At 60.0% G+C, this 56,301-nt stretch carries 53 protein-coding genes (1 of these 53 cut by a window edge); 23 read left to right on the plus strand and 30 right to left on the minus strand.

Translation table 11 applies throughout. From position 1 onward, the window contains the following. Window positions 1–2 precede the first annotated feature (2 nt). From NK667_RS27010 to NK667_RS27025, 4 genes are all read left to right on the plus strand, one after another. On the plus strand, window positions 3–167 hold the full coding sequence (locus NK667_RS27010; RefSeq protein ID WP_008002172.1) for a DUF1328 domain-containing protein: 165 nt from the start codon (window positions 3–5) through the stop codon (window positions 165–167). A gap of 2 nt (window positions 168–169) precedes the next feature. After that, window positions 170–634 (plus strand): inhibitor of vertebrate lysozyme family protein, encoded by a 465-nt coding sequence (locus NK667_RS27015; protein ID WP_054048032.1) that lies wholly within the window; start codon window positions 170–172, stop codon window positions 632–634. Between the two features lie 703 nt (window positions 635–1,337). Then, complete coding sequence (gene gltP, locus NK667_RS27020; protein WP_054048036.1) at window positions 1,338–2,669, plus strand: glutamate/aspartate:proton symporter GltP; 1,332 nt, start codon at window positions 1,338–1,340, stop codon at window positions 2,667–2,669. 212 nt (window positions 2,670–2,881) lie between these two features. Then, window positions 2,882–4,111, plus strand: a complete 1,230-nt coding sequence (locus tag NK667_RS27025; RefSeq protein WP_054048038.1) for a nucleoside recognition domain-containing protein — start codon at window positions 2,882–2,884, stop codon at window positions 4,109–4,111. A gap of 135 nt (window positions 4,112–4,246) precedes the next feature. Here the strand turns inward: NK667_RS27025 and NK667_RS27030 are convergent, their stop codons facing one another. From NK667_RS27030 to NK667_RS27070, 9 genes are all read right to left on the minus strand, one after another. After that, window positions 4,247–4,873, minus strand: coding sequence for an ABC-type transport auxiliary lipoprotein family protein (locus NK667_RS27030; protein WP_054617177.1), 627 nt, complete (start codon window positions 4,871–4,873; stop codon window positions 4,247–4,249). Further along, window positions 4,870–5,808, minus strand: a complete 939-nt coding sequence (locus NK667_RS27035; protein WP_054048042.1) for an MlaD family protein — start codon at window positions 5,806–5,808, stop codon at window positions 4,870–4,872. Before NK667_RS27035 ends, NK667_RS27030 begins: the two co-directional genes overlap by 4 nt. Window position 5,809: 1 nt before the next feature. Then, window positions 5,810–6,613, minus strand: coding sequence for an ABC transporter ATP-binding protein (locus NK667_RS27040; RefSeq protein ID WP_054048044.1), 804 nt, complete (start codon window positions 6,611–6,613; stop codon window positions 5,810–5,812). After that, window positions 6,610–7,758 carry an ABC transporter permease gene (locus NK667_RS27045; RefSeq protein ID WP_054048046.1) on the minus strand — a complete coding sequence of 383 codons (1,149 nt, stop codon included), beginning with the start codon at window positions 7,756–7,758 and terminating at the stop codon, window positions 6,610–6,612. The genes NK667_RS27040 and NK667_RS27045 overlap by 4 nt, the downstream gene beginning before the upstream one ends. 54 nt (window positions 7,759–7,812) lie before the next feature. Further along, complete coding sequence (locus tag NK667_RS27050) at window positions 7,813–8,841, minus strand: DUF5924 family protein (RefSeq protein WP_054617176.1); 1,029 nt, start codon at window positions 8,839–8,841, stop codon at window positions 7,813–7,815. A 287-nt stretch (window positions 8,842–9,128) separates the two neighbouring features. Then, a complete protein-coding gene (locus NK667_RS27055; protein WP_054617175.1) occupies window positions 9,129–10,517 on the minus strand; it encodes a M16 family metallopeptidase in 1,389 nt (462 codons plus the stop codon). Window positions 10,518–10,683: 166 nt separating this feature from the next. Then, on the minus strand, window positions 10,684–12,342 hold the full coding sequence (locus tag NK667_RS27060; RefSeq protein ID WP_054617174.1) for a Na/Pi cotransporter family protein: 1,659 nt from the start codon (window positions 12,340–12,342) through the stop codon (window positions 10,684–10,686). Between the two features lie 307 nt (window positions 12,343–12,649). Continuing rightward, window positions 12,650–13,417: a TerC family protein gene (locus tag NK667_RS27065; RefSeq protein ID WP_054048054.1), complete on the minus strand. Its 768-nt coding sequence runs from the start codon at window positions 13,415–13,417 to the stop codon at window positions 12,650–12,652. A gap of 85 nt (window positions 13,418–13,502) precedes the next feature. Continuing rightward, complete coding sequence (locus NK667_RS27070; RefSeq protein ID WP_054617173.1) at window positions 13,503–14,810, minus strand: CitMHS family transporter; 1,308 nt, start codon at window positions 14,808–14,810, stop codon at window positions 13,503–13,505. Window positions 14,811–15,206: 396 nt separating this feature from the next. On the opposite strand from NK667_RS27070, the gene NK667_RS27075 reads away from it, so the two are divergent. Next, complete coding sequence (locus NK667_RS27075; protein WP_054617172.1) at window positions 15,207–15,608, plus strand: GFA family protein; 402 nt, start codon at window positions 15,207–15,209, stop codon at window positions 15,606–15,608. Here NK667_RS27075 and NK667_RS27080 read toward each other — a convergent pair whose 3' ends face one another. Beyond that, on the minus strand, window positions 15,609–15,935 hold the full coding sequence (locus NK667_RS27080) for a DOPA 4,5-dioxygenase family protein (RefSeq protein ID WP_054048060.1): 327 nt from the start codon (window positions 15,933–15,935) through the stop codon (window positions 15,609–15,611). Window positions 15,936–16,018: 83 nt separating this feature from the next. Here NK667_RS27080 and NK667_RS27085 point away from each other — a divergent pair, with 83 nt between their 5' ends. Continuing rightward, the gene (locus tag NK667_RS27085; protein ID WP_054617171.1) at window positions 16,019–16,684 is read left to right on the plus strand and encodes an NAD(P)-dependent oxidoreductase; all 666 of its coding nucleotides are present in this window, start codon (window positions 16,019–16,021) and stop codon (window positions 16,682–16,684) included. Here NK667_RS27085 and NK667_RS27090 read toward each other — a convergent pair. Next, window positions 16,671–17,621 (minus strand): choline sulfate utilization transcriptional regulator, encoded by a 951-nt coding sequence (locus tag NK667_RS27090; RefSeq protein WP_054617170.1) that lies wholly within the window; start codon window positions 17,619–17,621, stop codon window positions 16,671–16,673. The two genes, NK667_RS27085 and NK667_RS27090, sit on opposite strands and share 14 nt — an antisense overlap. 114 nt (window positions 17,622–17,735) lie before the next feature. Here NK667_RS27090 and betC point away from each other — a divergent pair, with 114 nt between their 5' ends. The 3 genes from betC to NK667_RS27110 all read left to right on the plus strand — a co-directional run bounded on the left by betC (window position 17,736) and on the right by NK667_RS27110 (window position 21,903). Further along, the gene (betC, locus tag NK667_RS27095) at window positions 17,736–19,250 is read left to right on the plus strand and encodes a choline-sulfatase (protein ID WP_054617169.1); all 1,515 of its coding nucleotides are present in this window, start codon (window positions 17,736–17,738) and stop codon (window positions 19,248–19,250) included. A 16-nt stretch (window positions 19,251–19,266) separates the two neighbouring features. Further along, window positions 19,267–20,190 carry a choline ABC transporter substrate-binding protein gene (choX, locus tag NK667_RS27100; protein WP_054617168.1) on the plus strand — a complete coding sequence of 308 codons (924 nt, stop codon included), beginning with the start codon at window positions 19,267–19,269 and terminating at the stop codon, window positions 20,188–20,190. A 144-nt stretch (window positions 20,191–20,334) separates the two neighbouring features. Then, window positions 20,335–21,903: a SulP family inorganic anion transporter gene (locus tag NK667_RS27110; protein WP_054617167.1), complete on the plus strand. Its 1,569-nt coding sequence runs from the start codon at window positions 20,335–20,337 to the stop codon at window positions 21,901–21,903. A gap of 174 nt (window positions 21,904–22,077) precedes the next feature. Here the strand turns inward: NK667_RS27110 and aroE are convergent, their stop codons facing one another. Continuing rightward, window positions 22,078–22,899 carry a shikimate dehydrogenase gene (gene aroE / locus NK667_RS27115; RefSeq protein ID WP_054617166.1) on the minus strand — a complete coding sequence of 274 codons (822 nt, stop codon included), beginning with the start codon at window positions 22,897–22,899 and terminating at the stop codon, window positions 22,078–22,080. A gap of 11 nt (window positions 22,900–22,910) precedes the next feature. Next, window positions 22,911–23,825: an oxygen-dependent coproporphyrinogen oxidase gene (gene hemF / locus NK667_RS27120; RefSeq protein ID WP_054617165.1), complete on the minus strand. Its 915-nt coding sequence runs from the start codon at window positions 23,823–23,825 to the stop codon at window positions 22,911–22,913. 164 nt (window positions 23,826–23,989) lie between these two features. Here hemF and NK667_RS27125 point away from each other — a divergent pair, with 164 nt between their 5' ends. Then, window positions 23,990–24,967, plus strand: coding sequence for an NADPH:quinone reductase (locus NK667_RS27125; protein ID WP_054617164.1), 978 nt, complete (start codon window positions 23,990–23,992; stop codon window positions 24,965–24,967). 51 nt (window positions 24,968–25,018) lie between these two features. Here NK667_RS27125 and tsaC read toward each other — a convergent pair whose 3' ends face one another. From tsaC to NK667_RS27140, 3 genes are all read right to left on the minus strand, one after another. Then, a complete protein-coding gene (gene tsaC / locus NK667_RS27130; RefSeq protein WP_054048078.1) occupies window positions 25,019–25,576 on the minus strand; it encodes an L-threonylcarbamoyladenylate synthase type 1 TsaC in 558 nt (185 codons plus the stop codon). Between the two features lie 54 nt (window positions 25,577–25,630). Next, window positions 25,631–26,731: a DNA-processing protein DprA gene (gene dprA / locus NK667_RS27135; protein ID WP_054617163.1), complete on the minus strand. Its 1,101-nt coding sequence runs from the start codon at window positions 26,729–26,731 to the stop codon at window positions 25,631–25,633. Between the two features lie 79 nt (window positions 26,732–26,810). Next, window positions 26,811–27,836, minus strand: a complete 1,026-nt coding sequence (locus NK667_RS27140; protein ID WP_054048081.1) for a LysM peptidoglycan-binding domain-containing protein — start codon at window positions 27,834–27,836, stop codon at window positions 26,811–26,813. Window positions 27,837–28,003: 167 nt separating this feature from the next. On the opposite strand from NK667_RS27140, the gene def reads away from it, so the two are divergent. The 5 genes from def to NK667_RS27165 all read left to right on the plus strand — a co-directional run bounded on the left by def (window position 28,004) and on the right by NK667_RS27165 (window position 32,722). Beyond that, window positions 28,004–28,510, plus strand: coding sequence for a peptide deformylase (gene def, locus NK667_RS27145; protein ID WP_046056612.1), 507 nt, complete (start codon window positions 28,004–28,006; stop codon window positions 28,508–28,510). A 69-nt stretch (window positions 28,511–28,579) separates the two neighbouring features. Beyond that, complete coding sequence (gene fmt / locus NK667_RS27150) at window positions 28,580–29,539, plus strand: methionyl-tRNA formyltransferase (RefSeq protein ID WP_054617162.1); 960 nt, start codon at window positions 28,580–28,582, stop codon at window positions 29,537–29,539. Further along, complete coding sequence (gene rsmB, locus NK667_RS27155; RefSeq protein WP_054048085.1) at window positions 29,536–30,846, plus strand: 16S rRNA (cytosine(967)-C(5))-methyltransferase RsmB; 1,311 nt, start codon at window positions 29,536–29,538, stop codon at window positions 30,844–30,846. The genes fmt and rsmB overlap by 4 nt, the downstream gene beginning before the upstream one ends. 23 nt (window positions 30,847–30,869) lie before the next feature. Beyond that, window positions 30,870–32,243 (plus strand): Trk system potassium transporter TrkA, encoded by a 1,374-nt coding sequence (trkA, locus tag NK667_RS27160; protein ID WP_054617161.1) that lies wholly within the window; start codon window positions 30,870–30,872, stop codon window positions 32,241–32,243. A gap of 164 nt (window positions 32,244–32,407) precedes the next feature. Then, window positions 32,408–32,722 (plus strand): tetratricopeptide repeat protein, encoded by a 315-nt coding sequence (locus NK667_RS27165; RefSeq protein ID WP_054617160.1) that lies wholly within the window; start codon window positions 32,408–32,410, stop codon window positions 32,720–32,722. Here NK667_RS27165 and NK667_RS27170 read toward each other — a convergent pair whose 3' ends face one another. The 3 genes from NK667_RS27170 to tag form a co-directional block, all read right to left on the minus strand. After that, window positions 32,723–32,965, minus strand: a complete 243-nt coding sequence (locus tag NK667_RS27170) for a PilZ domain-containing protein (protein WP_054048091.1) — start codon at window positions 32,963–32,965, stop codon at window positions 32,723–32,725. It lies immediately after the preceding gene. Window positions 32,966–33,115: 150 nt separating this feature from the next. Continuing rightward, entirely contained in the window at window positions 33,116–34,003 is an 888-nt protein-coding gene (locus NK667_RS27175; RefSeq protein WP_054048093.1) for a lysophospholipid acyltransferase, read from the minus strand. Between the two features lie 40 nt (window positions 34,004–34,043). Beyond that, window positions 34,044–34,601 (minus strand): DNA-3-methyladenine glycosylase I, encoded by a 558-nt coding sequence (tag, locus tag NK667_RS27180; protein ID WP_054048095.1) that lies wholly within the window; start codon window positions 34,599–34,601, stop codon window positions 34,044–34,046. Between the two features lie 81 nt (window positions 34,602–34,682). Between tag and glyQ the strand changes: the two genes are divergently transcribed. The 4 genes from glyQ to NK667_RS27200 all read left to right on the plus strand — a co-directional run bounded on the left by glyQ (window position 34,683) and on the right by NK667_RS27200 (window position 39,088). Continuing rightward, window positions 34,683–35,636 carry a glycine--tRNA ligase subunit alpha gene (gene glyQ / locus NK667_RS27185; RefSeq protein ID WP_008155694.1) on the plus strand — a complete coding sequence of 318 codons (954 nt, stop codon included), beginning with the start codon at window positions 34,683–34,685 and terminating at the stop codon, window positions 35,634–35,636. Further along, a complete protein-coding gene (glyS, locus tag NK667_RS27190; RefSeq protein WP_054048097.1) occupies window positions 35,633–37,687 on the plus strand; it encodes a glycine--tRNA ligase subunit beta in 2,055 nt (684 codons plus the stop codon). Before glyQ ends, glyS begins: the two co-directional genes overlap by 4 nt. Window positions 37,688–37,693: 6 nt before the next feature. Further along, window positions 37,694–38,227, plus strand: coding sequence for a D-glycero-beta-D-manno-heptose 1,7-bisphosphate 7-phosphatase (gene gmhB / locus NK667_RS27195; protein ID WP_054617159.1), 534 nt, complete (start codon window positions 37,694–37,696; stop codon window positions 38,225–38,227). Between the two features lie 81 nt (window positions 38,228–38,308). Beyond that, on the plus strand, window positions 38,309–39,088 hold the full coding sequence (locus NK667_RS27200; RefSeq protein ID WP_054617158.1) for a lysophospholipid acyltransferase family protein: 780 nt from the start codon (window positions 38,309–38,311) through the stop codon (window positions 39,086–39,088). Window positions 39,089–39,259: 171 nt separating this feature from the next. On the opposite strand, the gene NK667_RS27205 is transcribed toward NK667_RS27200, so the two are convergent. After that, window positions 39,260–40,792: a sensor histidine kinase gene (locus tag NK667_RS27205; RefSeq protein ID WP_054617157.1), complete on the minus strand. Its 1,533-nt coding sequence runs from the start codon at window positions 40,790–40,792 to the stop codon at window positions 39,260–39,262. A gap of 175 nt (window positions 40,793–40,967) precedes the next feature. On the opposite strand from NK667_RS27205, the gene NK667_RS27210 reads away from it, so the two are divergent. Continuing rightward, complete coding sequence (locus NK667_RS27210; RefSeq protein ID WP_054048104.1) at window positions 40,968–41,687, plus strand: response regulator transcription factor; 720 nt, start codon at window positions 40,968–40,970, stop codon at window positions 41,685–41,687. A gap of 501 nt (window positions 41,688–42,188) precedes the next feature. On the opposite strand, the gene NK667_RS27215 is transcribed toward NK667_RS27210, so the two are convergent. From NK667_RS27215 to NK667_RS27225, 3 genes are read right to left on the minus strand one after another with little or no spacing between them, the layout of a single operon-like run. Beyond that, the gene (locus tag NK667_RS27215; RefSeq protein WP_054617156.1) at window positions 42,189–43,274 is read right to left on the minus strand and encodes an aromatic ring-hydroxylating oxygenase subunit alpha; all 1,086 of its coding nucleotides are present in this window, start codon (window positions 43,272–43,274) and stop codon (window positions 42,189–42,191) included. Next, window positions 43,259–44,860, minus strand: coding sequence for a GH3 family acyl-acid amido synthetase (locus NK667_RS27220; protein WP_054617155.1), 1,602 nt, complete (start codon window positions 44,858–44,860; stop codon window positions 43,259–43,261). Before NK667_RS27220 ends, NK667_RS27215 begins: the two co-directional genes overlap by 16 nt. Then, complete coding sequence (locus NK667_RS27225; RefSeq protein WP_054617154.1) at window positions 44,860–45,789, minus strand: fatty acid desaturase family protein; 930 nt, start codon at window positions 45,787–45,789, stop codon at window positions 44,860–44,862. Before NK667_RS27225 ends, NK667_RS27220 begins: the two co-directional genes overlap by 1 nt. Before the next feature lie 105 nt (window positions 45,790–45,894). Here NK667_RS27225 and NK667_RS27230 point away from each other — a divergent pair, with 105 nt between their 5' ends. Both NK667_RS27230 and NK667_RS27235 read left to right on the plus strand, forming a co-directional pair. Further along, window positions 45,895–46,773, plus strand: coding sequence for a metal-dependent hydrolase (locus NK667_RS27230; protein ID WP_054048112.1), 879 nt, complete (start codon window positions 45,895–45,897; stop codon window positions 46,771–46,773). 14 nt (window positions 46,774–46,787) lie between these two features. Beyond that, the gene (locus NK667_RS27235; protein WP_054617236.1) at window positions 46,788–47,681 is read left to right on the plus strand and encodes a lipase family protein; all 894 of its coding nucleotides are present in this window, start codon (window positions 46,788–46,790) and stop codon (window positions 47,679–47,681) included. On the opposite strand, the gene NK667_RS27240 is transcribed toward NK667_RS27235, so the two are convergent. Together NK667_RS27240 and NK667_RS27245 are read right to left on the minus strand one after the other, a co-directional pair. Further along, a complete protein-coding gene (locus NK667_RS27240; RefSeq protein WP_054617153.1) occupies window positions 47,669–48,784 on the minus strand; it encodes a hypothetical protein in 1,116 nt (371 codons plus the stop codon). The genes NK667_RS27235 and NK667_RS27240 overlap by 13 nt on opposite strands. Further along, a complete protein-coding gene (locus NK667_RS27245; RefSeq protein WP_054617152.1) occupies window positions 48,778–49,437 on the minus strand; it encodes a hypothetical protein in 660 nt (219 codons plus the stop codon). Before NK667_RS27245 ends, NK667_RS27240 begins: the two co-directional genes overlap by 7 nt. Before the next feature lie 243 nt (window positions 49,438–49,680). Here NK667_RS27245 and NK667_RS27250 point away from each other — a divergent pair, with 243 nt between their 5' ends. Beyond that, complete coding sequence (locus NK667_RS27250; protein WP_054617151.1) at window positions 49,681–51,141, plus strand: fatty acid desaturase; 1,461 nt, start codon at window positions 49,681–49,683, stop codon at window positions 51,139–51,141. Window positions 51,142–51,192: 51 nt separating this feature from the next. Here NK667_RS27250 and NK667_RS27255 read toward each other — a convergent pair whose 3' ends face one another. From NK667_RS27255 to NK667_RS27275, 5 genes are all read right to left on the minus strand, one after another. Further along, complete coding sequence (locus NK667_RS27255; RefSeq protein WP_054048120.1) at window positions 51,193–51,453, minus strand: PAAR domain-containing protein; 261 nt, start codon at window positions 51,451–51,453, stop codon at window positions 51,193–51,195. Window positions 51,454–51,466: 13 nt separating this feature from the next. After that, window positions 51,467–53,047, minus strand: coding sequence for a type VI lipase adapter Tla3 domain-containing protein (locus NK667_RS27260; protein ID WP_283777184.1), 1,581 nt, complete (start codon window positions 53,045–53,047; stop codon window positions 51,467–51,469). Next, window positions 53,047–55,191, minus strand: a complete 2,145-nt coding sequence (locus NK667_RS27265) for a T6SS effector phospholipase Tle3 domain-containing protein (RefSeq protein ID WP_054048121.1) — start codon at window positions 55,189–55,191, stop codon at window positions 53,047–53,049. Before NK667_RS27265 ends, NK667_RS27260 begins: the two co-directional genes overlap by 1 nt. Window positions 55,192–55,391: 200 nt before the next feature. Next, window positions 55,392–56,129: a hypothetical protein gene (locus NK667_RS27270; RefSeq protein WP_054617150.1), complete on the minus strand. Its 738-nt coding sequence runs from the start codon at window positions 56,127–56,129 to the stop codon at window positions 55,392–55,394. After that, window positions 56,126–56,301, minus strand: the end of a protein-coding gene (locus NK667_RS27275) for a hypothetical protein (protein ID WP_054048125.1). The gene runs 439 nt beyond the window's last position; only the last 176 of its 615 coding nucleotides appear in the window; the start codon falls outside the window, past its right edge; it ends in the stop codon at window positions 56,126–56,128. Before NK667_RS27275 ends, NK667_RS27270 begins: the two co-directional genes overlap by 4 nt.

The raw sequence follows: 56,301 nt of genomic DNA on the forward strand, positions 1-56,301 counted from the left end.
CCATGTTGAGCTGGGCAATTACATTCTTGATCATTGCCATCATCGCCGCCGTACTGGGCTTCGGTGGTATCGCGGGCACCGCCACGGGTATCGCCAAGATTCTCTTTGTCGTGTTCCTGGTGATGTTTGTTGCTTCGTTCTTCTTCGGCCGTCGCGGTCGAGGCTGAATATGAGCGTTCTGTTTAAGACACTGGCAGCCGCCCTGCTTCTGGGCGGTAGTGCCATGGCGATGGCGGCCAATGATGGCCAGACGCGGGCCAACGAGTTGTTGAACTCTGACCCGCAATACCGTGAAACCTGGACCAAAGTCGTGAAGAAGGAAGAACGACTGCCGGAATGGGTGATGAACCTCACGGGCGATGCCGAACAAATGAATGCTGTCCAGGAGGATGGCGACAAGTACTTGGTCGGGCCGCTGTGCGAAGCACAACAGACATGCCTGAACAAACGCTTGATCGTGGCATTCAGTTTCGACAAAAAGGACGCCTACGCGATGCTGGTCGAAGTGCCTGCGGGCTTGCCCGCCGACAAATCACCAACGCGACATGCCGACTACCGCTTCCTCGGGAAGCCGAATCAGGGCATGCAGGACTTGTTGATGGAACAACTCAAGAAAGATCCGAACTGGTACTGAGTTTGAAACACGAGAGGAGCAGCCTTGCTTCTCTCCAGTGCGCCACCCGAGGAAGGCAGGCGCATGACCAAGGGGTCGGGACGCTTTGACTGCTTCAGGGTCGGAGTGACCTACGGGCACATGGAGTGCTTGCGCAAGGGCCGGGTCAGGTCAGTAAAGCTGCGACGCAAGTTCGCCGGCCCTCAGTGGCTCGACGGACTTGCGAAGAGCTTCCAACGTGCAAAACGTTGATCTAGAGCACTTCGCTTGTTCCCTTCTGCTGCATATTCCCCGCAAAACCGTTTCGCGGTGTTTCTTCACGACCGTATATCGAGAAACCTCCGACTTTCGTCGCGGGAGTTTTCGCTATCAAACGTGGGCTTTTTCCCAAGTTTTGCCATGAATTCAACTGTTTAAAAAACAACCAACCTGCTCTGAAATGGCCGGTTCACGGCACTTATGCCTGCCGAAATGTCGTATTCGAACCGGTTGGGACGCCAGTTTCATTTGAAAAAGCTCATGCCGATTCGGCATAGGGTAGGCGTTTACGGCATTAGACGTCGCTTCCTTGCATCGGAATAGTTGCGCCTTTTTTCGCCTGCCGAAGAGCCGTAATTACGCGCTTGCGGGGCACCTTATACGGGGGCAGATGCACAGACTTTTCCGCCACTGAGCGTTCCAGTTCGCGCATCTGCCCGAGTCAAACTGAAGTAAGGGTAATGATATGAAGAAGGCAAAGCTTAGCCTCGCCTGGCAGATCCTGATCGGTCTGGTATTGGGGATTGCAATCGGTGCGCTGCTCAACCATTTCAGTGCCGAAAAAGCCTGGTGGATCAGCAACGTCCTGCAACCTGCGGGCGATATCTTTATCCGTCTGATCAAGATGATCGTGATCCCGATCGTCATCTCCTCGCTGGTGGTCGGTATTGCCGGCGTCGGTGATGCGAAGAAGCTCGGGCGCATCGGTCTGAAGACCATTCTCTACTTCGAAGTCGTCACCACCATCGCCATTCTGGTCGGTCTGGTGCTGGCCAACGTGGTTCATCCGGGCACCGGCATCGACATGAGCACCCTGGGTACCGTGGATATTTCCAAGTACCAGGCGACGGCGGCCGAGGTTCAACATGAACACGCCTTCATCGAAACCATCCTCAACCTGATCCCGTCGAACATCTTCGCGGCCATGGCGCGCGGCGAGATGCTGCCGATCATCTTCTTCTCCGTGTTGTTCGGCCTCGGTCTGTCGAGCCTGCAATCGGACCTGCGCGAGCCGCTGGTGAAGATGTTCCAGGGCGTCTCCGAGAGCATGTTCAAAGTCACCCACATGATCATGAACTACGCCCCGATCGGCGTGTTCGCCCTGATCGCGGTGACCGTGGCCAACTTCGGTTTTGCCTCGCTGCTGCCACTGGCCAAACTGGTGGTGCTGGTTTACTTCGCCATCGCCTTCTTCGCCTTCGTGGTGCTGGGCCTGATCGCCAAGCTGTTTGGCTTCTCGGTGATCAAGCTGATGCGCATCTTCAAGGATGAGCTGGTGCTGGCTTACTCCACCGCCAGTTCCGAAACCGTGCTGCCGCGTGTGATCGAGAAGATGGAAGCCTACGGCGCGCCGAAAGCCATTTGCAGCTTCGTGGTGCCGACCGGTTACTCGTTCAACCTCGACGGTTCGACCCTGTACCAGAGCATCGCAGCGATCTTCATTGCCCAGCTCTACGGCATCGATCTGTCGATCAGCCAGCAATTGCTGCTGGTGCTGACCCTGATGGTCACCTCCAAAGGCATCGCCGGCGTACCGGGCGTGTCCTTCGTGGTGCTGCTGGCCACCCTGGGCAGCGTGGGTATTCCGCTGGAAGGCCTGGCGTTCATCGCCGGTGTCGACCGCATCATGGACATGGCGCGTACCGCATTGAACGTGATCGGCAACGCCTTGGCCGTGCTGGTTATCTCTCGCTGGGAAGGCATGTACGACGACGCCAAGGGCGAGCGCTACTGGAACTCCCTGCCGCACTGGCGCAGCAAGGAAAAACTGCCGGCCGGTGAAATTTCCAAAGGCTGATGCATAACCCCTTGTGGGAGCGGGCTTGCTCGCGAAGAGGCCGGTACATTCAACATCTATGTTGATTGACACACCGCCTTCGCGGGCAAGCCTCGCTCCTACAGGGTTCAGGTGCTACCAGCGCGCGTCAAAACAAACCCCGGAGAAATCCGGGGTTTGTCGTTTCTGGCGACCCCGCTATCATTCGCCGCATTCTTCGGGGGATTTAACTGATGCTCAATGGCCTGTGGCTTGGCTTCTTCATCGTGGCAGCCGTGTCGGCAATGGCGCAGTGGCTGATCGGCGGCAATGCCGGGATCTTCGCAGCGATGGTGGAAAGCATCTTCGCCATGGCCAAGCTGTCGGTGGAGGTCATGGTCCTGCTGTTCGGCACACTGACCCTGTGGCTGGGCTTCCTGCGGATCGCCGAGAAGGCCGGGATCGTCGAGTGGCTGGCCAAGGCGCTGGGCCCGCTGTTCCTGCGCCTGATGCCGGAAGTCCCGGCGGGTCACCCGGCCATCGGCCTGATCACCCTGAACTTCGCCGCCAACGGCCTGGGCCTCGACAACGCCGCGACGCCGATCGGCCTCAAGGCCATGAAGGCGCTGCAAGAGCTCAACCCCAGCGCCACCATCGCCAGCAACGCGCAGATCCTGTTCCTGGTACTCAACGCCTCGTCCCTGACCCTGCTGCCGGTGACGATCTTCATGTACCGCGCCCAACAAGGTGCGCCGGACCCGACCCTGGTGTTCCTGCCGATCCTGCTCGCCACCAGTTGCTCGACCATCGTCGGCCTGTTGTCCGTGGCATTCATGCAACGCCTGCGCCTGTGGGACCCGGTGGTGCTTGCCTATCTGATTCCCGGTGCGTTGGCACTGGGTGCCTTCATGGCGCTGCTGGGGACGCTCTCAGCCACGGCGTTGGCGGGGCTGTCCTCGATCCTCGGCAACCTGACGCTGTTCGGGCTGATCATGGTGTTCCTGATCATTGGCGCGATGCGCAAAGTGAAGGTCTACGAAGCGTTCGTCGAGGGCGCCAAAGAAGGCTTCGACGTGGCGAAGAATCTGCTGCCATACCTGGTGGCGATGCTCTGTGCGGTGGGCGTACTGCGGGCGTCCGGCGCGCTGGACTTCGGCCTGGATGGAATTCGGCACCTGGTGGAGTGGGCCGGTTGGGACACGCGCTTTGTCGATGCGCTGCCGACCGCGATGGTCAAGCCGTTCTCCGGCAGCGCCGCCCGGGCGATGCTGATCGAAACCATGAAGACTTCCGGGGTGGACAGCTTCCCGGCGCTGGTGGCGGCGACGATTCAGGGCAGTACCGAAACCACGTTCTATGTATTGGCGGTGTACTTCGGCGCGGTCGGCATCCAACGGGCGCGGCATGCGGTGGGGTGTGCGTTGCTCGCGGAACTGGCCGGGGTGCTGGGTGCGATCGGGGTTTGCTACTGGTTCTTTGGTTAACCACAAAACCACTGTGAAATAAAAACCCTGTGGGAGCGGGCTTGCTCGCGAATGCGGTGTATCAGTCAACATCATTGCTGAATGACACACCGCATTCGCGAGCAAGCCCGCTCCCACATTGGTTTTGTATGGGGTTCAGGGTCTCAGTGGCGGGACGACTTTCTGTCCTTGTTCCACCGCCCAAGCGACCACCTGCGCGGTCAATTGATCGCTGGCCTGGCCAAACCCGGCCACCACCGACGGCACCTTCACGTCGCTCAGCGGCTGGCGCACTTCAAAGCGGTGGCTGGCGAGGATTCGCTGGTCATAACCGCGCACCAATAACGCATCCAGGCGAACCACCACACTCGCGTTCGAGCCCTGATATTCGGTCTGGAACGCTTGCAGGTTACCGCCCAGTTCCAGATCCGCCTGGAAATTGCTGTCATCGGTGCTCAACAACGACACCCGACCATCACGCTGAAAACCATCCAGCAGACGATTACGCAGCAACACCGGGGCCGGATCACTCCAGCGCGACGCTTTGTAGCTGCTGATCAAATCACCCTGCGGGATCACCGCGATTTTCGGACTGTTCAACGCTTCGCTGGCCTGAGGCTTGGCCAGGCGCAGCGACCAATGCTGCGGCGTGCCATGACTGGCCGCTGCGCCGCTCTGGGTCGAGGGCAAGCGATAGACATCGGATGGCTCAGCCTTGGGCAAAATCGAGCAGGCGCTGACCAGCGCAAAACTAGCGAGGAGGGTGAGGTGAGTCAGCTTCATGGCGTGAATTCCTTGTTCTTGTCGCTGCCCAGCAGGTAACCGCTGGGGTTGGCTTCCAGTCGCTGGGAAATCGCCCGCAGCGAACTCAGGGTGTCGCGCAATTCACGCACCGCCGGCGCCAGGCCATTGAGGCCCTGCATGCCGCTGTTCAGGGAGTCTTGGTTAGTGGTCAGCAGTTTGTCGATGGTCGCAGTGGTCTGTTCCAGCGACTTCATCGCTTGCCCGGCGCTGCCAAACATCTGCTTGCCCTGATCGTTGAGCAAGCCGTTGGCATTGCGCATCAGCGCGGTGGTTTGCTCAAGGGTGGCGCTGGCCTGTTTACCGATCGAGGCCAGTTGCTGCATGGCCTGGCGGATATCACCGCGCTGCTCGGCGATGGTGCCGGTGGTTTGCTCCAAGTGTTCGAGTGTTTTGCTGATGCGCTCGACGTTGTCCGCCGAAAACATCTGATTGGCGTTGTGCATCAGCGTGCTCACACCGGCCATCAGGTCGTTACTGTCATTCAGCAGCCGGGCGATAGGCGAGGGCGCGGCGATGATGGTCGGCAACTCGCCGTCCTTGCCCTTGAGCTTGGGACTTTGCGGCGTGCCGCCACTGAGCTGGATGATCGAAGTGCCGGTGATCCCGGTCAGCGCCAGTTTGGCCTCGGTATCTTCCTTGATCGGCGTGTCGCCACCGAGGCGAATCCGCGCCAGCACCCGGCGCGGATCTTTCGGGTCCAGGCGCAGGCTGACGACATCGCCGACCTTGATCCCGCTGTACTGCACGGCGCTGCCCTTGGACAAACCGCTGACCGCCTCATTGAAGACGATTTCGTAGTCCTTGAACTCGGTATCCACGCTGGACTTGGCCAGCCACAAGCCGAAGAGCAGGGCGCCCGCCACCACAATCACGGTGAACAGGCCGATCAATACATGATGGGCTCGGGTTTCCATGTCAGACCTCGTTTAACTGTTGGGCGGCCGTCAGCGCCGCGCGGCCGCGAGGGCCATGGAAGTATTCGTGAATCCACGGATCGTCGGTTTCAGACACCTTGTCGATGGCGTCCGCCACCAGCACTTTTTTCTGCGCCAACACCGCCACCCGATCGGTGATGGTGTAGAGCGTGTCGAGGTCGTGGGTCACCAGGAAAACGCTCAGGCCCAAGGCATCGCGCAGGGTCAGGATCAGTTGATCGAAAGCGGCGGCGCCAATCGGGTCGAGGCCAGCGGTGGGTTCGTCGAGGAACAGGATGTCCGGATCCAGCGCCAGCGCCCGGGCCAGCGCCGCACGCTTGATCATGCCGCCGGACAAGGACGCGGGGTATTTGTCCGCCGCCGACAACGGCAGCCCGGCCAGCGCCAGTTTCACCGCCGCCAGGTGCTCGGCGTCGGCGCGGCTGAGGCCGGCGTGTTCGATCAGGGGCAGGGCGACGTTCTCGGTCACTGTCAGCGACGAGAACAGCGCGCCTTTCTGGAACAGCACGCCGAAGCGCCGTTCGACCATCGAACGCTCATGTTCCGACAGCGTCGGCAGGTTCTTGCCGAAGACTTTCACCACGCCTTCACTGGGCTGGCGCAAGCCGACGATGCTGCGCAGCAACACCGATTTGCCGCTGCCGGAGCCGCCGACCACCGCAAGGATTTCGCCCTTGTACAAATCCAGGTCAAGGTTCTCGTGCACGCTCTGGCTACCAAAACGGTTGCACAGCCCACGGACTTCGATCACCGCCTCGGAGGGCGCTCGGGGTAGACGACTCACCAGCCTATCTCCATGAAAAACAACGCGGCCACGGCATCCAGCACGATCACCACGAAAATCGACTGGACCACGCTGGACGTGGTGTGGGCGCCGACGGATTCGGCGCTGCCGCTGACTTTGAAGCCTTCGAGACAGCCAATCGCGGCGATCAGAAACGCGAAGATCGGCGCTTTAACGATCCCCACCAGAAAGTGCTGAACGCCAATGTCGGTTTGCAGCAGCGAGAGGAACATCGCCGGCGAAATCCCCAGCGACACCGCGCACACCACGCCGCCACCGACAATCCCGGAGATCATCGCCAGAAAGGTCAGCATCGGCAGCGCCACCAGCAGCGCCAGGACTCGCGGCACCACCAGCAACTCCATCGGATCGAGGCCCAAAGTGCGGATCGCGTCGATTTCTTCGTTGGCCTTCATCGAACCGATCTGCGCGGTGAATGCACTGGCGGTGCGCCCGGCCATCAGGATCGCGGTGAGCAACACGCCGAATTCGCGCAGGAACGAGAACGCCACCAGGTCCACGGTAAAAATGCTCGCACCGAAACTCGCCAGCACCGTCGCCCCGAGAAACGCCACCACCGCGCCCACCAGAAAGGTCAGCAGGGCAACGATGGGCGCGGCGTCGAGGCCGGTCTGTTCGATGTGCGCGACCATCGGCGTAATGCGCCAGCGCTTGGGCCGGAACAGCCCACGGGCGATGGTTTCGAGGATCAGGCCGACGAAGCCCAACAGTTGCAGAGTGTCTTGCCAGACTGTGTCAACGGCACGACCGATGCGGGTCAGCAGTTGAATGCCGGTGCCGATTTCCGGTTCCTTTAACGGGACGCAGAAGTCGCTCAGCGAGCAGTAGACGGTTTGCAGCAACGCGCGATCGGCGTTGGAAAGGGTGCATTCGGGGTGTTCGGCGGAGCGACCGAGGCGTTCTGAACCCAGCAACTCCACCAGCAACGAAGCCCCGGCAGTGTCGAGGGCGCCGAGGCCGTTGAGGTCGATGTGGGTGCTGTCGTCGTACTGGCCGCGAAGCTTGTCGCCCAGGCGCTTGAGGTCAGCGTAATGGGCAAGCGTCCAGTCACCCGTGACCCGCAATTGAGCAGGGGTGTGCGAGGTGTCTAACTGGGCATTACCGGCCAATGTGCTGCTGGTCATAAGCTCCGTGCTTGTTCGGCTGTTAAGCAGGATTACGTAATAGCACGAACCGCATTACTTTTCTTTGGTCGGTGTGCTGTCCTTGACCACGAAGCGCAGCACGCCAATCACCTGGCCGTCCTCGGTCAACACGCGGACCTGCCATTTGCCCGCCGGGTTGCCGGGGAAGTTCTGCTTATGGGTCCAGGCCCGGTAGCCTTCCTTGCGCCCGCCATGAATATCCAGCGGGATGCGGTCGACTTCCTGGCCGTTGAACTGCCAGACGTGATAAATCCGCTCATCCAGACCGCGCGGGGCGTTGATCGCGGTGTAGGCATAGAGCCCGCCGCCGCGAATCTGCTCGGCGCTGACTTCATCCAGGCTATCGCCGGGGGTGCGGTCCTGCATTTCAGTGCTGATGGCCACGTCGGTCATCCACAGCGTGGCCGGCGGCACCCACGAACGCAGGACCCAACCGAGGGCGCCAATGCCCAGCGTGATACTGAGAATCGCCAAAGCGTTGCGCACGGTGCGAATCGGGAAGATCGACGCCAGACTCGGGAACGACAACAACACCGAGATGCCCAGGGCCAGTTTGAAGCTCTGGGAAGTCGTCAGGTGCAGGATGACCGGCAGGGCGGTGAGCAGGGCGGCGAACAACGTCAGGGTATGCAACGCCAGGAACGCCCAGCGCCGGGGCGCTAGCCATTTGTAGTAGAGCGGATCGGTGATGGAAATCAGCGCCGCGATGCTCAACAACCCGGTGAAAAACAGTTGGCCGCTGTTCCAGGTGGTGGTGATGAAGAAAAACGGCAGGACGAAAAACAGGCTTTCCTGGTGGATCATCTGCGTCGCGTAACGCAGCAACGGCTGGGGGATTTCGCGTTTGAAGACCCGGGTGAACAGCTGCGTCAGACTGTTTTCCAGCATCAGCCAGACCCAACTGATCAGCATGATGGTAGTGATCCACGTCGCCAGGCCCTGTTGGCGATCCACCAGCATGAAGCTGCCGACACCCGAGACAAAACCACCGAGCGCAATGACCCCGGGATAGCGCTTCATCAATTCAAGGATGCGCTGGACGATGAGGGGCAGGTTAGGCATTCGGCGGTTCACACTAGTCGTAGGAAAAATCCTCGACAGGGTAGCGCTGGCGAGTCCGTGTGGCGAGAGAACTGCGTTCGACTCATGTACTCATGTAGCAGCGGCGTTTGACTCATGTAGCAGCTGCCGAGGCACGAGGCTGCGTTTGACTCATGTAGCAGCTGCCGAGGCACGAGGCTGCGTTCGGCTGCGAAGCAGTCGTAAAACCTTAGCACGCAATCTTCCTGAATCACCGCATCGCCTGATCTCGCGACTGCTTCGCAGCCGAACGCAGGCTTCGCCAGCTGCTACACAGGTCGCGGTGTCCGGTGGTGAACACGCCAGGCGAGCAACCCAAGAAGCACCAACCCAAATACCCCGGCAATCGCCCACAACAACTGGTCATCACTGATCAACGGCTTCTCGATCCGCAAATACCCCGGCTGCAGCAGCAACTCGCGCATGGCCTTGTTCGCTTCTTCCAGGGTTACGCCTTGCAGTTCCTTGGCCGGGTCGGTGAAACGGCCGTCCTCATAATCGCCCAGGGCACCCCAATAATAATCGGCCAAGGCGCTGTTACCTTGAACGGCCCACGACTGACGGGCGATGGCGGCTTGTTTGAGGCGGTCAAAGGTCTCGACATCTAGGCCGTTCTTGAGCAACTCGGCCTTCATGTCCTCCAGCACCTGCTCGGCTTCGGCGACGTTTTCGCGCTCTAGGTCGGCATTCAGGCTCATGAAACCAACGCTGCCGAACAACTCGCGCTCAGCCCAAGGGCCGTAGGACAAGCCATGGGCCAGGCGCATCTGCCGATACAGCGCCCAATCCAGATAGTCCTTGAGCAAGTCGAAAGTCTGGTCCGGTATGTCTTCCAGCACCGGCTCCGGGACCAGCCAGTGCAACTTCGCGCCACCACCGACAAAACCGTGAATCAGGCTGCGTTCATGAGCGGCGCTGGCGTTGATTTCTGGCAGCGGCAAATGGTCGGTGGGGTCGACCGCTTCCAATGCGCCATAGGCCCGTTCCAGATAGGCCGGCAGCAATTTGTCGAGGTCACCGACCACGATCAGCGTCATGTTATTCGGCGCGTACCAGGCCTTGCGCACCGTCTCCAGTTGCTCGCTCGTCAGGTGACCGACTTCCGCACGCTCGGGGCATTTGAGGCCCAGTTCCACGGCAAGTTGATTACTGGCGGTGTGGCCCAGGTCCTGACGATCCATCCAGCGCTGCAAGTGTGAGTAGTGACCGCCATCTTCGCGCTCGACCACTTGCTTGGCGGCGTTGATCGCGTTGTCGTCGATGCGGGTCTGGGTCAGCAGCGCCAGCAGCAGGTCGAGGACCTTGCGCTGGTTTTTCGCCGGGGCTTCGATGACGAACGTGGTGTCGGCGTTGCTGGTGTAGGCGTTCCATTCACCGCCCAACGCCTGCATGCGCTCCTCCAAGCCACCTTCGCCGCTGGCGTCGATGCCGCTGAACAGCAAATGTTCAAGCAGGTGCGGCAGCTCTTTGTCAGCGCATTTGAAGTCATCGAAACCGACGCCGACCACCAGGCGAATTGCCACGTGTCCGCGATCAGTGCCGGGCTTGAGCATCAATTGCAGACCGTTGGGCAGCGCATAGCCTTCGACCTGGAAACGATCCAGGGCAAACGAAGGAAATGAACCGAGCAACAGACAGGCGAATAACAGACAATGCATAACGAGCTTCCATACGGCTGATTGGAGATCCGTGTCGTCAGTCAGGGCCTCTTCGCGAGCAAGCCCGCTCCCACAGGAGTACGCATTCCAATGTGGGAGCGGGCTTGCTCGCGAAGAGGCCTGAATGGCTGAACCATTGTTACTGACTGACCACACTGCCAGACGTTCAAGGCGAATGTGTGATGTCCGCCAAATCGTCAGCCGCCAGTGCCCCTGTGTCGGCGGTTTCCAGGACCGCGTAGGCGCTGCTGCAAAACAGCGAATTCAGGCGTTTCATGTCGGCAATCAGCTCCAGGTGCAGCGAACTGGTTTCGATACTTTGCACGATCTTACGTTGCAATCGGCTGACATGAGCATGGGCCAAGCGGCGTTCCTGTGCGCGAAAGCGACGTTTCTCACGCAGCAACTGGCGCGCACTTTCCGGGTCGCTGCTGAGGAACACCGACAACCCCAGGCGCAGGTTGGAAATCAACTGACTGTGCAGCCCCGCCAGCTCTTCCAGGCCCACCTCGGAAAACGACCGGCGCTGCGAGGTTTTCTGCTGCTGGACCTTGCGCAGCATGCGTTCGATCAGGTCGCTGGCGAGTTTGAGGTTGATCGCCAGTTCGATAATTTCCGCCCAACGGCGGCTGTCCTGATCACTGAGATCTTCGCGAGGCATCTGCGCCAGGTAGAGCTTGATCGCGCTGTACAGCGCCTCGACATCATCGGTCAGGCGGCGCATTTCCTGGGTCACGGCAGTCTGTTTGCCATGCAGCACGTCGAGCATGGCTTCGAGCATGTTGTCGATCAGGTCGCCGATGCGCAGGGTTTCCCGGGCGGCGTTGGCCAGTGCCAGACTCGGGGTGACCAGCGCAGTGGCGTCGAGGTGCCGGGGCTTGGCCATGCCGTTGAGTTCCGGACGTTCCGGCAACAGCCACGCGCAAAGCTTGGCCATCGGCCCGACGCTCGGCAGCAGGATCAGGCAGCGCGCGGTGTTGTAGAGCAGGTGGAAGCCGATGACCATTTCCTGCGAGCTGAAGTCCAGGCTGTCGATCCAGTGCACCAGCGGATCGAGCACCGGGATGATCAGCAGCAAGCCGATCAACTTGTACAACAGGCTGCCCAGCGCCACTTGGCGGCCGGCCGCGTTTTGCATGCTGGTGCTCATGAACGCCAACACGCCGCTGCCGATATTGGCGCCGATCACCAGGCCGATGGCGACTGGCAGGCTGATCACGCCGGCACCGGCCAAGGTCGCGGTCAGCAGCACGGCCGCCAGGCTGGAGTAGGAAATCATCGCGAACAGCGCGCCAATCAGCGCATCGAGCAGGATGTCGCCGGTCAGGGAGGCGAAGATCACCTTCACTCCCTGAGCGTGGGTGATCGGCGCAGCGGCTTCGACAATCAGTTGCAGCGCCAGGATGATCAGCCCCAGGCCGATCGCCACCCGGCCCATCTGCCCGACGCGGGTCTGTTTGCGCGACAGAAAGAAAATCACCCCGAGGAAGATCAGCAGCGGCGACAGCCACGACAGGTCAAACGTCAGCACCCGCGCCATCAGCGCCGTACCGACGTCGGCGCCGAGCATGGTTGCCAGGGCCGGGGTCAGCGCCATCAGGCCCTGACCGACGAAGGAAGTGACGAGCATGGCTGTGGCGTTGCTGCTCTGGACCATGGCGGTCACGACGATGCCGGCGATGAACGCCAAGCCACGCTTGGACATGTTCTGGCCAATCACATGGCGCAGGTTGGAACCGTAGACCCGCAGGATGCCGGTTCGGACGATGTGCGTGCCCCAGATCAGCAAGGTCACGGCAGATAGCAAATTGAGCAGGGTCAGCATGCTGGGCCCCCTGTGGTGGTAGCGTCCCAAAGGGACAAGTTGACGGTACCGCGCGACGTTCTACGTTCTGTACTTAAGCTGTAGTTGGCTAACGGTCTGGGCGCCAGCATCGCATAGCTAAAGAAGTGATTGAAACAAAACTGTCATAAAAACAGCTTGATTCGATTGAGAAAAAGCACCGCAAAACCAAATGTGGGAGCGGGCTTGCTCGCGAAAGCGTCGTATCAGGCAACATTGATGTCGACTGATATTCCGCCTTCGCGAGCAAGCCCGCTCCCACAGGGTACGCAGGGCTACAGCATTCGGGTTACTGCCCAGGAATGTCCTTGCGCAGTTTCACCGGGTCCTGCTGTTTTTTCTTTTTCGCGATCGCGGTGCGCATTTTGATGTTGATCGCTTCCACCGCCAGCGAGAACGCCATGGCGAAGTAGACGTAGCCTTTTGGCACGTGCACATCGAAGGATTCGGCAATCAGCACCGTACCGACGATCAACAGGAACGACAGCGCCAGCATCTTCAGCGACGGGTGTTTGTCGATGAATTCGCTGATGGTGCCGGACGCCCACATCATCACCAGCACGGCGACGATGATCGCCGCGACCATGACCGGTACGTGGGAAACCATGCCGACAGCAGTGATCACCGAGTCCAGCGAGAACACGATGTCGATGATCGCAATCTGGATGATCGTGTAGAGGAATTTGCCGCCCTTGCCGCCCGGCTCCTCATTGGTTTCGTCTTCACCTTCCAGTGCGTGGTACATCTCTTGCGAGCTCTTCCACAGCAGGAACAGGCCACCGAAGAACAGAATCAGGTCACGCCCGGAAATCCCCTGGCCGAACACTTCGAACAGGTCGGCAGTCAGGCGCATGACCCAAGTGATCGACAGCAGCAACAGGATCCGCGTGACCATGGCCAGCGCCAGGCCGAAAATCCGGGTGCGCGCCTGCATATGCTTGGGCATACGGCTGACCAGGATCGAGATCATGATGATGTTATCGATGCCCAGGACGATCTCCAGGGCAGTCAGGGTGAAGAAGGCAACCCAGATTTCAGGGTTGGTCAGCCATTCCATGTTTTTTCCTTTGAGCGAGTGTTAAACCACAAAGGGCCCGGGCTTCAAACTGCAAAGCCTGGACCCGCCATGGTGAGTCTTGGGCTTACAGCGTGCTGAATACCGGGAAGATCCCCATCAGCAACGCTGCAACCAATATGCACATGCACACCAGCACTGCCCACTTGAGGGTAAAGCGCTGGTGATCACCAAATTCGATACCGGCCAGGGCCACCAACAGGTAGGTCGATGGAACCAGCGGGCTCAGCAAGTGGACGGGCTGACCGACGATCGAGGCACGTGCCATCTCTACGGCGGTTATACCGTAGTGACTGGCGGCTTCGGCAAGCACCGGTAACACGCCGTAATAAAATGCATCGTTCGACATGAAGAAGGTGAACGGCATGCTCACCAACGCCGTAATCACGGCCAGGTACGGGCCGAGGAAATCCGGGATCACCGCCAGCAGGCTTTTCGACATCGCATCGACCATGCCGGTGCCCGACAGGATACCGGTGAAGATACCCGCCGCGAAGATCAAACCGACCACTGCCAGCACGCTACCGGCGTGGGCCGCCACACGATCCTTCTGCTGTTGCAGGCAAGGATAGTTGACGATCATCGCAATACTGAACGCCACCATGAACAACACAGGCAGCGGCAACAGGCCGGCGATCAGGGTGCACATCAGGGCAATGGTCAACGCGCCGTTGAACCAGATCAGCTTCGGACGACGGGCATCCGGGAACTGCGAAACGCTGATTTCACTGTGGTCCACTTCGTCGCCGGCCAGGTGCAATTCACCCAGGCGAGCACGCTCACGTTTACCGTAGAAGTAGGCAATCGCCAGGATCGCCACCACGCCGGCCAGCATCGCCGGAATCATCGGCACGAAAATGTCGGACGGGTCGACGTGCAGCGCACTCGCGGCACGGGCCGTCGGGCCACCCCACGGGGTCATGTTCATCACGCCGCCGGCGAGGATGATCAGGCCAGCCATGATTCGCGGGCTCATGCCGATGCGGCTGTAGAGCGGCAGCATGGCGGCCACGCAGATCATATAAGTGGTCGCGCCGTCACCATCGAGGGAGACAACGAGCGCCAGAACGGCGGTGCCGACCGAAACTTTCAACGGGTCGCCCTTGACCAGTTTTAGGATCTTGCGCACGGCCGGGTCGAACAGGCCGGAGTCGATCATCAGGGCGAAGTACAGAATGGCGAACATCAGCATCACGCCGGTCGGCGCAAGCTTGGTGATGCCTTCGAGCATCATTGGGCCGATCTTCGTTGCAAAACCGCCGAACAGGGCAAAGATGATTGGAATAATGATCAAAGCGATCAGCGCGGACAGGCGCTTGGTCATGATCAGGAACATGAACGTGATGACCATGGCGAAGCCAAGGAAAGTCAGCATGGGAATACTCCAGGCGTAGCGCGGCTAGGGAATGGGCGAACCGGGTGGGGTCAGCGCAGAACGGGAAGCACTAGGCGTACGGGGGGAGTTGCGGCAAAGCGGCGGGTAGCAGAGGACATCAGAATCACCATTGTTGTTGTTAATTGGACCGTACCAGCGATAAAACACAGGCATTGGCCAACCGGTCTGTTGCCGGTAGTGGGGGCGATCCTAATGGGCAAAGCTTTCATCAAGCTTTCGTTGCTGAAAGCATTGACCGGGTGTGCGACCGGTCGTCGGACGGATGGTAAGCCGAGTTGAAGCATTCGCGAGCAGGCTCGCTCCCACAGGGATACGCATTCCAATGTGGGAGCGAGCCTGCTCGCGAAGCGGTCAACACTGATGAGGAGTGAACACATGGGCGATATTCATACAGGCGGCTGTCATTGCGGCCATCTGCGCTATCAATTCAGCGGGCCGTTGCACGACATCGCCCACTGCCATTGCTCGATTTGCCGACGGGTCAGTGGCGGGATCGTGACCACCTGGATCACCGTGCCCGCCTCACACTTCGAATGGCTGGGCGGGATACCCGCGCGGTACGACTCTTCTGAACATTGCGCGCGATATTTCTGCCCGACCTGTGGGGCCCAGGTTGCGCTCATAACCCAGCTCAGCCCCGAGAGCATCGACCTGACCATCGCCACGCTCGATCACCCTGAAGACGCCCCGGCCGACCGGCACATCTGGACCGACAGCCGCTTGCCCTGGCTGCACCTGGACGAACATTTGCCCGGTGAAGCCGAGGAAAGCATCTGATCAGAAAATAGAAAGGTTCAGCGGCCGGATCGCGCCCATCCATACCGCGTGCTCGGTGTGGTCGAGCAGATCATCGCCGGTGTCCGGGTGCAGGAACACCACCAGGCCGTTGCGATTGAGCACCAGCCACGGCAGCACCTCACCGATGAGCTCCGGCCCGAATGCCAGTTGGCAACTCCAGTCCGGGTGCGGACCGACCGGGCGCTCGTGCACGCGGCCCATCTTCAGCGGGAATACCTTGGCCGCCTGCTCACACAAGGCCCGTGCCTGGTCGATGGTGCTGGCGTCGAAATAGACGTGGGCGTGGTAGCCAGTGATCTGTTGCATTTGAACCTCTCGAAATCCCGGTCGAACCCTCACCGTTCCCTACAGGTCACACGCCATATACGTAGGAAATAAGGAACTCAGCCATGAAAAATGCCGAAACCCCGGTGGTGAAAGTGGTGCTCTATGGTGCCATGAGTAGCCTGGGCAGTGCGCTGATGGCTGAAATGCTGCGGCGTCAGCATGAAGTGATCGCGATTCTCGATGACCTGACGGCGCTGGCGCCACGACCGGGCTTGCGCACCAAGAACGGCGACCTGTTCGACGCCGAACGGGTCAAGCAAAGCGTGGCCGGTGCTTCGGCAGTCATCTGTTTACTAGACGCACCAGGGCTGCCGCTCAACAGTGAACACGTGGAAAAAACCATCGTGCCCGGCCCGGTCGAGCAAGTGCTGGCGGTGGATGCGCTGATCGACGGCATGCAAGCCGCGCAAATTAGCCGCTTGTTTGTGGTGGGGCATTTTGAGGAGCTGGACGAGCCGGAGGTGGAGGATGACCTTCAGCACCACGCCGCCGAAGAAATTCTCGACGCCTTGCAAAGCAGCGGGCTGCAATGGACGTTGGTGGACGCCCCGCGTGGGGTTGCCGGGTTGACCATCGAGCATTTCAGCCAAGTCAGCAGCAGCCTGGAGACGGGATTGGCCGAGCCGCTTGAGCGGTTGAACCGGGTCGCCGTGGGGATTGCCGATGAGCTGCGTTTGAACCTGCATGTGGCTGAGCACGTAAATTTTGTCGCGGCTACACCGCAATAGAAGGGAAGGGCAAACCGGTCAACGATTGCGCACTGCTGGCCTGCTCCTCCATCAGCCAGTCCACAAACTGTTGAATCAACACGCCACGGCGTTTGCGCTGGGGCAGTACCACGTAATAACCCAACCGGGAAATCACCGTGTCGGCAATCGGCCGACACAACAAACCCTGGGCCAGCAAATCATCTACAAGGTGCCGCCAACCGATAGCCACGCCCTGACCGCCAATCGCGGCCTGGATCAACAACGTGTAATTGTCGAACCGCAGTTGCCCCGGCGCGGGTGCCGAAGTGATCCCCAATTCCCGGAACACACCACTCCAGTCGAACCAGTTGCTGCTGTTTTCACCGCGCAAATGCAGCAGCGGCAAATCGAGCAGGGCCTGAACCGGCAAGGGCAGGGCGCGATCCTTTAATAACAGCGGACTGCACACCGGGAACACTTCTTCGCTGAACAGCCAGTGGCTTTCGCCTTGTTTAAAGCGCCCATCGCCAAACAGGATCGCTACATCGATATCCGTGCGCAGCATGTTGTGATTGCGTTCACTGGTGACCAGGCTGACGTCGACCTGCGGATTGGCTTCGTGAAAGCGGTGCAGGCGCGGCATCAACCAATAAGCGGCGAAGGCAAAATCGGTAGCGACTTGCAGCACTTCATGGGATTGCTGTGCGCTGATAGCGGTCAATCCGGCGTCGATATTCTGCAAACCGAGCTGAACCTGCTCGAAAAGGATCATTCCGGTCTCGGTCAGTTCGATGCCGCGATAGATCCGATCAAACAACCGCGTGCCCAGTTGTTCCTCCAACCGTTTGATCTGCTGGCTGATCGCCGGCTGCGTGGTCCCCAGCTCTACTGCAGCGGCAGTGAAGCTGTGCTGACGCGCCGCCGATTCGAAGGCGCGCAGCAAATCCAGAGACAAATCACCGAGGGCGTCATACATAAGCTGTGCTTATCCTAGTCATTGCCTTGCGTGGGCTTTACCACAAAGAGCATGGCCTACATGCTCGGTCGCAGCACTCTCGCATAAATATTCACTATGGAATGCCGCGATCACATGAAGCGCAAGAATATTCTTTTCATCATGGCCGATCAGATGGCCGCGCCAATGTTGCCGTTCTACGGTCCTTCGCCCATCAAACTCCCGAATCTCAGTCGCCTCGCCGCCGAAGGCGTGGTGTTCGACGCCGCGTATTGCAATAGCCCGTTGTGCGCGCCGTCGCGGTTTACTCTGGTCAGCGGTCAGTTGCCGAGCAAGATCGGCGCCTACGACAACGCGGCCGATTTCCCCGCCGATGTACCGACCTATGCCCACTACCTGCGTCGCCTTGGCTACCGCACCGCGCTGTCGGGCAAGATGCATTTCTGCGGCCCGGACCAACTCCACGGCTATGAAGAACGCCTGACCAGTGACATCTACCCGGCCGATTACGGCTGGTCGGTGAACTGGGATGAGCCGGACGTGCGCCCGACCTGGTACCACAACATGTCATCGGTCCTGCAAGCCGGCCCATGCGTGCGCACCAATCAGCTGGATTTCGATGAAGAGGTGGTGTTCAAGGCGCAGCAGTACTTGTTCGATCACATCCGTGAGGATGGCGATCAGCCGTTTTGCCTGACCGTGTCGATGACTCACCCACACGACCCGTACACCATTCCCAAGGCTTTCTGGGATATGTACGACGACGCCGACATCCCTTTGCCTACAACGCCGGCCCAGACTGAACTCGACCCGCATTCCCAGCGTTTGCTCAAGGTCTACGACCTGTGGGACAAGCCGTTGCCTGTGGATAAGATTCGCGATGCCCGCCGTGCCTATTTCGGTGCGTGCAGCTATATCGACAGCAACGTCGGCAAACTCCTGCAAACACTCGAGGAAACCGGGCTGATCGATGACACGATTATTGTGTTCTCCGGCGACCATGGCGACATGCTTGGCGAGCGTGGCCTTTGGTACAAAATGCACTGGTTCGAAATGGCCGCCCGCGTGCCCCTGTTGATCAGTGCACCGGGGCAGTTCGGTGCGGGACGGGTCAGCGCCGCCGTTTCCACGGCGGACCTGCTGCCAACCTTCGTCGAACTGGCCGGCGGTTCGCTCGAGCCTAGCTTGCCGCTGGACGGCCGCTCACTGGTTTCGCACCTGCAAGGGCAGGGCGGTCACGACGAGGTGTTCGGCGAATACATGGCCGAAGGCACCATCAGCCCGTTAATGATGATTCGTCGCGGCGCCTACAAATTCATCTACAGCGAAGACGACCCATGTCTACTCTTCGACGTACACAACGATCCGCGTGAACAGGAAGAACTCAGCCAGTCGCCGCAACATCGGCAGCTGTTCGACGATTTTCTGGCCGAAGCCCGGATCAAATGGAATATTCCGGCGATCCACCAACAGGTCCTCGAAAGTCAACGACGCCGGCGTTTTGTTGCCGACGCCCTGACGATCGGCAAGCTGAAGAGCTGGGATCACCAGCCGCTGGTAGACGCCAGTCAGCAGTACATGCGCAACCACATCGACCTTGATGATCTGGAGCGCAAAGCACGTTATCCACAACCCTGCCAAAACCAATAATGTGAAGGGGAAGTCCATGCAAAGGTTATCCACAGTACTGACGGTCGGGCTTCTGGCCCTTGGCAGTGCATCGGTTTACGCCGCCGATCAAAGCTGCGAGACGGTGAAAATGGCCGATCCGGGATGGAGCGACATCGCCGCGACCAACGCCATCACCGGGTTTCTGCTGGACGGCATGGGCTACAAAGCCAAAGTCGATACCCTCGCGGTGCCGATTACCTTTGGCGGTTTGAAGGACGGCCAGGTTGATGTCTTTTTGGGTAACTGGATGCCGGCGCAGCAGGGCTTCTACGATAAATTCGTCGCCACTGGCGATGTCACGCAACTGGCCAAAAACCTCGACGGCACAGAGTTCACCCTGGCGGTCCCGGATTATGTGTGGGACGCGGGTGTGCATAACTTTGCCGACCTGAATAAGTACGCCGATAAGTTCGACAAGAAGATCTACGGCATCGGCTCTGGCGCCCCGGCGAACATCTCGCTGCAGGACATCATCAAGAAGAACGACTTCGAACTGGGTCAGTGGAAACTGGTTGAGTCCAGCGAGCAGGCGATGCTGGCCGAAGTGTCTCGCGCAGTGAAGAAACAGAAGTTCGTGACCTTCCTCGGCTGGACTCCGCACCCGATGAACGTGCAGCTGAAAATGCATTACCTGAAGGGCGGCGAGAAGTACTTCGGCGACACCGGCGCGGTTTATACACTGACCCGTAAAGGTTATGCACAGGCCTGCCCGAACGTCGGCAAACTGCTCACCAACCTGAGTTTCACCCAGGAAATGGAGAACAGCATCATGGCCGAGGTGGTGAACAAAAAAGTCAGCAATGCCGAGGCGGTGAAGGCGTGGATCAAGGCCAATCCGGCAGTGCTGGATAAATGGCTGGATGGCGTGAAGACCGTGGATGGCAAGGATGCGTTGGGGGCGGTGAAGGCCAAGCTGTAGAACCCATGTGGGAGCGGGCTTGCTCGCGAATGCGCCGGGACAGTCGACATCTTTGTTGAATGACCCACCGTATTCGCGAGCAAGCCCGCTCCCACAATGTTTCGTCCTGTTACCCTTTGCGCAAATTCCCACCCGAGAGGACCCATGGCCTTCCCCAGCCGCCATTCACTCTTCCCTTTTCTGACCTGGCTGCCGCGCCAGACCCGCGCCAGTGTCGGCCGCGATTTGATCGTCGGCCTCAGCGGCGCAATTCTCGCGCTGCCGCAATCCATTGCCTACGCATTGATTGCCGGTCTCCCACCGGAATACGGTTTGTACGCCGCGATCATCCCGGTGCTGATCGCCTGCCTCTGGGGTTCGTCGTGGCATTTGATCTGCGGTCCTACGGCGGCGATTTCCATTGTCCTGTACGCCAGCGTCAGTCCTCTGGCCGTGCCGGCGACCCAGGACTACATCACGTTGATCCTGCTGCTTACGCTGCTGGCCGGGATTTTCCAGTGGTTGTTGGGAATGCTGCGGTTCGGCGCACTGGTGAATTTCGTCTCGCACTCGGTGGTGCTGGGCTTCACCCTCGGTGCCGCCGTGGTGATCGCCATCGGGCAGATGCCGAACCTGCTGGGGCTGGACCTGCCCAACCAGGCCACGGCACTCAACAGCCTGATGACCTTGCTCACTCACCTCGGGGCTGTGGATAAACCGTCGTTGGTGCTGGGCCTGGCCACAGTAGTGGTCGGTATTGTTCTGAAACTGCTACTGCCACGCTGGCCGACGCTGTTGATCACGTTGGTCCTGAGCGGGTTGTTGGTGTGGCTTTGGCCCGCGATGTTTGGCCATGTGAAATTGGTCAGTGCGTTTTTTGGACGGTTGCCACCCTTCAGCGCAGTGCCGCTGGATCTGGAGTTGATCCTGCGTTTGCTGCCTAGTGCGGTCGCGGTCGGCATGCTTGGGCTCGTTACCAGTCTATCGATTGCCCGCTCGTTGTCGGCCCGTTCGCAGCAGTTGCTCGATGCGAACCAGGAAGTCCGCGCCCAAGGCTTATCAAACATGGTCGGTGCGTTTTTTTCCGGGTCGCTGTCGGCCGGTTCCTTTACCCGCTCGGGCCTGAGCTACGAAGCGGGCGCCTGCTCGCCGCTGGCCGGAGTGTTTTCGGCGTTGTGGGTAGCGCTGTTCGCAATCTTCGGCGCCGGATTGATCGCGCACATTCCGATCCCGGCCATGGCCGGCAGCATTCTGTTGATCGCCTGGGGGTTGGTGGACCATCGCGGCATTCGCGCCTTGTTGCGGGTCAGCCGCGCCGAATTTCTGGTCATGGCTCTGACTTGCGTCGCCACGTTGCTGCTGGAATTGCAGACGGCGATCTACGCCGGGGTGCTGGCCTCGCTGTTCTTCTATCTCAAGCGCACCTCACAACCGCGAGTGCAGCACTGGCGCGATGGCGATGAAGACGTTCTGCGGGTCGGCGGTTCGATCTTCTTTGGCGCCAGCCATTACCTGCAAGTGCGCCTGCAACGCATGCATGGCGTGCGCGTGGTGATCGAGGCGCAGCAGATCAACTTCATCGACTATTCGGGGGTGGAGATGCTGCACCAGGAAGCGCGGCGGCTACTGCGTCAGGATCGCAGCCTGACCTTGCGCGGCGCGCGGCCGCCGGTGGTGGAGGAGTTGCGCAAGCTGGAAGGGGCGGAGAAATGCCCAATCCGTTTCGAAGATTGAAACCCCATAGTGATGACAACCGCATAACCTGTGGCGAGGGAGCTTGCCCCCGTTCGGCCGCGAAGCGGTCGTAAACCCGGCAACCGAGGTGTGTCAGACAAATCTTGGGGGGCTGCTGCGCAGCCCAACGGGGGCAAGCCCCCTCGCCACAGCAAGCTCCCTCGCCACAAAAGTCTACAGTCCCAATTGGCGGCGAAGTTCAGCCAACACCGGCGCTGTATCCGGTCGCACTCCGCGCCACAGGTAGAAGGCTTCCGCCGCCTGTTCGGCCAGCATCCCCAAACCATCCATCACCGCCACCGCGCCGTGTTCGCTGGCCCAGCGGCAGAACGAGGTCGGTTCCTTGCCGTACATCATGTCGTAGCACAGCGTCCTGCCCGGTTCGATCAAGCTTCCGGCAATCGGCGGTACATCGCCTGACAGGCTGGCAGACGTCGCGTTGATGATCAGGTCTACCGGCTCCTGCAACCAATCGAAACCACTGGCGGACACCGGTCCCAGATCGGCGAACAGTTGCGCGAGCAACTCGGCTTTTTCCACCGTGCGGTTGGCGATGATCAGCGACGCCGGTTGTTCCGCCAGCAAGGGTTCCAGCGCACCGCGCACCGCACCGCCGGCTCCCAGCAGCAGGATGCGTTTGTCCTTGAGGCTGAAACCGGCGTTGACCGTCAGGTCGCGCACCAGCCCGGCGCCGTCAGTGTTGTCGCCCAACAACGTGCCATCGGCCAGTTTGCTCAAGGTGTTGACCGCACCGGCACGCTGCGCGCGCGGCGTCAGGCTGTCGGCCAGGCGATAGGCCTCTTCCTTGAACGGTACCGTGACATTTGCCCCACGCCCTTCAACGAAAAATGTCCGGGCAAATTCGGAAAAGTCATCGAGCGGCGCCAGCGAAGTGCTGTAGTCCAATTGTTCACCGGTCTGCTCGGCAAACAGGCGATGAATCAGCGGCGACTTGCTGTGGCCAATCGGGTTACCGAATACGACATAACGATCCATCAGGATTCCTCTCAGCCCTTGGCCAACCAGTCACGATCTTGCAGGAAGTACTCGGTCAGGCGCGCTTCTTCGCTGCCCGGCTCGGCTTTCCAGTCATAACCCCAGCGCACTTGCGGCGGCAGGGACATCAGGATCGATTCGGTACGACCGCCCGATTGCAGGCCGAACAAGGTGCCACGGTCGTAGACCAGGTTGAACTCGACGTAACGGCCACGGCGGAATTCCTGGAATTCACGCTGTTTGGCGGTGAACGCATCGTTCTTGCGCCGCTGCACAATCGGCAGGTAGGCGTTGATGAACGCATCGCCAATGGCACGCATGAAAGCGAAGCTGGTGTCGAAGTCCCACTCGTTCAAGTCATCGAAAAACAGACCGCCGATGCCCCGGGGCTCGTGACGATGCTTGATGTGGAAATAGCTGTCGCACCAAGCCTTGTAACGCGGGTAGACGTCCTCGCCGAACGGCGCGCAAGCCTGTTCAGCGACGCGGTGCCAGTGCACGCAATCTTCTTCATTGCCGTAATAGGGAGTCAGGTCGAAGCCGCCGCCGAACCACCAGACCGGTTCTTCACCTTCTTTTTCGGCGATGAAAAAGCGCACGTTGGCGTGGGATGTCGGCACATGCGGATTGTGCGGGTGAATAACCAGGGACACGCCCAACGCTTCGAAACCGCGCCCGGCCAGTTCCGGCCGATGAGCGCTGGCGGACGGTGGGAGACCGCTGCCAAACACGTGGGAAAAGTTGACGCCGCCCTTTTCGATCACTGTGCCGTTTTCGATTACCCGGGTGCGACCGCCACCGCCAGCAGGGCGAGTCCAGGCGTCTTCGACGAAGCGCGTGCCGCCGTCCTCGGTTTCCAGGGCGGCGCAAATGCGGTCTTGCAGGTCGAGCAGGTAGGCTTTTACGGCCTCGGTGCGGGTCGTCATGTCATCACCTTGAATCGGGCAAAACTACGCGGCGCTCCATCGGAGCGGGGGCCGGCGCAAATGGGCGCGTAGCATAACATTGCAGCAACGCCCGCCGCAGTTGACGAAGATCAAGCTTAGGAGTTCGATAGGGAGCTTCGTAAAACGATGTTAGGAGAAGGCAGATGGCAAAGCGTATTCAGATCCGCGCCCATGGCGGCCCCGAAGTGCTCGAGTATGTCGATTACCAACCCGCCGAACCCGGCCCGCATCAAGTGCGCGTCACCAACAAGGCCATCGGCCTGAACTTCATCGACACCTATTTCCGCAGCGGCCTCTATCCGCCGCCTGCCTTGCCGTCGGGCCTGGGCTCTGAAGGCGCGGGCGTGGTGGACGCGGTGGGCAGCGACGTTACCCGCTTCAAGGTCGGCGATCGCGTGGCCTACGGCAGTGGCCCGTTGGGTGCCTACAGCCAGGTTCACGTGTTGCCGGAAGCCAATCTGGTGCTGCTGCCGGACGCCATCAGTTTCGAACAGGCCGCCGGCGTGATGCTCAAGGGCCTCACCGTGCAGTACTTGTTGCGTCAGACGTATGAACTCAAGGGTGGCGAAACCATCCTGTTCCACGCGGCGGCCGGCGGTGTCGGTTCCCTGGCGTGCCAGTGGGCCAAGGCATTGGGCGTGAAGCTGATCGGCACCGTCAGTTCAGCGGAGAAGGCCGCACTGGCCAAGGCCAACGGCGCCTGGGCGACCATTGATTACAGCCACGAAAACGTCGCGCAACGGGTGCTGGAATTGACTGACGGGAAAAAAGTCCCGGTGGTGTACGACGGCGTAGGCAAGGACACTTGGTTGACATCGCTCGATAGCGTGTCGCCTCGAGGCCTGGTGGTGAGCTTCGGCAATGCGTCGGGCGCGGTGGATGGCGTGAATCTGGGGATTCTGGCGGCGAAAGGTTCGCTGTACGTGACCCGTCCGACCCTGGGTACCTACGCCAACAACGCCGAGAACTTGCAGCGCATGGCGAATGAGCTGTTCGAGATGATCATCAGTGGCAAGTTGACGGTGGACATCAGCCAGACGTTTGCACTGGCTGATGCGGCCAAGGCGCAGACTGAATTGTCGGCGCGGCGGACTACCGGTTCGATTGTTTTGTTGCCGTAACGCCGCACTGTGGCGAGGGAGCTTGCTCCCTCGCCACAAGTCACTCAGGTGTCAGCCCTGGCGCACTACATGCCCGGTCGCCACATCCCGAATCACACTCGGGTTCTTGCGCCCACCCAGATTGCCGCCGAGCACCAGATCAAGCTGCCCACGGAAATACTGCTCGATGCGCAGCCGCGTTCGCGCCGCCGGCCGGCCCTGTGGGTTGGCGGAGGTGGACACCAATGGCCCGACCAACGCACACAAGTCCCGCACCAACGGATGATCGCTGACCCGCAGCGCCACGGTTTCATGCACGCCGGTAATCCATTGCGGCAACAGATTCTGGTGTGGCACCAACCATGTGTTCGGACCCGGCCAGGTGCTGGCCATGCGGTCCATCCACAGTTCAGGGAAGTCTTCGAAGAGGAAGTCGAACTGGCGAATGTTGTCCGCCACAAGGATCAGCCCCTTACTCACTGACCGGCCCTTGAGCATCAGCAGACGATCCACTGCCTCTTCGTCCCACGGGTCACAACCCAGGCCCCAGACGGCTTCGGTTGGGTAGGCAATTACCGCTCCTGCGCGAATTGCTTGTGCGGCTTGTTGCACCCGCCAGCTGTTGACCATGAAAAACTCTCCGGAATAAGGCTCTGCGCAGTTTACCGATCTTCCTTATAAAACCTAGCTCACCCGCGCAAACCAGCGTCCGCTTTCGCACACCGCCCGGCCATCCATTTCCAGTTCAGTCAATGCCGCCAACACTTTGGGCAAGGCCCAGCCACTGCTGTTTGCCAGCGCTTCACTGGTGTGAGGCGCCGCGTGCAGCAACATCAGCAAGGGATGAGTCGCTGGCGGCGCGTTCATGGACAACGGCAACTGCTGCCAGCCGCGCAAGGCTTCGAGGATGTGCTCGATGGTTTCCACCAGCATCGCACCGTCGCGGATCAGCTGATGACAGCCCTTGGCGCCGGGATGATGAATCGATCCTGGAATCGCATAAACCTCGCGACCTTGCTCCGCTGCGAGCCTGGCGGTAATCAACGAACCACTGGCGACACTGGCCTCGACCACCAGCACGCCGAGGGACAAACCGCTGATGATCCGGTTGCGCCGGGGGAAGTTGCTGGCGGTCGGGCCGGCGTCCAGCGGAAACTCCGAAAGCACTGCGCTGCCCGATGCAATCATGGCGTCCGCCAGCCGCCGGTTGCGCTGTGGATAAAACTTTTCAAGTCCCGTGCCAAGTACCCCGACCGTTTGGCCGCCCACGTCCAAAGCCGCTTGGTGCGCGGCAGCATCAATGCCCAGGGCCAGACCACTCGTAATGACGAATCCGGCGCCCGCCAAACTGCGGGAAAAGGCAGCCGCGGTGTCCATGCCCGGCCTCGATGCGCGGCGACTGCCGACCATCGCCAATTGCGGTTTTTCCAGGATGCCCGGATCGCCGGCAACAAATAACAGTGGCGGTGCATCGCTGATTTCTGCCAGCAACGCCGGGTACTCCGGCTGGTCCCACATCAGCAAATGCTGACCCGGACGCTCTAGCCAGGCCAATGCGTGGCTCGCGCCGTCGCGGATTTCACTGGAGCGTCGAGCCTCGGCACTGGCCGCCGGCAAACCCAACGAACGCCAGGCACTGGCCGGCGCGCTGATAGCTTTTGATGCCGAGCCAAACGCTTCGAGCAGTTTCTTGAATCGCATCGGTCCCAGTTCGGGCAAGCGGTGCAGACGTAAACGCGCCTCCAGTTCCGCAGGGGAAACCGGGGTAAAAGCGGAAAGCGACATGGATCATCCTTGATCGTTATGAGCCCCGTTCAAACGGGAATAAGCTGTGGATAACTCTGTTGGTAACTTGTGGAGCAGGCTAAGGATTCCGCACCTTATCCAGGACCGCCAGTGAGCGCGATGCGTTGAGAACCAGCCCGTAACTGAGTTTGTCGTAAGTGCGGAAAACCATCAGCAGACCCGCGCGCTCATCGGGGATTTTCAGCGGCTGGCCGGTGACCCGGTCACGCACGGTTTCACCGGTTTTCATCACCACCAGCACGTTGCCTTCGGCTAATCCGTCGCGTTGTCCCTTGTTCAGCGTGACCACGTCCATCGCGCCAATCTGCGTGACCCCGCGTGGCACATCGATGATCAAGCCATTGATGTCGGTTTTCGGCGCGCTGGGCATGAAAGTCGAATTGATCGCTCGCTCTTCGCCGCTGAACAAACGGTCGCCGAGGCGGACTTCCTGGGTGGTGCGTTGCAGCGCCAGGGTGGCGACATCGCCTTCGGTCGCGACAATCTCGCCGCCGCCAATGTCGTCGGCGTTGATCCCCAGGAACTCCTTGCTCTGCGGATCGGTGTAGACCTTGCCCTGGCGGAAGATGCCGTACACCGGCTGGTTGGGGTCGAAATGCCCGCGCGCGAAAATCCGGTCGCCGGTGCCGCTGAGCACTCGCTCGGCATCGCCGGCGACGATGTAGGGCGCCTTGTCGAAGTCCTCGACCTTGTCGACGATGCGGTTGCTCAACAGAAAGCTGTTGATCGATTGCAGCGGGATGCTCGGGATCGCATCGGCCACCGGGCTGCTGCGGATACGGGGCGAGAGCTTGATGGTGCCCCGGGATTCGCCGCGATTGAGGGTCAAGCGCGGCTGGCCGTCGACATAGACCAGCGTCAACGTGTCGCCGGGATAGATGAGATTGGGGTTCTGGATTTGCGGATTGACCTGCCACAGCTCGGGCCATTTCCACGGCTCACGCAGGAATTTGCCGGAGATGTCCCAAAGTGTGTCGCCCCTTACCACTGTGTATTGCTGCGGAAAACCTTCCTTGAGTTGCACTTGCCCGTGCGCCAAACCGGCCGAGGCCAGAAGGAGCAAGGCGAGTAGTGATTTCCTCATGCGGTGAATCCCTTTATTATGTGCGTTCGCGTAAAACGCCAGAGCCCCCGTGGCTCGCTCCTCGCTCTTCTTGAAGAAAGGAGCTACGTTTTACAACGGTAGCCTGCATCTTCGGACCCGCCAGGCCATCGACCCGACTTTACCTCACATGTGCAGCAATTAAGCTTATGGCCATTTTAGACATCCTCGAATTCCCCGACTCGCGCCTGCGCACTATCGCCAAACCTGTGGCCGTAGTGGACGACGAAGTGCGTCAGTTGGTCGATGATATGTTTGAAACAATGTATGAAGCGCCAGGCATCGGCCTCGCCGCGACCCAGGTCAACGTGCACAAACGTATCGTCGTGATGGACCTCTCCGAAGACCGCAGCGAACCGCGGGTGTTCATCAACCCCGAGTTCGAAACCCTGACCGACGAGATGGAGCAATACCAGGAAGGCTGCCTCTCGGTGCCGGGCTTCTACGAAAACGTCGATCGCCCGCAGAAGGTCAAGATCAAGGCCCTGGACCGCGACGGCCAACCTTACGAACTGATCGCCGAAGGTCTGCTCGCCGTGTGCATCCAGCATGAATGCGACCACCTCAACGGCAAGTTGTTCGTCGATTACCTGTCCAATCTCAAACGCGACCGAATCAAGAAGAAACTGGAAAAGCTCCATCGCCAGAACGCTTGATGCCCTCCTTTCAAAGGCTTGCTGCGGCAAGCCTTTTTCTTTGCGACTGCTTTGTAATAGAGAGTTTCCATGACTGAGCCACTGCGCATCGTTTTTGCCGGCACCCCGGAATTCGCCGCCGAACACCTCAAGGCCCTGCTCGCCAGCCCTTACGAGATCGTCGCGGTCTACACCCAACCGGACCGTCCGGCGGGCCGTGGGCAAAAACTGATGCCGAGCCCGGTCAAGCAGTTGGCTCTGGAAAACAACATCCCGGTCATGCAACCGCCGACCCTGCGCAACGAAGACGCCCAGGCTGAACTGGCCGCATTGAAACCCGACTTGCTGGTGGTGGTCGCCTACGGTCTGATCCTGCCGCAAGTGGTGCTGGATATTCCGCGCCTGGGTTGCATCAACAGCCACGCCTCGTTGCTGCCACGCTGGCGCGGTGCGGCGCCGATCCAGCGCGCCGTTGAAGCGGGCGACAGCGAAAGCGGCGTGACCGTAATGCGCATGGAACTGGGCCTCGACACTGGGCCGATGCTGCTGAAAGTCACCACGCCGATTACCGGCGAAGACACCGGCGGCAGCCTCCACGACCGTTTGGCGGAAATGGGTCCACCGGCTGTGGTTGAAGCGATTGCCGGCCTCGCTGCCGGCACGCTGGTAGGCGAAGTGCAGGACGACAGCCTCGCCACTTACGCACACAAATTGAACAAAGACGAAGCACGCATCGACTGGAGTCGTCCGGCGGTAGAGCTGGAACGTCTGGTCCGCGCCTTCAACCCATGGCCGATCACCCACAGCACGCTGAACGGCGAAGCGCTGAAAGTATTGGCCGCGAACCTCGCCGAAGGGCTGGGCGCACCAGGAGAAATCCTCAGCGCCAGTAAGGACGGCTTGATCGTCGCTTGCGGTGAGCAGGCCCTGTGCCTGACCCGTCTGCAATTGCCCGGCGGCAAGGCGCTGAACTTCAGCGACTTGTTCAACAGCCGTCGTGAGAAATTCGCCGTCGGCACCGTGCTCGGTCAAGCGGCGGACGCTCAATGAACCCGCGTCTGGCCGCCGCCAAGGCACTCGCCGCTGTCCTGAACGGAAAAGCCTCACTCAACAGTTCATTGCCGACGCAAATGGACAAGGTTGAAGACCGCGATCGCGGCTTCACCCAGGACCTGGCGTTCGGCACCGCGCGCTGGCAGCCACGTTTGTCGGCGCTGGCAGCGAAGTTGTTGCAGAAGCCGTTCAAAGCCGCCGACGCCGATGTCGAGGCGTTGTTGCTGGTCGGCCTCTATCAACTGCTCTACACCCGCGTCCCGGCCCACGCCGCCATTGGCGAAACCGTCGGTTGCGCCGACAAGCTGAAGAAGCCTTGGGCCAAAGCCTTGCTCAACGCCGTGCTGCGCCGCGCCCAACGGGAAAGCGAAGCGCTGCTGGCGGAGCTGGAACACGACCCGGTGGTGCGCACTGCCCACCCGCGCTGGCTGCAAAAATCCCTGAAGGCGTTCTGGCCTGAGCAGTGGGAAGCCATTTGCGCTGCGAACAACGCGCATCCGCCGATGATTCTGCGGGTCAACCGTCGCCATCAGACCCGCGACGCGTATCTCGGTTTGCTGAGTGAAGCCGGCATCGCCGCCAGCCCCTGCGTTTACAGCCGCGACGGCATCATCCTCGACGCTGCCGCCGATGTGCGCAGCCTGCCGGGTTTTGCCGAAGGCTGGATCAGCGTGCAGGACGAAGCCGCGCAACTGGCCGCCGACTTGCTGGATTTGGCACCGGGCCAGCGGGTGCTGGACGCCTGCTGCGCACCGGGTGGCAAGACCTGCCACATCCTCGAAGCCGAGCCTGCACTGGCCGGCGTGGTGGCGGTGGACCTCGAAGCCAAACGTCTGGTGCGGGTGCGGGAAAACCTCGCACGCCTGGGCCTGAGCGCCGAACTGATCGCCGCCGACGGCCGCGACACTGCGACCTGGTGGGACGGCAAACCTTTCCAGCGCATTCTGCTGGACGCGCCATGCTCGGCGACTGGCGTGATCCGTCGTCACCCGGACATCAAGTTGACGCGCCAACCTGACGACATCGCCGCGCTCGCGGTGCTGCAGGGCGAGTTGCTCGACGCCATGTGGATAACTCTGGAGGTCGGCGGGATCCTGCTTTACGCCACCTGCTCGACATTGCCGACCGAGAACACTGAAGTCATCGAAGCCTTCCTCGCCCGCACGCCGGGCGCGCGTGAGCTGGACCTCGCCATCACGGCCGGGATCAAACAGCCGCATGGTCGCCAATTGCTGGCCCAGCAGGGCGGTCACGACGGGTTCTACTACGCCAAACTGATCAAGATTGCCGCCGCGCGCGGTTAACCGGATTTCAAGGGAGTGACTGGATGAAAATCATCATCCTCGGCGCGGGGCAGGTGGGCGGTTCGCTGGCGGAACACTTGGCCAGCGAAGCCAACGACATCACCGTGGTCGACACCGATGGCGAACGCCTGCGCGATCTCGGCGATCGGCTGGACATCCGCACCGTGCAGGGCCGCGCGTCGTTCCCGACCGTGCTGCGCCAGGCCGGTGCCGATGACGCCGACATGCTGGTCGCGGTGACCAACAGCGATGAAACCAACATGGTCGCCTGCCAGGTCGCCCACACCCTGTTCCACACCCCGACCAAGATCGCCCGGGTCCGCGAAGCCGCGTACCTGACCCGTGGCGGGCTATTCAACAACGACGCGATCCCGGTGGACGTGCTGATCAGCCCGGAACAAGTGGTCACCAACTACATCAAGCGCCTGATCGAACACCCCGGCGCCTTGCAGGTGATCGACTTCGCCGAAGGCAAAGCCCAACTGGTGGCGGTGAAGGCTTACTACGGCGGGCCGTTGGTGGGGCAGCAACTGCGGCAGTTGCGCGAACACATGCCGAATGTCGAAACCCGCGTAGCGGCGATTTTTCGTCGCGACCGACCGATCCTGCCCCAGGGCGATACGGTGATCGAGGCCGACGACGAAGTATTTTTCATCGCCGCCAAGGCGAATATTCGCGCGGTGATGAGCGAAATGCGCCGCCTCGATGAAACCTACAAACGCATCGTCATCGCCGGTGGCGGACAGATCGGCGAACGCCTGGCCGAGGCCATCGAAAGCCGTTATCAGGTGAAGATCATCGAGATGAACCCGGCGCGCTGCCGCTATCTCTCGGACACCCTCGACAGCACCGTGGTGTTGCAGGGCAGCGCGTCGGACCGCGACTTGTTGCTGGAAGAGAACATCGCCGACGCGGATATCTTCTTGGCCCTGACCAACGACGACGAAGCCAACATCATGTCGTCGTTGCTGGCCAAACGGCTGGGCGCGAAGAAGGTGATGACGATCATCAACAACCCGGCTTACGTTGATTTGATCCAGGGCGGCGACATCGACATCGCCATCAGCCCGCAACTGGCGACCATCGGCACCTTGCTGGCCCACGTGCGCCGTGGCGATATCGTCAGCGTGCACTCACTGCGCCGAGGCGCGGCGGAAGCCATCGAGGCGATTGCGCATGGCGATGCGAAGTCGAGCAAGGTGATTGGCAAGGCCATCGAGAACATCGGTTTGCCGCCGGGCACCACGATTGGCGCGATCATTCGTGATGAACAAGTGATCATCGCCCACGACGACACCGTGATTGCGGCGGGCGACCATGTGATTCTTTTCCTTGTGGATAAGAAGCATATTCGGGATGTGGAGAAGCTGTTTCATGTGGGGTTGAGCTTCTTCTGATCCAGCATTTGCGTTGACTGGACTGACCTCTTCGCGAGCAAGCCCGCTCCCACAGGGGATCTCGGCCGTACACAAAAACTGTGGCCACTGAATATCCACTGTGGGAGCGAGGCTTGCCCGCGAAGGCGATCTCGAAACCACTCATCACTCAAAGGAATCCACCCATGATCGAATCCCTGGAAAAAATGCTCGCCAAGGGTGTGGATAACTCACTGCTGCGCTTTGGCTTGGGCAAGGGTTATCTGGATCTTGGGGAAAACGCCAAGGCCGCCGAGCATTTCCAGCGCTGCGTTGAGTTCGATCCAAAGTATTCGGCAGCCTGGAAGCTGCTGGGCAAGGCGCATCTGGCGCAGGCGGACGTTGCTGCCGCGCGTCAGGCCTGGGAGCAAGGCCTGGAAGCTGCTCGCGCCCATGGCGACAAGCAGGCGGAGAAGGAAATGACGGTGTTTCTGAAGAAGCTTGAGCGTCAGGCCCACTGATCAGAGATAGCGCAGACCAATCCCTTCGGCATCCACCAGCACCACTTCCATGCGCACTCGCGGCGCGCCGCCTGTGGGTAAGTCTTGCACCTGACCGTAGACCACCGCGCCCTTGGGCAATACCGACAGAGTCGGGTGCTTGACGTAGACACCCGTCGTCGACAGGTTACGGGTTTGCCCCAGACACTCACCGAAGCTTTCGTGGCTGATCTTGATGCGAAATGATTTGCGGAGTTCGGACATCTACTGCGCCCTTGAATGAACGTGTTGTGGATAACTTGACCTGTGTAGGAGCGAGGCTTGCCCGCGAAGGCGTCCTCAATAACGCTAAAAGCTTCGCGGGCAAGCCTCGCTCCTACACAGGCAGGTTATCCACAGAGCGTGCCAATTACTTCAGTACCAGCGTTCTTCGCCCGGTGGACGCTTCTTGAAGCGCTTCATGCTCCACATGTACTGACTCGGGTAAGCCCCGACATAGCGTTCCACGACTTTGCTCATCGCGGCGCAGGATGTCTCGGTATCCGTGCTGTACATGGCTTCCGGCGCGGCTTCGAGGATAACTTTGTACCCCGAGCCGTCCGGCAGCCGCAGGGCATGCAGGAACACGCCGACCGCTTTGCCGCCCGCCAACATGTTCGGCACAAATTTGCTGGTCAGCGCCTGGGTGGCGAAGAACGGCACGAAGATCCCGGCGGATTCGGCCGGTTCCGGGTCAGCGGGAATGCCCACTGCACCACCTTTGCGCACTTCCTTGATCACACTGAGGATGCCTTCCTTGGTGGAGGCCGCCACGCGGTTGCCCAATTGCACGCGCTGTTTGCGCAGCAAATCATCCACAGCCTTCAATTTCGGCGGACGGTAGAAAATGATCGGTTTGCACTGGCTGCAATAGAAGTGGTTCAACACTTCCCAGTTGCCGAGGTGGCTGGTGATGCCGACCACACCTTTGCCGGACGCCAACGCATCCTTCAACACGTCGAGGCCTTCGACTTCGCGCACTAGGTCGATGGAGCGCTGGGCCGGCCAGATCCAGGCGCAGGCGCTTTCGGTCAGGGACTTGCCAATGTCTTTCAGGCTCTGACCGACCAGACGCTCGCGTTCGGCAGCGTCCATCTCCGGGAAGCACTTGGCGAGGTTGATCCGCACCACGTCGCGGGAACGGTTGGGGGTTTTCCACATGACCCAGCCAATCGCCGAGCCCACCGCTTGCACTGCTCGCCACGGAAGCAAGGCAAACAGCCGCAGAGCGCCTACCAGCAAGGCGCCTTTAAACTTATCCACAGGTCACTCCTGATCTTGTGCTGTGTGCGAGGCGGCCATTCTAACCGCCGTTCGCCAGCGTCGCGTAGCGATCGCAGTCCCGGGTGTGGTCCATGACCATGCCCGAGGCCTGCATCAGCGCATAGCAAATGGTCGGACCGACGAAGGTGAACCCGGCCTTTTTCAGGCCTTTGCTCATCTCCACGGCGACCGGCGTGACCGCCGGCACTTCGCTGCGATCCTTGAAATGATTGATCAGCGGTTTATCGCCGACGAAGGACCAGAGAAATTTCACCGGGTCCTCCAGCGCCAGCCAGGCCTGGGCGTTGCGCCGGGCCGCGTTGAGTTTGAGACGATTACGGATGATCCCGGGGTCGAGCATCAATTCATCGATTTCGGCGTCGCTCATTTGCGCCACGCGCTGTACGTCGAAGCCGAACAACACCTCGCGATAACGCTCACGTTTACGCAACACGGTGATCCATGAGAGGCCGGCCTGGAACCCTTCGAGCAAAAGCAACTCGAACAATCCCTGCGCATCGCGTAGCGGCGTGCCCCACTCCTGATCGTGATAAGCCATGTACAGCGGATCTTCGGAACACCAAAAGCAGCGTGGCATAAGGCTCCAGGGGGCGTGCGCAGCAACGAATCGGGTATACTCCCGCTCTTTAAATCGCAGCCCAAGAAACAGGTGAATTTCGTGAGCCAGCCTACGCCAGCCGTGCGTACCTTCCAAGACTTGATCCTCGCGCTCCAGCAATACTGGGCCGAGCAAGGTTGCGTGGTACTTCAGCCCTACGATATGGAAGTAGGCGCCGGCACTTTCCACACAGCCACGTTTCTGCGTGCCATCGGCCCGGAAACCTGGAACGCCGCTTATGTGCAGCCCAGTCGTCGCCCGACTGACGGCCGCTACGGCGAAAACCCGAACCGTCTGCAGCACTACTATCAGTTCCAGGTAGTCCTGAAGCCGAACCCGGACAACTTCCAGGAACTGTACCTGGGCTCCCTCAAGCACGTCGGCCTGGACCCATTGGTCCACGACATTCGCTTCGTCGAAGACAACTGGGAATCGCCGACACTGGGCGCCTGGGGTCTGGGCTGGGAAGTCTGGCTCAACGGCATGGAAGTGACGCAGTTCACTTACTTCCAACAAGCGGGCGGCATCGAGTGCTACCCGGTGACCGGCGAGATCACTTACGGCCTCGAGCGTCTGGCCATGTACCTGCAAGGCGTGGACTCGGTCTACGACCTGGTCTGGGCGGACGGTCCGATGGGCAAAGTGACCTACGGCGACGTGTTCCATCAGAACGAAGTCGAGCAATCGACCTACAACTTCGAACACGCCAACGTCGAGAAGCTGTTCGAGCTGTTCGATTTCTACGAAAGCGAAGCCAAGCGCCTGATCGAACTCGACCAGCCGCTGCCGTTGCCGAGCTACGAAATGGTGTTGAAGGCGTCCCATACCTTCAACCTGCTGGATGCGCGCCGGGCAATCTCGGTGACTGCGCGTCAGCAATACATTCTGCGTGTTCGCACCCTGGCGCGTTCCGTTGCGCAAGCCTACCTGCTGGCTCGCGCCAAGCTGGGCTTCCCGATGGCGACCCCGGACCTGCGTGACGAAGTGTTGGCTAAGCTGGAGGCTGCACAATGAGTGCTCTGGATTTCCTGGTTGAATTGGGCACCGAAGAACTGCCACCCAAAGCCCTGAACACCCTGGCCGACGCGTTTCTGGCCGGTATCGACAAGGGCCTGCAAGCTGCCGGCCTGAACTACGAGACCAAAACCGTCTACGCCGCGCCACGTCGCCTGGCCGTGCTGATCACCGCGCTGGCCACCCAGCAACCGGATCGCAGCATCAACCTCGACGGCCCGCCACGTCAGGCCGCGTTCGATGCCGACGGCAACCCGACTCAAGCAGCCTTGGGTTTTGCCAAGAAGTGCGGCGTCGACCTGAGCGAAATCGATCAGAGCGGTCCGAAACTGCGTTACAGCCAGAGCATCGCCGGCAAGCCGACCGCGAGCCTGCTGCCGACCATCGTCGAAGATTCCCTGAACGACCTGCCGATCCCGAAGCGCATGCGCTGGGGTGCTCGCAAAGAAGAATTCGTGCGTCCGACCCAATGGCTGGTGATGCTGCTCGGTGACCAGGTCATCGATTGCACGATCCTCGCCCAGAAGGCTGGCCGTGACTCCCGTGGTCACCGCTTCCACCACCCGGAAAGCGTGCGCATCACCGCGCCGGCCAACTACTTGGCCGATCTGCGTGGCGCCTACGTGCTGGCCGATGCCAACGAGCGTCGCGCGCTGATCAGCAAGCGCACTGAAGAACTGGCGACAATGCAGGAAGGTACTGCGATCGTTCCTCCAGCCTTGCTCGACGAAGTGACCGCGCTGGTTGAATGGCCGGTGCCGCTGGTGTGCTCGTTCGAGGAACGTTTCCTCGATGTGCCGCAAGAAGCCCTGATCACCACCATGCAGGACAACCAGAAGTACTTCTGCCTGCTGGATGCCGACGGCAAGTTGCTGCCACGTTTCATTACCGTGGCCAACATCGAAAGCAAAGACCCGCAGCAGATCATCGCCGGTAACGAGAAAGTGGTTCGCCCACGCCTGACCGACGCCGAGTTCTTCTTCAAGCAAGACAAGAAGCAGAAACTCGAAGACTTCAACCTGCGCCTGCAGAACGTGGTGTTCCAGGAAAAACTCGGCAGCGTCTACGACAAGGCCGAGCGCGTTTCCAAACTGGCGGCGTACATCGCGCAACGCATTGGCGGCAACGCAGCCTGGGCTTCCCGTGCCGGCCTGCTGTCCAAGTGCGACCTGTCGACCGAGATGGTCGGTGAGTTCCCGGAGATGCAAGGTGTCGCCGGTTACTACTACGCCCTCAACGATGGCGAGCCGGAAGAAGTCGCTCTGGCGCTGAACGAGCAGTACATGCCGCGCGGTGCCGGCGCTGAACTGCCGACCACCCTGACCGGTGCGGCCGTGGCCATTGCCGACAAGCTCGACACCCTGGTCGGCATCTTCGGTATCGGCATGTTGCCAACCGGTAGCAAAGACCCGTATGCCCTGCGCCGTGCAGCATTGGGCGTGTTGCGCATCCTGATCGACAAGAAACTCGACCTCGACCTCAACGAAGCCGTGGCGTTTGCCGTGAATGCGTTCGGTACCAAGGTGAAGGCTGCCGGCCTGAATGACTCGGTGCTGGAATTCATCTTCGACCGTCTGCGTGCGCGTTATGAAGACGAAGGCGTGGATGTCGGTACTTACCTGTCGGTGCGTGCCCTGAAGCCGGGTTCGGCGCTGGACTTCGACCAACGCGTACAAGCGGTAGAAGCGTTCCGCAAGTTGCCGGAAGCTGCGGCACTGGCGGCCGTGAACAAGCGCGTGTCGAACTTGCTGAGCAAGGTTGAAGGCTCCGTGCCGACGGTCGTTGAAGCCAAGTACTTCGACAATGCCAACGAGTTCTCCCTGTACTCGGCGATCCAGCAGGCTGACCAGGCTGTTCAGCCGATGGCTGCTGCCCGTCAGTACAGCGAATCCCTGGCGCGTCTGGCGGCCCTGCGCGAGCCGGTCGATGCCTTCTTCGAAGCCGTGATGGTCAATGCGGATGACGCCAATGTGCGCGCCAACCGGTATGCACTGCTGTCGCGTCTGCGTGGGCTGTTCCTCGGCGTCGCCGATATTTCGCTGTTGGGGTAAGACTGTTTGAAACTGCTGATTCTCGATCGGGACGGGGTGATCAACTACGACTCCGACGCTTACATCAAGTCGGTGGAGGAGTGGATTCCGCTCCCCGGTTCGATCGAAGCCATCGCGCAGTTGAGCAAGGCTGGCTGGACGGTGGCAGTCGCTACCAACCAGTCGGGCATCGCTCGCGGCTATTACGACATCGCCACCCTGGATGCCATGCACGAGCGCTTGCGCACGTTGGTGGCGGAGCAGGGCGGTGAAGTCGGGCTGATCGTCCATTGCCCTCACGGCCCGGACGATGGCTGCGATTGCCGCAAGCCGAAACCCGGGATGTTGAAAACCATCGCCGCGCATTACAACGTCTCGCTGACTAATCTATGGTTTGTCGGCGATTCCCTTGGTGACCTGGAAGCCGCAAAAGCCGTCGATTCTCAGCCAGTTTTGGTAAAGACCGGGAAAGGCGAAAAGACTCTGGGTAAAACCCTACCGGTAGGCACCTTGATTTTTGACGATCTGGCGGCGATTGCCGCAGAACTTATCCACAATTAGAGCGTTTCGAGATTCCTGACCAAGGATTGATCGGGATTGCGCTTTATATAGACGGGCAGAGCCCGCACGGTAAACGTCACCATGTCGATACTGCAGGCCATCAGAACATTCCTCTTTTATCTGTTGCTGGGCACCAGCTCTTTGCTTTGGTGCAGCCTGAGCTTTTTCATCGCGCCTTTTCTACCGTTCAAGGCCCGATATCGCTTCATTAATGTGTACTGGTGCCGCTGCGCCTTATGGCTGAGCAAAGTGTTTTTGGGCATCAGCTACGAAGTCAAAGGCGCTGAAAACGTGCCTGACCAGCCGTGCGTGATTCAGTCGAACCATCAGAGCACCTGGGAGACGTTCTTTCTCTCGGCTTACTTCGAGCCGCTGAGCCAGGTCCTCAAGCGTTCATTGCTATTCGTGCCCTTCTTCGGTTGGGCGATGGCCATGCTGCGGCCGATCGCCATCGACCGTGATAATCCCAAAGCCGCGCTCAAGCATGTGGCGAAGAAGGGCGATGAGTTGTTGAAGGATGGTGTCTGGGTCCTGATCTTCCCGGAAGGCACTCGTGTTCCTTACGGCACCGTTGGCAAGTTCTCGCGCGGTGGTAGCGCTTTGGCGGTCAACGCCGCACTTCCGGTGCTGCCGATTGCACACAATGCGGGCAAGTTCTGGCCGAAAACCGGTTGGGCGAAGAAGCAGGGTGTGATCACTGTAATCATCGGCGAACCGATGTATGCCGAGGGCAGCGGGCCGCGAGCCGTCGCTGCATTGAACGATCGGGTCCAGGCCTGGAATGAGCAGATGCAGCGAGATATGGGTTCGTTGCCACCGGCGCCTCAAGCACCTGCCGAGACGGATCAGGTGGCTGTCTGAGATTCTGTGGATAACCTGTGTACCGTTTTGTTGAAAAACGTCGTATTTAGTTTCTAGGCTTATGATTTATATACATATTTCTTAAGCTCATAAAATCCGGAAAAAGGTGCATAAGTTTTTTTCGGACGTAAAAAAACCGGCTGATATAGCCGGTTTTTTTATGCCCGCATTTTATTCATGCAGCAGGGGGAAATGAAGGCTGAAACAGGTGCCTTTACCGACCTCACTTAAACATTCGATCCGGCCATCGTGGTGATCCACCACAGCCTTGACCATCGACAATCCCAACCCAATACCATCGATACCTTGAGCCGAAGTAAACCGGCGATATTGGCTAAACAGCTCAGGCAATTCGTTGGCAGCGATGCCTTTGCCCTGATCGGTAAGCTCGCACGTCAGCCAACCCTCGCGACTGCTGACTTGCAGGCTGATACGCGTTCCGGCATCGCTGTACTTGATAGCGTTTTCCAGCAAATTGAACAACGCCCGGGTCAGCAAGCCCTGATCGGCCATGATCAAACTTTCCTGGACATCGTCTTCGAGGTGGTGGACTAACTCGATCTGCTTCAACTGCGCAATGCTCAAGGACTGGTCGAACACGTCCAGTACCAGCATCGCGAACAGGGTGGGCTGGAATTCATAGGCCTCAGACTCGGCCCTGGCCAATAATACAAAGCCGTCCGTGAGGTCCAAGGCCCGCCGCACCTGACGCTCAATCTGATCGAACAACTGCGTGTCGCCGCCCACCTGGTGCCGATGCACATCGAGCAAGGCCAAAATCGCCGAATGCGGCGCCCGCAGGTCGTGGGACAAAAAGCGTAGCAGCACACCACGTTGCTCCTCGGCATCACGTTCGACACTAAGGTCGGTCAGACTCAGCAGCCAGCCGATCGGCGTTTCTCCGTCCACGGGCAACAATGCCGCGCGCTCCAGGCGCAGACTGCGTCCTTTGATATCCCTGAACTCCAGCAGGGCCAACGTCGATAAAAGCGGGCGCGCGCCATTCAGCAATTCCGGGTAGCCCAATCGCGCCAGTTGCTCAAGGATGTCATCGCCCACCAGATCGGCGCCGAACAAGTCTCGGGCGTTACGATTGCCGAGCAATATCCGGCCTCGCGGATCACTGATCAACGTCGCTACCGGTAGATACTCCAGTCCATCGGCGATAAAGCGCCGGGTATCGCGGGTCCGACTCATGGCTTGTTCCAGCGCCATGATTTGCCCCTGCAAATGATCGCCGGTGGGAAACTGCACCCGTCGGCGTTCCGGGAAGACTTTCGGTTCGTTGTCCAGTCGCGCCAGTTCCCAGCCGAAATAGCTCAGCACCACACTCAGGCGCCGCCAATTCCAGATCAGGTAGCCCAGCAGCATGCCCATCAGGCTCGCCGCCGGGGACCACCACCAACGCAGTTCTGCCAGACAGGCGCTGATCAGCAGCGCGCAGCTCATGCCACCCAGCGTCAGCCACAACGCCAGGCGCGGGCGCAGTAACAGCAAGCCGAGCACGCAAGCGACTAGACTGACTGACAACAACGCCTCCAGCGCTCCCGAACCCTTGAGCTCACTGGACTGGGCGCTGTACGAGAGCAGGGCAGTCAGGGGCAGCAGGATCAGACTTATCCACAACCACTCCCTGACTAACTGCCGGAATAAACGCTGGACCTGAGTCGGTTCACGGCTTTCACGACGGCGCTGAATTGTCATGGGCAAGTCTGATAGGGCAGGGGGAAGGCGTTAGATTCATGAGTCAGGAGTCTGATTGGAAGATTGAACCCGAAGAATCATAGCGGACGATGACCGACGCAGGTTTGCTTACTTTCACTCCGCCAGTCGAGCCGGTATCGTCTACCGCCCACCCGCCCTCAAGGAATTGCCGCACATGCGTGTCGCGATACTGGACGATGAACCCGCCGAACTGCGCCGGGTCGAACAGACCCTGCACCAAATGGCCGAACCGGGCGAACAGCCCTGGCTATTGCACAGCTTCGAGCGCGCGGAAGATCTGTTGCGCCAGCTACGCCGGGAAACCTTCGACCTGCTCATCCTCGACTGGCAACTGCCGGACCTCAGCGGCCTCTCGCTGCTGCGCTGGACCCGCGAACACATGGATGCGCCGCCTGCCGCCATCATGCTCACCAGCCGCGACGCCGAGAGTGACATCGTCCAGGCACTGAATGCCGGGGCCGACGACTACGTCAGCAAGCCGTTCCGTCCCAACGAATTGAAAGCCCGTGTCGCTGCTGTATTGCGCAGGCACGGCCAGCAACGCGCGACGGCTACCGAAGTACTGAGTTTCAATGACCTAGTGTTTGATGACGCTGAACTGACCGTCACCCGCGCGGGTATCCCCATCGCCATGACCGAACGGGAATACAGTCTGGCGCGGTGTTTATTCACCAACCTGGGCCGGCCGTTATCTCGGGAATATCTGTATGGACGATTCTGGAGTCATGAAGAGATGGTGTCTTCGCGACCTCTGGACACTCACATCTATCGCCTGCGCAATAAGCTCGGGCTGACGGCTGATCGGGGTTGGCAGCTGCTGACGATTTATGGGTATGGGTATCGGTTGGAGAGTGTGGGGGCGGTCGGCGAATAAAGATCAACAGATCGCAGCCTTCGGCAGCTACATTTGTTAGGCGGAGCTGCCGAAGGCTGAGATTTTTTGATGTTCAGGGCGCTGTCTAGTCCTGAAATAGGTTTACATCTGTTTCACATAATAATTGGTTCCACGTGGAACAGGGCACGGCAACTCATCGCTTTGAAGCGTGGAAGAAGGCAGGTGGCCTCGATCGCGAGAAGCTTCCCCCTGAACTGAGTAATGACGAAATGACCAGCGCTGCCTCCCAGGGCCAACTAGTCATTGTTTCCCGAGAAGTGAGTTGCCATGCCCAGTCCAGAGGACTCACCAACCTTCTAGGTGCGCTACTGAGCTGTTGACGCCGACGCCGAATTTACCCACGTGTAGAGGCAAGACTGATCCATCTCTAAACCTGCACAAATCCAGCACAGACAATGATTCGCGAGAGGAGTCAGACTGGATCAGTGAAATCCCGGCAGCTGGGTCAATTCCTCATCCGCGCCAGCAGACCAGGTTCCCTCAAAGCGCAAATCGTATCCGGGATTCACGGCGTTGTGCCGGAGGTAACGCTTCTCCCCGTCTCACGGCGGCTAGTAGCTGATCGACTCCGATATGCACGGCATCGGCTTGCACGTTGGACGGCTTGAAATTCGCTGCATTATCGAGACCTTGCCGGTGCGCCTGAATGATTTTCACGTCCTGACGGATAACAATACGGGTGTACAGATGAATGAACGGACGCAACAGGCGTAGTACCCAGCGGGGTAGCCGGAAGCGGTAGGCGATGTAGGTGTAGACGCGCGACTGTCTTGAATCTATGGGTGTGATCTGGCTGATGATGAAGAACGCCGAACAGTCGCCCCAGCGGTAGTCGCAGCGCGTGACGTTGGGTGCGAAAAAACGATCCGTGTGCACCAATGGCTCGCCGTCGGGATTACTGAGCCAGTTCAAGAAACCGATCTTGTCGCCGTTCTCGTGATAGGTCACTTCAACGCTCTGCGCTTTACACGCGAGCGTAGCCTCCATTGTTCGCCCCGTGCTGGATCTGAAGATGCCTTCGTGCACAAACACGGTGTGCGGTACGTCCATGAAGTTCTGCACGAGGCTGCCGACATCTGCCTCGAACGTGTTAATCATGAAATAGGACTGCCAGGGTTTTTCGCCGTAGACCGGTAGCTTGAACACAGGTTTTTCCTGCGGGTTGCCCGTTCCGGTGTAGACCCAGACAAGTCCGTCCTGTTCTTGCACCGCAAAGTGACGCTGGCGGTATCGATACGCGGGCGAAGTCGATGAACATGGCATATCGCCGACGCTGGGGATGTGCACCACTTGCCCCTGAGCGTCGTAGCGCCAGCCGTGGTAAGGGCACACCAGGCAATCGTCGGCAATCTTACCCGCCGATAAGCGCGTTCCGCGGTGCACGCACTGGTCGAGCAACGCCGCTGCCCGGCCGTCGCGCTGGCGGAAGAGCACCAGGTTCAGGCCCAGAATCTTCGCCCGGTAAGGTTTGTTTTTGCGCAGTTCTTTCTGTGCGCACGCCACATACCATTGTTCGAGGGTGCCATCGTCCGGCGTCTCAAGAAGGTTGTTCAAAGGTGCCGACATGAGCTTTCCGTAAGAGCGAGAAGGGCTTCGGCTGTCTCCAGCCGATTGATAAGTGAACGCGGCTTGAAGTCGCCCGCACGGATGCCGCTCAACTCCGCCGCCTGCTGCAATACATGCGCGAGCTGATCAGCACCGCCGTCGAGCAGGCGCACCTGCACAAGTCCCAGTTGCCCTAGTCGGCGTGCCAGGCAGTAATGAAAGGCGTCGGACAGTGCCGTCTCGATCGTCAGCGCCAAGGCACTGGCATCAAGGTGGCGGGATGTCGCAACCAGCGCCGTGTAATGCGGTGGCGACGCGTAGGCATTGGGGATCAGGCAGGCGGCGCCTCTTGTGGCCAGGCAACGGTCGAACAGGTTCTGCACGGTTTGCTCATCGAGTTTTTCTCCGACCAGATCACTGGTTCCCGTGGCACGTCCCACGAACTCGACCCGTGGCGTGGCCCCCGACATGCCGACGACGCGGACCCGATCGCCCAATGCATAGCGGTACAAGCCGCCACCGGTGGTCAGCAGGACCTGCGCCGTTTCTCCCAGGCGTAACGAATGAGAATGGCGCAGAGCGCCGTCTTCGCAGAGAAATTCCAGATAATGACTGCCGATCGCCAATGGGCATCCAGGCCCGTCGCCGAATGGAATGCTCACGACGCCTTCGGTGGCAAAAAGACTTTTCGGCAGCCACTGCGTTTGCGGAAAACGCACGGCCAGTTGCGTGAAATAGTGGCGGCTGGGGCCCTCCATCCAGCAACTGACGGCGGCCAGTCGTGGCCATAATTCGGTGCATACTCCTTGGGATCTCGCTCGGCGCAATGCTGACTGGCGCGACGCTGGAAGCGCGGCTTCCAGCCATGCAAACGTCTGCACATGTTCGGGCGTTTCGCCGTCGAACAGTGGCTGCAACAGGCTGGTCAGGAAGGTCGGGCTCCACACACTGATAAAGCTCAGATCGGCATCGGCCAGCAAGGCGAGGAGGGTCTGTCGGCGCCATTGCGACAACTCACCGCTGAACTCGGGAATCAACAAAGTCCCTGCCAGACCGGCGAGATGACTGCCGTGCAAATACGCCAGATCACTGGCCGACCCGATGCGAATGCCATTGGGTCCCGCCACTGGCATTTGCAAGGGCGGCGACATCGACCAGTAGCTTGATCCGTGGCTTATTCCGGGCACCTGACGATGCATGTCGGCTAGCCACACGGTCAGCGCGCTATGCATTTCTGCGAGGAAGGCGCGCGTATAGGGAATCGCTTTCTGCAGCGCGCTGTTTCCGCTCGTACGCTCGAAGAACAGCGGAGGGGAGGAGGTCAGAATCGCTTCGGATTCATTTTGCGCGCGCTCGATCCACGGCTGCAGTTGCGCGTAATCGTGGATCGGTACGTTATCGCGAAACTGCGTCGAGTCATGCAGCCGAGCAAAGTGGTGGGCGCGGCCGAATGCGCAATCACTATTGGCTTCGAGCAGTCGCAGCAATGCCCGCTCTTGCGTCGATTGCGGTTGCTCGAGTTGCGTGAGCCATTGATCGAGCGTGGGCTTGGCGCTCTCCAGGAAGGTCTGCCACAGCGCGCGTTTGACATCCATGTGGGCGCTCATCAGAAGTAAGTCTTGTCCAGTTGCGTCAAGTCATCGGGTAACCGCTGGGGCGGCAGAAAAACCTGCAGCCAGCCATACCAGAGCGGCCGCGTTTCTTTCAGGTTAGAGGCTTCATGCATCTGCTGCCAATGCATGGCCGAGTGCCGATGATGGGTCAGGTTGTAGTTGAAGTTCAAAAACGCCCAGCGCACCAGATGCGGGGCCCGCATGTTATAGGCGCCCTCTACGACATCCAGCGGCGTGCGCATGTGGTACACCCACTGCAGCGACGACCAGGAAAATGCAAAAGCGAGATAGGCGATGAGCACAACGTGCCACGTCCATCCCAGCAAGAGTCCGATCGATAACCACGCGGCGACGCCGGCAATGACTTCCCGGCGGATGCGTTTGAAGTCGGCGCTGGAGAAATCCTTGAAAGCCGCGGCATAAGTATTGACCTCTGCGGTTTGCGACCACTTGTCCGTGATGCGGGCCGGCAGCACCGGCAATAAAAGACTGCCGACAAACGCCGCCAGCCAGATACCGCCGAGCACCGCAAAGTAGTACTCGATACGCTTGCGCCACAGCGACTCATCCGCGACCGCGAAGTCGGCCAGTTCTGCGCGTGTGCGATTGCGCACATGATGCCCGAGATGGTTGATATGGATCAGCGTGGCCGAGGCGCCAAAAAGCGTAGAAGCCCACCACATGACGAAGTAGTTGAGTGATTTGCGACTGTGCGCCAAGCCATGGAAGGACTCGTGCATCATCGAGAAGACACCTTGCATGACCAGACAGAAAGGAACGAGCACCAGCCATTTGAGCCAACCCGCATCAGTATGGGAAAGCCAGGTCAGGGTCGCGCCCCAAAACAGCGTCTGCAGCGCCAGAACACACAGATTGCTCACGTCGAAACGACGCGTTTGCGAAATGTCACTGGAACTGCGCATATGGGCTCCTTGAGAAAGGTCGAGTCAAAAAGTATACCGCCCTGACCGCTTCACTAACGATCAATTGCTGGCGCGTCGGGGCAACGAGGAACCGCAGAAAACTTTATGTCGTATTTAAAACGTCTCTTAACCAGACGCTCGCCGGCGAAACCTGTTTGCGCAGATATCCCCCGGCGCAATGTGCGCTTTTCACTCGATGAGCAGACTCCTCGCTATTGGTATCGTGGCTGGCCGCACGTAACGCGCTTTTTCGATGGCCTGTCGATCATGTTTCCACTCGGCGAAAAACTCTTCATCGACAGTGTCGTGCACTTTCGAAAAGCGATCGAAAACGATTCGGCGCTGGCCGAAGCCGTTGACGCGTTCGTTTATCAGGAAGCGTCGCATATTCGCGAACATCGTTCGTATAACCAGCAACTCGCGGCACAAGGCGCACCTATCGATGCCCTCGAACAACTGCTGTTGCGCCGTCAGGAGGTGGGCAACAAGTTTTCGCCGGCGATGCGTCTGGCCATGACGGCCAGCCTGGAACATTTCACCGCGATTCTCTCCGATCAACTCCTGCGCAATCCTGCGGTCCTCAAAGGTGCCGATGGAAAGATGGCCATGCTATGGCGCTGGCATGCGATCGAAGAAACCGAACACAAGGCCGTCGCCTACGATGTGCTGGGCGTGGTGGTTAGCAATCCGCTCCGGCGATACCTGATGCGATGCGGGGTCATGCTGATCATGACCGGCTACTTTGCAATCGATGTCATGTACTTCATTTATCGACTTGCCGGCAATGACGGGCAACTCCGCAACGGGCGCGAGTGGCTGCGTTTGCTCGGCTGGTTATTCGTAAGTCCCGGTCCGCTGACCCGTGTGTTTCCTAGATGGCTGGCCTGGTTCATTCCGGGGTTTCATCCCAACCGCCTCGACACCCATGAAGCGCTGGAAGCGGCGCGGCAAACGCTGGACGAATATGCTGGGCGCACACCATGATGCGACTTTCGGCGATAACACAAGCCTGGACGCCGAAGGGGTTTGACGACTGGCCACTGCATTTTCCGGCAACCGAATTCGCAGCGCCCGAGGCACGGCTGGACTGGACAGAACAATTTATCGCGTCCTGGCACAAGCCCATACCCAGCCTTCCCCCAGGCACGTTGGTGGTACTGGTTGCCGGACTGTTTTCCGAATGGTTGCCCGGCTGTTTTCAGGATTGTGCGCGGACGTTGCGGCGCCTGGGCTATCCGGTTCTGCGCATGCCCGTGCGTTCATCTCGGGGCGTCATGGCGCAGGGGCGGCATATCAGCAAGGTGCTCACGGCCGAACTCACGCAGGGGCAACGATTTGTCGTGTTGGCGCACAGCAAGGGTGGCCTCGACGCGCTCGCGGCATTGGCACAGAACAAGGCATTAAGCGAGGCATGTGATGGCGTGGCGCTGGTGCAACCGCCGACAGGTCCGTCGACGGTCATGGATGACGTGTTGGCTGGCAGCGCAGGGCAGTCGAGCATCAACTACCCGTTTGATCGCGTTCGCCGCGTGCTGGCGAAAACCCCCTGGGTAGCCGATGGCGCGCGGGATATCAGCAGTCTGCGCGACCCGCACATTACCCACCTGCTCAAACACCTGCCCGCCGCCGTGCGGTGCGTGCACGTCGTCAGTTGGAGCGCTGCCCCCAGTTCGCGCCTCGATACCCATCATGCCCGCCTCAATGCCCGGCGACCCGGTTGGGCTCATGACGGGCAGTTTTACCTCGAGCATCAACGCATCGAGGGCATGCCGCAGATCTGTCTGCCCCGGCTCGATCATGGTCAACCGGTGCTGGGCGGCGGTGGCTTTGACGCCACACGTTTCTGGCTGACGCTATTGGCTGTCGTGCACGGACGCGCTCAGACGAGATAGATTTCGAAGCCTGGGATGCGCTCGGCGTCCTGCGCCGTCAACGCTTCGGCATTCCCCACACAGGGCGCCGTGTACAGGTCCATTGGAATGGACACGGCGCGATAGCGCGTCATGGCCATCCAGAGCGGGTCACGGTCATACAGACACATTTGCATCAACGCGTACTGACCGCGAACGCGCATCCACGCCGCATCCAGCAGTGCCGCAAAGATCTGCGGGTCGCGCTGTCGTACGTGCAAGTGGGTCAGGTAAACGTCGCGCAATGCCTCGCCGGGCGCGGCAATGGCAGGGCGCCCCAACAGCGGCGCACAGGTATTGAACGCGAGGCGAAGGGCCTGGTGCGCCAAGGGCAATGTTTCAAGCACCACCCGTTTGATCCGCCCGGCATCCCAAGGCGCGACACAGCCCAGCAGATTGTCTTGGGCGTCCAGTGCCAGTAGAAATGACGAGAGGCCGAAGTCCGGCCAGGTGTCCAGACGCCGTGTAAACTGCGCTTCACTGAACACGCTGCCGAAGGGTTGACCTGCCGATTCGCGGTCGAGAAATGCGCGCAGCGCATCAGCGTGGCACGGCTGCGCTTGTACGATACGCACGTTGTCCGGCGCTCGCGGAGTGCTTCGCCACCCACGCTGGGCATACACGGCTACGTTGCTGTAGCCCCGCCAGTGCGCAAGCTTGAGCGGATTGGCGCGCCGTCCGCCCAGCAGCGACTGCGTCGCGAGACGGTTGGCGCGGATGACACAGCAATAGGCGTGCTGGACACCTGTTTCATCGGCCAGCGCTTCGAGCCTGACTTTGACCTCGGCCATCCACGACACCGACAGACGCCTATCAGGTACCAGCCGCAGATCCCCCAGATAGGCCACGGGCTGAATGTCACCCTGAAGATAACCCTCGCGCACCACCAGGCTGGCAATGCCCTTCAGATCACCGACCTCGTTCTCGGCGATCCAGGTGCGATGGTCCAAGGCATGACAATGGTGCAGCGCAAAATAGTCAGGCCCGCGATCAAAACGCATTGGCAAGCCGCCCTGCATGGCCCGCTGCGCCTGAAAGTCGAGCAGTTGCCGATTGTCCGCAGCGCTGGCCTGGCGGATCAGCATGGTTGCGCGGCGGCAAACAGACGCAGCGCCATCGGCCGCAGGTTGTCGGGGTGCAGTTCACACAGACAGACCAGCTCATTGCCCGACGCGTAATGAGGATTCTTCTGCAGAAAATAGGCGACGTTTGCCAAGCGCAGGTGAGGGGCAGGGACTTGCGCCAGTTCCGTCGTCAACCGACCTTGAGGCACTTTGAAAGACAGCACGCCCGTTGCCGGATCATAGGCCTCGCCGAAACGATCCACTGCAAGATGATCCGCCAACGCCTGCACCGTAGGATCCGTCACCACGCCGGCGCGGGGGACGTAATTCAACGCCATGGCGCCCAGATAACGGTAGGTGCGGTGACCCTTGCAGATCAGAAACCAGTACAGAGGCACGTTCGGCTGCTCCTGCCAGATCTCACCGGCCAAGCGCATCCACGCGAATGCCAGTTGCTGGCTGCCCCAGTGTTCGCGGTCAATGATGGTGTCGCCGGAAAAAATCACCCTGATCGGTTGGCCTGACCACGTGCGCTCATACTGTTTGAGGGTGGTGAAACCGACGATGGTTTCATCTGCACAACGCAATACGATGCAATGCGTCTTGTCTTGGAAATCCTGATCGAATCGCGGACGGGAGGTATCGCAGTAGGATGCGGAATAAATCTCGAACATCCGATCGATTTCATGTGGATGCAGATCGCAGCATTCAACGGACGTTGCGCTCAAACGCATGGAGATCCTCGGCATCGCAAGCAAGATGTTTGGAGTTTGGCGAGTTGAAAGGGCCAATGCAACGTAGACTTCCTTTCGTCCCTGCCATTTTCTGACGGTGCAAACCTTGAATAACCGAGCAGAAATCGCCGTTCATGGCGGTATGGAAATTGAGTTTGTTCTGACCCATCAGGCGCCTTATTCATGTCATCCACGTTTGCCAGTCATCACCTTAATACCTCGATCGTGACGCGGCCCTTCAGTTGGCTGGTGATCTACACCGTCGTGACGGGCGCGCTGTACTTTCTCGTCACGCACTTCCCGATGGGCGCGGTACGGGTGATTCAACCGACGGGGTTTGATTCGCACATTGCTCGCCTGCCTTACACGTTGCCGCTGTACCTGAGCTATGTACTGATCATGCCGGCACTGGTGCTGCTGGGGCGGCGCCGCGAATGGCTGTTGCCGGCCTTTTTTGCGGCGGCCGTGGCTTCCGGAACCTGCCTGCTGAGCCACTTGTTGTGGCCGACCATGATCGAGCGTACGGACAGCACGTCGCAGTGGCTCGCATGGTTCTACCAGGTCGACTCACCGTTGGCCGCCTCGCCCAGCGGGCATGTGGCTTTGCCGGTGGCGATCAGCGTTGTCCTTGCTTGCCTGCGCGTCCGTGCGGCATGGCTCTTCAGTCTGTGGAGCGTGATGCTGTGGATTACCGTGTTGACGACGGGTCAGCACGTGCTGCTCGACGTGGTGTATGGCGCCGCGATCGGCGGCGCGGCGGGCCTGTTCACCGTCATGCTCAAGCGCCTGAAAGTGGATCTGCGCACCATGGCAGCGATCCTGCTGGAATGGCTGTGCATCATCGTGACGCTGCGCATCGCACTGTACGTGGGGGACTGGCGACTGTATGGCGTGGCCTTCGTGGTGATTGCCGCGCGCCAACATGCGCTGTTCATTCTGTACCACGACGCGACGCACTATCACCTGACCCGTCATCGTACGCTCAACGACTTTCTGATTAACCTGGCGATCGGTGTGCCGGGATTGGTTCCCGTGGAATTCTATCGGCCCCTGCACCTCCAACATCACCAACAGACCGGAACCGCGAACGACCCGGAGCGGCGTTTTCTGTATCACCGGCAGCCCTGGGATTTCCGCCCGCTGAGCGGGAAGTTGTTGCTGCGGCAATTGCTCGGGGATCTGTTCTTGATCAACACGCTGCGCAACCTGCGCGCCTACAAGGCGGCGGGCGGAGCATCACCGAAGATGACCCGGCCGGCATTGGCTGCCGGTGTGATCTGGCTGGTCCTTTTATCTTTCATCGCTTGGCAAACGTCCGCCCAGACGCTCTTGCTGATGGTGTTTTTCTGGTTTGTGCCACTGGCCACGCTGGGCACCCTGCTGCAGAAAATCCGCAGCATTGCCGAGCACAGTGGCGGACCTGACGTCACCCCCGGTTGGCGTGAATGGACATATGCCTGGAAAGTCGGGTGCGCAGGGCGGTTTTTCATTTGGCCTTATCACATCAATCTGCACCTGCATCATCACCGCAGTGCCAACCATCCCTGGCATGTTCTCCCGCGTTTGGTGACGGCGGATGACGCGTTGCTGGACTCTCGGACGCTGCCCTCGCTGCTCTGGACGGGGATGAACAAGAACCGTTGATCCAGCCTGCTTCCCGGGCAGCACCGCTGGCGCAAAGAACGCCCCACGTTTTTAACTTGCAGCTTCACCCTTGGGATTGCTGGCAATCAGGCTGGCGCCGCATGCGGTTTTCATCCCGTGAAGCGCCACCGCGATGCCGCCGACATCCAGCAGGGCGCTGCCCTGCGTAATAGGGAAAACCCCTTTGCACAGCGGGCAAACCACCTTATGGCCAACACCGGACATGGGTTTGCCGTTCAGGTCAGTTTGGTTGAAAGCTTCAAGAACGGTACCACCGTGACTGGTGGAGTCGCCGAGCCGAATGATGTCCATGTCAGCAGGCCTCTTAGAGATCGTCCATCCAGTTGGTTTTCGGTTTCTGGTCGGCGAGGAATTCTTCCAGCGTGTGATCCTGCTCGATGACCGGCATTTTTGGCCCCGAATGCGCTGAAGGCACAACTGGCGGTCCCTCGGTACTTGCGGTTTGAGGCATCAGGTTGACGCCGAAATGATCATTGCCTGAAGGCTTCTTGCCGGGCGTTGGCGAGGTCACGGCAATGATCGTCGCCTGCTCCGGGCGGCGCATCGGCATGACCACGCTGGTGTCCGCGTTCAGGTAACTGGCCATCGTCGCCAGGGTGAGGCCGACAAACGGCGAGGCCGAGCCGATGTCACCCAAGCGCTGAGTCAAATCGTAGCTCTCGCGCGAATCAAGCAGGTCCAGCGGACTGTGGGCGGCGGTGAGCGCCGGCAGCAGTTCAGCCAGAGGTGTGGTGTTCAAGCCACCATCAAAGAACACTCGAACCGGTTTCTGCGCCAGGCCGTCGGTGGCCTCTTTCCAGCCGGCGGCCAGTTTGACGGTCAGGGCGTCGCGCTTGAGTCGTTCGCCATTGTCTGGCCGCAACAGTGACACGGTGACTGGTCGATGCAGTTTGGCCAACACTGGCAGCGCGTCCCATTGCTCGAACGCGCGCTGGGTCCAGGGTTGAGGAATGAACGTCGATGGCTGGAACTCCACGGCGGGTTTCCTCGCGCCCCAACCGGTGAACTCCGGGTCGATTTTGTTCTCGTTGACCTTGGCAAACTGCGCGTAGTAACGCAGCCATTCGACGCGCTCGGGGCGACCGACAACCATGGCGACCATGGCGTCGGTGAGTTCGCCCGGCTTGCGCGGGCCAGGCCCACCAATCAGCGGCGCCTTTTTAGCCGACAAGGCAAACGACATGCTGAACCCTTCTACGTTGTAGACCAGTACAGCGGGGAGGTCAGGGTTCTGTTCGAACAGGTTGAACAGGTTTTCCACCAGGCCTTCGGGGGTGTCACTGCAGACCACGCCATCTTGCAGATTGCGCACGCGATGCCAGTGCAGGCCCGCTTCCGTGCGGTAACTGTTGACCATGCCCGAGAGCATTTCCCGGGTTCTTTCCGGGGAATAACGCAGGTTCGGTGTATCGGGACTCCAGCCACGAACGACCGTGATGGTCGGGATCGGCCACTTCTCCATGAAGTCGCGCAAGCCCAGTTCCAGAGCATCGGCCTTGCGCTTGTCATAGGCCAGGTCTTTGTCGTCGCCATCCACCGGATACTTTTTCGGATCCGTGGGCAGGATGCTGCCCACGTGGAGGGCTTCGGTCTGTTTTGCATTCTGCTCCTGCAAGGCTTTCCAGGCCTGGCCCTGACGGAATACGTCGAGGCTCAGGCCAATGGCGAGCACATCCAGAGTGTCCAGATGGGGCGAGGTGGCAGGGGCGCGGTAACGAGCATCAACAGGCATGGTGGCGGCCTCCTTGGCCGAGGTATAGGCAGTCACGGGTGAAGCCGCGCTGGCAAAGCAACGGCTGACCGTCGATGGATGTTCAGCCGCTTGAACCAGAGGGCTGGTCAGGAGCAGGCCGGTGAAAAACAGACAAGCAATATCGAGGCGCATCAGGGGTTGCCACCAAAACGGACAGGCTCGCCTTTTCTGAGCTCAGTGCGGGTCTGGGTCGCTACCAGGCTCGGCATGTTGTCGCTGATGGCGGGTAACGTGCCGGTCTTGCGATACGCCACTGTGGAGTCAATCAGCTCGCGGTTCTTACCGTCCTCTTGCTGATAGTGCTGATCCACGGAATCGTCCGGATCTTCATTCTCCGCCTGGAATTGCGCATTGGCGCCGCCATCGGTCTTTTTCCAGTCCAGGCGCCAATCTGCCACTCGACACAGATACGCATAGAACGACCCCTCATCAACGCATTCGCCGGCACCGATCGCCACGTCATAGGCCAGCACTTGTCGGCTGTGTTCAGGGTTGTTGGGAATGGATGAGTGGAAGGACAGAGCCTCCGAGTATTCCTCGCCTTGCAGACGCATACGCGCGTCGTACGGTGTTTCCCCGCGAGTGATGAGGACCTTGCCGTTACCTTGAGCCCGAGCGACAAACACATGGGCGCATTCCGAGGCTTCCTTGCCCTCGTTGCGGGCCTTTTCGACGCTTTGGATGTCTTGTCCATATTTGAAAGCCAGGGCTTCGTCCAGTGTCTCCTGTTTGGCGTAGCGTGGGTTTTTCGGCTCCCAGCCGCCATTGGCAACGCCGATCGAGGCATCGACAGGGTCCAGTTTGTCCTTCATCTGGTACACCCCGCTTTTGGAGGCTTCTCCCGGGGCGGTGATAACGCCATCGTTGGTAAAGTTCACGTCGCCCGGCACCGGCAATTGAGGCGCGGTCAAGACCACGGTGGCGCCCTTGTCCAGGCTGCCATTGGGTATCCGGTCCATGAAGCCCAGGCCGGTGTCTTCCCAGGGTTGCTCGCTGTCCTGGCGCAACAGGTAGACGTAGGGAGGAACGTGTTTGCCGACGGGTTCTTTCTCGCCGTTTCGCTTGCGCACGGTAAATACGCGTTGGTGGAAACGTTGTGGAAGAAGTTTGCGCGCAGGCTGACCATCTACCTCTTCGCCGATCCCCTGCCAGCCGATACCCTGGACGTTCTTGAGGCCAACCGTCTGATCCTGAGGGGTGAAGTAAAGAAAGGTGCAGCCGCGGTTGTCGCGCTCGTTGAAGGTGATCTTTTCTCCGCGGATCGTGGTTTGACACGCGGCCGTGCCCGTCCAGCCAGGTCCGCCAATCGCTCCGTAACCCTGTTTGTTTTTCAGGGCGACGCCCGACAGGGCCGGCACCGGATTAGGGCTGCCCGCGATGAATTGCAAGATGCCGTTGAGCGTAGCGATGCGCGCGCCGGTCGTTTGCTGACCGCCCAATTTCTGGACTTTGTCCATATTGGGCTGAAACAGGCTGTAGGGTGAGTTGAACATGACCACGCCATCTGCGGGTTTGGCACCGTCCTCTTTGAGGAATGCATGGGCCAGCAGCGTAAGCAGCGTGCCCTGACTGTGGCCAACCACGTTGATCGTATCGTTCGGATGACGTTTGTGAATGATCTTGATCAACATGGCCAGCCGCATGGCAGCCAGCACCATGTAGCGCCGACCGGCGGCTGAAAACAACGGGTGGGTCATGGTGCCGCCGATTTTGTTCAGCGAGATGAAGCCGAGCAACATGCCGTTGAAACCGTTGCCCCACATATCCGGCAGGTTGGTGGTGGCGTTAGCGAACTGGCCGCCTTCCTTGGTGCCGGCCTTGTCCAGGCGGTTGCCGTCTCGGTCCAGCCACTGACCGTGCGCTTCGGTTTTCTGAATGAACGCTTCTTCCTCGCGAAACCCCCAATAGAACGGCACCACCACGCTGCGTGGCTGGCAGCCGTTGCTGGATGCTCCGGCCTTGCGGCGGAAGTACACGGCATCGGGATTCTTGGCTTCGCCGTCATCATCGGCGGGAGCGGTGTAGCTGGCCGGCAACAGGTATCCCGGGTTGTTCGCGCCGTTGGGGAAGGTACGTGGCATATCGAGGCGTTCGTTCAGCCCCTCGCACAGACCCTGCTCAATACGTGCGTAGCAGCCCGCCAGGTCGTTGACGCCGTGCACGAGAATCGTCACACAAGGCTTCGGTGGAGGTGGAATCAGGTGGATGTCGCCACCGCTGGGCATGGTGATCGATTGGCTGGAACAGATTTTTTTCGGCTGGGCAGCGTCAGTCATCGCGCATTTCCTCCTTGAAAATTACCCCATTGGTCTCGACGCATGGGGTCGAGCGCCTGTCCGGGTTGGCGGCTGCTACCCGACGCAGGTCGGCTGGTGTCGTGATGAGCAGACGTAGTGAGTCTCGGATCTTCATTTTGTTCCCCTCAGGTGATGCCCCTTGCACGTGGCAAGGTCATGACGGTTTCGCCCGCTGATGCCTATTGGCGCTGCGCCTCAAATACGAAGGGATCGCCCTGATTCGGGAAGTGCAACAGGTACTGCGCCACCGAGTTTTTAGTATTGGGTACCCGGTAATCCACTTTCAGCCCGGTCGGATTGTTTTCCAGCTCCGCCCCCAGGTAGGCGTTTTCCGGATAGCTGAACTGATTGCCGGGCGCCTTGCGAATGGCCGAGCAAGAGGCGAACAGTCGCGGTAACGCGTATAGATGCTGGCCGTGTACCAGCAACACCAGGGGGTAGCGATCACCGTAGCCACTGCTGACGTACTGCAACTCCAGGCACGTTGAGGCGCCTTGGCGCCAGGCCGTGGCGGTCGCCACGTTTTCCGGGTCGATGGGATCACCGACGGGCCATTGCGGCGAGGCGAAGTTGACCGCATCGCGCAGAGGCCAACGTTGTTTACCGACCGTCAGGGCCTCTCCGTCAAAGACAATTACGGGTGTGCCTTTGGGCGGGTCGAGCTTCAGTTCGTCGGGCGCGCTCCACTGCGCATCCTCAAAACGTTCAAACGCCGGGCGCATGGCGTTGACCCACAGGCAATGCCGTGGGGATTCCGCGCAGGGCTTGGCCAGCTCGCTGCCGGGTCCGGCAAACAGGTTGTCGCCCAGCGACTGATAGAACGCACGGTAATCGGTGAACTGTACCGGGGCTGCCTGTGCCAGAAAGGGCAGGCTCGCGCCGAGAAACAGGCTCAGACAACGGGTGAGTTTGCTCATCGATATTCCTTGGCGCCGGTTGCCTTGATGTATTCCGGATTGGTGGTCCAGAAGATCGTTTTGCCGATGGCGGCGGTGGACCGGTATATGTGGTTATAACGACCCCGCTCGCGGGTATTTACCATTGTGTTGGTCTTTTTGTTGAACTGCGTCCAATAGGTGATTTTCTCCG

It is taken from the genome of Pseudomonas nunensis (genome assembly GCF_024296925.1).
In the GTDB taxonomy this organism is placed as follows: domain Bacteria; phylum Pseudomonadota; class Gammaproteobacteria; order Pseudomonadales; family Pseudomonadaceae; genus Aquipseudomonas; species Aquipseudomonas nunensis.

Excerpts from the sequence above, each read along its gene's own strand:
- NK667_RS27260 (WP_283777184.1), bottom strand. The coding sequence starts at position 53,047 with ATGCGCCTCGATATTGCTTGTCTGTTTTTCACCGGCCTGCTCCTGACC.
- NK667_RS27245 (WP_054617152.1), bottom strand. The coding sequence starts at position 49,437 with ATGTTCGAGATTTATTCCGCATCCTACTGCGATACCTCCCGTCCGCGA.
- NK667_RS27110 (WP_054617167.1), top strand. The coding sequence starts at position 20,335 with ATGGCCTTCCCCAGCCGCCATTCACTCTTCCCTTTTCTGACCTGGCTG.
- NK667_RS27090 (WP_054617170.1), bottom strand. The coding sequence starts at position 17,621 with ATGTATGACGCCCTCGGTGATTTGTCTCTGGATTTGCTGCGCGCCTTC.
- rsmB (WP_054048085.1), top strand. The coding sequence starts at position 29,536 with ATGAACCCGCGTCTGGCCGCCGCCAAGGCACTCGCCGCTGTCCTGAAC.
- NK667_RS27065 (WP_054048054.1), bottom strand. The coding sequence starts at position 13,417 with ATGGAATGGCTGACCAACCCTGAAATCTGGGTTGCCTTCTTCACCCTG.
- NK667_RS27215 (WP_054617156.1), bottom strand. The coding sequence starts at position 43,274 with ATGTCGGCACCTTTGAACAACCTTCTTGAGACGCCGGACGATGGCACC.
- NK667_RS27255 (WP_054048120.1), bottom strand. The coding sequence starts at position 51,453 with ATGGACATCATTCGGCTCGGCGACTCCACCAGTCACGGTGGTACCGTT.
- NK667_RS27125 (WP_054617164.1), top strand. The coding sequence starts at position 23,990 with ATGGCAAAGCGTATTCAGATCCGCGCCCATGGCGGCCCCGAAGTGCTC.
- NK667_RS27085 (WP_054617171.1), top strand. The coding sequence starts at position 16,019 with ATGAAAAATGCCGAAACCCCGGTGGTGAAAGTGGTGCTCTATGGTGCC.
- NK667_RS27055 (WP_054617175.1), bottom strand. The coding sequence starts at position 10,517 with ATGCATTGTCTGTTATTCGCCTGTCTGTTGCTCGGTTCATTTCCTTCG.
- NK667_RS27010 (WP_008002172.1), top strand. The coding sequence starts at position 3 with ATGTTGAGCTGGGCAATTACATTCTTGATCATTGCCATCATCGCCGCC.
- glyS (WP_054048097.1), top strand. The coding sequence starts at position 35,633 with ATGAGTGCTCTGGATTTCCTGGTTGAATTGGGCACCGAAGAACTGCCA.
- NK667_RS27165 (WP_054617160.1), top strand. The coding sequence starts at position 32,408 with ATGATCGAATCCCTGGAAAAAATGCTCGCCAAGGGTGTGGATAACTCA.
- hemF (WP_054617165.1), bottom strand. The coding sequence starts at position 23,825 with ATGACGACCCGCACCGAGGCCGTAAAAGCCTACCTGCTCGACCTGCAA.
- tag (WP_054048095.1), bottom strand. The coding sequence starts at position 34,601 with ATGCCACGCTGCTTTTGGTGTTCCGAAGATCCGCTGTACATGGCTTAT.
- fmt (WP_054617162.1), top strand. The coding sequence starts at position 28,580 with ATGACTGAGCCACTGCGCATCGTTTTTGCCGGCACCCCGGAATTCGCC.
- NK667_RS27220 (WP_054617155.1), bottom strand. The coding sequence starts at position 44,860 with ATGAGCGCCCACATGGATGTCAAACGCGCGCTGTGGCAGACCTTCCTG.
- NK667_RS27060 (WP_054617174.1), bottom strand. The coding sequence starts at position 12,342 with ATGCTGACCCTGCTCAATTTGCTATCTGCCGTGACCTTGCTGATCTGG.
- NK667_RS27015 (WP_054048032.1), top strand. The coding sequence starts at position 170 with ATGAGCGTTCTGTTTAAGACACTGGCAGCCGCCCTGCTTCTGGGCGGT.
- NK667_RS27225 (WP_054617154.1), bottom strand. The coding sequence starts at position 45,789 with ATGCGCAGTTCCAGTGACATTTCGCAAACGCGTCGTTTCGACGTGAGC.
- tsaC (WP_054048078.1), bottom strand. The coding sequence starts at position 25,576 with ATGGTCAACAGCTGGCGGGTGCAACAAGCCGCACAAGCAATTCGCGCA.
- NK667_RS27045 (WP_054048046.1), bottom strand. The coding sequence starts at position 7,758 with ATGACCAGCAGCACATTGGCCGGTAATGCCCAGTTAGACACCTCGCAC.
- NK667_RS27025 (WP_054048038.1), top strand. The coding sequence starts at position 2,882 with ATGCTCAATGGCCTGTGGCTTGGCTTCTTCATCGTGGCAGCCGTGTCG.
- NK667_RS27050 (WP_054617176.1), bottom strand. The coding sequence starts at position 8,841 with ATGCCTAACCTGCCCCTCATCGTCCAGCGCATCCTTGAATTGATGAAG.
- betC (WP_054617169.1), top strand. The coding sequence starts at position 17,736 with ATGAAGCGCAAGAATATTCTTTTCATCATGGCCGATCAGATGGCCGCG.
- NK667_RS27270 (WP_054617150.1), bottom strand. The coding sequence starts at position 56,129 with ATGAGCAAACTCACCCGTTGTCTGAGCCTGTTTCTCGGCGCGAGCCTG.
- NK667_RS27030 (WP_054617177.1), bottom strand. The coding sequence starts at position 4,873 with ATGAAGCTGACTCACCTCACCCTCCTCGCTAGTTTTGCGCTGGTCAGC.
- NK667_RS27230 (WP_054048112.1), top strand. The coding sequence starts at position 45,895 with ATGTCGTATTTAAAACGTCTCTTAACCAGACGCTCGCCGGCGAAACCT.
- def (WP_046056612.1), top strand. The coding sequence starts at position 28,004 with ATGGCCATTTTAGACATCCTCGAATTCCCCGACTCGCGCCTGCGCACT.
- NK667_RS27200 (WP_054617158.1), top strand. The coding sequence starts at position 38,309 with ATGTCGATACTGCAGGCCATCAGAACATTCCTCTTTTATCTGTTGCTG.
- aroE (WP_054617166.1), bottom strand. The coding sequence starts at position 22,899 with ATGGATCGTTATGTCGTATTCGGTAACCCGATTGGCCACAGCAAGTCG.
- NK667_RS27205 (WP_054617157.1), bottom strand. The coding sequence starts at position 40,792 with ATGACAATTCAGCGCCGTCGTGAAAGCCGTGAACCGACTCAGGTCCAG.
- trkA (WP_054617161.1), top strand. The coding sequence starts at position 30,870 with ATGAAAATCATCATCCTCGGCGCGGGGCAGGTGGGCGGTTCGCTGGCG.
- NK667_RS27140 (WP_054048081.1), bottom strand. The coding sequence starts at position 27,836 with ATGAGGAAATCACTACTCGCCTTGCTCCTTCTGGCCTCGGCCGGTTTG.
- NK667_RS27035 (WP_054048042.1), bottom strand. The coding sequence starts at position 5,808 with ATGGAAACCCGAGCCCATCATGTATTGATCGGCCTGTTCACCGTGATT.
- NK667_RS27265 (WP_054048121.1), bottom strand. The coding sequence starts at position 55,191 with ATGACTGACGCTGCCCAGCCGAAAAAAATCTGTTCCAGCCAATCGATC.
- gltP (WP_054048036.1), top strand. The coding sequence starts at position 1,338 with ATGAAGAAGGCAAAGCTTAGCCTCGCCTGGCAGATCCTGATCGGTCTG.
- NK667_RS27210 (WP_054048104.1), top strand. The coding sequence starts at position 40,968 with ATGCGTGTCGCGATACTGGACGATGAACCCGCCGAACTGCGCCGGGTC.
- NK667_RS27170 (WP_054048091.1), bottom strand. The coding sequence starts at position 32,965 with ATGTCCGAACTCCGCAAATCATTTCGCATCAAGATCAGCCACGAAAGC.
- dprA (WP_054617163.1), bottom strand. The coding sequence starts at position 26,731 with ATGTCGCTTTCCGCTTTTACCCCGGTTTCCCCTGCGGAACTGGAGGCG.
- NK667_RS27240 (WP_054617153.1), bottom strand. The coding sequence starts at position 48,784 with ATGCTGATCCGCCAGGCCAGCGCTGCGGACAATCGGCAACTGCTCGAC.
- choX (WP_054617168.1), top strand. The coding sequence starts at position 19,267 with ATGCAAAGGTTATCCACAGTACTGACGGTCGGGCTTCTGGCCCTTGGC.
- NK667_RS27070 (WP_054617173.1), bottom strand. The coding sequence starts at position 14,810 with ATGCTGACTTTCCTTGGCTTCGCCATGGTCATCACGTTCATGTTCCTG.
- NK667_RS27080 (WP_054048060.1), bottom strand. The coding sequence starts at position 15,935 with ATGCAACAGATCACTGGCTACCACGCCCACGTCTATTTCGACGCCAGC.
- NK667_RS27250 (WP_054617151.1), top strand. The coding sequence starts at position 49,681 with ATGTCATCCACGTTTGCCAGTCATCACCTTAATACCTCGATCGTGACG.
- NK667_RS27075 (WP_054617172.1), top strand. The coding sequence starts at position 15,207 with ATGGGCGATATTCATACAGGCGGCTGTCATTGCGGCCATCTGCGCTAT.